The organism is Alexandriicola marinus, from assembly GCF_004000435.1.
Taxonomy (GTDB): Bacteria; Pseudomonadota; Alphaproteobacteria; order Rhodobacterales; family Rhodobacteraceae; genus Alexandriicola; species Alexandriicola marinus.
Genome location: NZ_RBVZ01000001.1, coordinates 396,688 through 453,149, shown reverse-complemented (window position 1 = coordinate 453,149; position 56,462 = coordinate 396,688). Strand labels below are relative to the sequence as shown.

The following is a 56,462-nucleotide window of genomic DNA, read 5'->3' as shown; positions in this document are numbered from 1 at the left end:
GCTCGCGCTTGGAATACATCTGGAGCGCGTCGATATCGGTCACGACCCGGCCATCCTTCTCCATCGACATGATGAAGGCGAAGGTGCCGATGTTCATCGTCACATAGATCGCCATATAGATCAGCATCGCCTGCACACCCAGAACGGTGCCGGCCGCAAGGCCCATCAGGGCAAAGCCCATATGCGCGATCGAGGAATAGGCCATCAGGCGCTTGATGTTGCGCTGACCGATGGCGGCGATCGCACCAAGGAACATCGACAAGACCGAAAGAAGCGCCACGATCTGTTGCCAGTCGCCGACCACGCCGCCGAAGGCGTCATGCACGACCCGCGCAAACAGACCCATCGCCGCAACTTTGGGCGCGGTCGCGAAGAACGCGGTGACCGGCGTGGGCGAGCCTTCGTAGACATCGGGTGTCCACATATGGAAGGGCGCGGCCGAGACCTTGAAGGCGAACCCCGCCAGCAGGAACACGAGACCGAAGAGAAGACCCGTCGAGACGCCGCCTTCGGTCGCCTCGATGATGCCCGCGAACGAGGTCGTTCCGGTGTAGCCATAGGTCAGCGACGCGCCATAGAGCAAGAGCCCCGAAGACAGCGCGCCCAGCACGAAATACTTCAGCCCGGCTTCCGTCGACTTGATGCTGTCGCGCCGAAGCGCCGCCACGACATAGAGCGCGAGCGATTGCAGTTCGAGCCCCATGTAAAGGACGATCAGGTCCCCGGCCGAGACCATGACCATCATGCCCACGCTCGCCAGCGTGATCAGCACGGGATATTCGAACTTCAGGATGCCGTGGCGGGCCATGTAGCCCTCGCTCATCAGCAGGATCGCCGCGCCGGACATGAGGATCATGACCTTGGCAAAGACGGAGAAGCCGTCAGAGGTGAACGACCCCTCGAAGGCAGAGCCCTGCGGTCCGGCAATCGCGATCCACAGGGCCACGAGGACCATCACGCCACTTGTCGTCCAGACAAGAAGCGGTGCTGCGCGATCCTTAATGGTGTAGACCGCGCCCATCAGCGCCGCCATCGCGAAGACGGACAGCACCAGTTCGGGAAGGACCACCTGGATATCGGCTGCGATCATCTCTTATTCCTCAGTTCTGGGCCAGCATCGTGGCGGCCTCGAAATCGGCAACGGCCACGTCGACTTGCGACACGAGATTGGCGACGCTTGGTCCGATGATGTCGGTGACCAGCGCAGGATAGACACCCAGCAACAGCGTCATGACGATCAGCGGGGCAAAGATCGCACGCTCCCGCCGGGTCATGTCGGTGATCGAGCGCAGGGCCTCCTTGATCAGGTCGCCCATCACGACCCGACGATAGAGCCAGAGCGCATAGGCCGCCGACAGGATCACGCCCGACGTGGCGACGAGGGCCACCCAGGTGTTGACCTGGAAGACACCCATCAGCGTCAGGAATTCGCCGATGAAGCCGGAGGTGCCCGGCAGGCCCACATTGGCCATGGTGAACAGCATGAACACCAGCGCATAGGCGGGCATCCGGTTCACGAGGCCGCCATAGGCATCGATCTCGCGGGTATGCATCCGGTCATAGATCACGCCCACGCACAGGAAGAGCGCGCCCGAGATGAAGCCGTGGCTGAGCATCTGGAAGATCGCGCCATCAAGCCCCTGCTGATTGGCCGCGAAAATCCCCATCGTCACGTATCCCATGTGGGCCACGGACGAATAGGCGATGAGTTTCTTCATGTCTTCCTGAACCAGCGCGACCAGCGACGTGTAGACGATCGCGATGGCCGACAGCCACAGGACCAGCGGCGCCCAGATATCTGTGGCGACGGGGAACATCGGCAGGCTGAACCGCAGGAAGCCATAGCCCCCCATCTTCAGCAGGATCGCCGCCAGAACGACCGACCCGGCGGTCGGCGCCTGAACATGCGCATCGGGCAGCCATGTGTGGACGGGCCACATCGGCATCTTGACCGCGAAGGAGGCAAAGAACGCGAGGAACAGCAGGGTCTGCATGCCGCCCACGACCTGCATGCCCAAAAGCTCGAAGCTTTCGGTGCCGAAGCGGAAATCAAGAAGCGAGGTTTCGCCCGGACCGCAGGCGCCGATGCAGGTGGTGCCGGATTGCTGGAACATCGCAACCATCGCCACAAGCATCAGGACAGAGCCGAGGAAGGTATAGAGGAAGAACTTGAACGAGGCATAGATGCGGTTCTTGCCGCCCCAGATGCCGATGATCAGGAACATCGGGATCAGACCGGCCTCGAAGAAGACGTAGAACAGCACCAGATCGAGCGCCATGAACACGCCCAGCATGAGCGTTTCCAGCACGAGGAAGGCGATCATGTATTCCTTGACCCGATGCGTCACATCCCAGCACGAGGCAATGACAAGCGGCATCAGGAACGTCGTCAGCATGACGAAGAGGATCGAGATCCCGTCCACACCCATCCGGTAGGTCATGCCCAGAAGCCATTCCCGTTCTTCCACGAACTGGAAGTCGGTATTGGACGGGTCGAAGCCGAACAGCACGAACAGCGACACCACGAAGGCGAACACCGTGGTGGCAAAGGCCACCCACTTGGCATTGCGCTGTGCCGCCTCGTCATCGCCGCGCAGGAACAGCGCGAGGATCAGCGCGCCCAGAAGGGGGATAAAGGTGGTGAGTGACAGAAGGTTGCCCATCAGTTCGTTCCCCCGGTGATGCTGACCCATGTCAGGACCGCGGCAATGCCGACGACCATCCAGAACACGTAAGTGAACATGTATCCCGTCTGCGCCCGTCCCGCGAGGCGGGTCAGGAACGGGATGATGCCCAGCGCGATACCGTTGATGCCGCCGTCAATCGTGCCCTGATCTCCCCGCTTCCATAGGAACATGCCGATCCCGCGCGCAGGGCGAACAAAGAGGAAGTCGTATATTTCGTCGAAATACCACTTGTTGAGCAGGAACTCGTAGAGCGGACGCTGGTTCTGAGCCAGTTTGGCCGGCCAGTCGGGGCGGCGGATATACATTTGATACGCCGTCCCGAAGCCCAGCAGCATCGAGATGAAGGGCGCGAGCTTGACCCAGATCGGCACCGAATGCGCCTCGTCGAGGACGTGGTTGTCGGGCCCGATATAGATCGCGCCATCGCCCGGATCGCCGCCGAAGGCGAAATGGTGATCCTCGCCATGATCGCCCGCGGCCTCTTCGCCGGAATGCGCCTCATCCGCGGCAGGCTCTTCGCCGTGGCTCTCTTCGGCCATGGCGACGGCCTCGGGGATGCCGAAGAACTTCGCGACCTTCTCGCTGTCGCCGAAGAAGGGCTTGTACCAGATCATGCCCGCAAGGATCGCGCCGAGGGCCAGCACACCAAGCGGGGCCAACATGGTCATCGGGCTTTCATGGGCATGTTCATGCGTGTGGTGATCGCCGCGCGGCTTGCCATAGAAGGTCAGGAACATCAGCCGCCACGAATAGAAGCTGGTGAACAGCGCGGCCACGACCAGAAGCCAGAAGGCATAGCCGTTATGGGCGGCATAGGCGCTCTCGATGATCGCATCCTTCGACACGAAGCCCGCAAAGCCGACCGGGAAGCCGAGATACAGAAGCGGAATGCCCACGCCGGTGATCGCAAGCGTGCCGATCATCATGGCCCAGAAGGTGTAGGGCAGCTTGTGGCGCAGCCCGCCATAATTCCGCATGTCCTGTTCGTGATGCATCCCGTGGATCACCGAACCGGCGCCGAGGAACAGCATCGCCTTGAAGAAGGCATGGGTGAAGAGGTGGAACATCGCCACCGAATAGACGCCCACGCCGGCGGCCACGAACATGTAGCCCAGCTGCGAACAGGTCGAATAGGCGATGACGCGCTTGATGTCGTTCTGAACCAGACCCACGGTCGCGGCAAAGAACGCGGTCGAGGCGCCGAGGAAGACGATGAACTGGCTGGCCTCGGGCGCGAATTCGTAGATCGGCGACATCCGGCAGACGAGGAACACGCCCGCCGTAACCATGGTTGCCGCGTGGATCAGCGCCGACACCGGTGTCGGGCCTTCCATGGCGTCCGGCAGCCAAGTGTGCAGGATCAGCTGTGCCGATTTCCCCATGGCGCCGATGAACAGAAGAACACCGATCAGGTTCGCGGCGTTCCATTCCCTCCAGAGGAAGGTGATCTGCGTCTCGGCCAGCGTCGGCGCGGCGGCGAAGATGTCATCGAACTTGACGGAATCGACGAGGAAGTAGATCGCGAAGATGCCCAGCGCAAAGCCGAAGTCGCCAACCCGGTTGACCACGAAGGCCTTGATCGCCGCGGCATTGGCCGACGGTTTACGGTAGTAGAAGCCGATCAGAAGGTAGGACGCCACGCCCACGCCTTCCCAGCCGAAGAACATCTGGATCAGGTTGTCCGACGTCACGAGCATGAGCATCGCGAAGGTGAAGAACGACAGGTACGCAAAGAAGCGGGGACGATAGCTCTCGCCTTCGCGGAAATTGTCGTCATGGGCCATGTAGCCGAAGGAATACAGGTGCACGAGCGCCGAGACCGTGGTGATGACGATCAGCATGATCGCCGTCAGACGGTCGAGCCGGATGGACCAGTCGGTGGCCAGCGTTCCGCTTTCGATCCAGCGCAGGATCGTGATCTGATCGGTCACGCCATCATGGCCTAGAAAGACGATCCAGCTGAGGAAGGCCGCCAGGAACAGAAGGCCGGTGGCCACCCATTGCGCCGCCGTCTCGCCCAGGATCTTCCACCCGAAGCCGCAGATCAGCGCGCCTGCAAGAGGGGCAAAGAGGATGATGGTTTCCATTGGTCTTTAGCCCTTCATCACGTTGACGTCTTCAACGTCGATGGTCCCGCGGACGCGGAAGAAACAAACAAGGATCGCGAGCCCGATCGCGGCCTCGGCGGCGGCGACGGTCAGCACGAAAAGGGTGAAGATCTGGCCCACCAGATCGCCGAGGAACGACGAAAAGGCGACGAGGTTGATGTTGACCGCCAGAAGCATCAGCTCGATCGACATCAGCATGATGATGACATTCTTGCGGTTCAGGAACAGGCCGAAGACACCGATGACGAACAGCATCGCCGCGACCGTCAGGTAATGTTCAATTCCGATCATATTCTCACCTTCAACCGTTTGCCGCAGCGGCGCAGACGCAGGCGCCGAACTCTTCGGAGACATTGTCAGCCGCACCGCCAACATCGTAGGCGCGGCGTGTGGCCTGCCTTTTGAGCGCCAGAAACTGGCTGCCCATTTCCGCGCCCGGCCCCGGCGACTCGGCGCGCAGGGTGTCCACCGCTTCGGACACGCGGTCCGCAGGAAGAAACAGCAACACGGACAGTCGCCCGCGCGGGCAATTGACCATGGCCATGAGTCCGCCGCGCTCGGGGCCACCTGTCCGGGTCCAGAGGGCGACATCGTCGGCAATCAACTCGACCGTTGCCGTGTCGCGGTCGGGATCGGCCGCGAGCGCAAAGCCTTCGGGCGCACTGTCGCCGGTGTCCGGCAAACAGGCGAGCGGCTGAGCGCCGGCTGATTGCGCGGCAACGGCCAGCCAGAGGGCAAGAAGTCCCCGGCCGATCATAGCCCCTGCCCCGGTTTCACGTCCTTCAACTCCATCGCCTTTTCGGGATCGCGCATCATCTGGGCAACGATGTTCTGCCGCTTGACGTCGACCCGGTGGCGCAGCGTCAGCACGATCGCCCCGATCATCGCGACCAGAAGGATCAGGCCCGCCAGCTGGAACAGCAGGATGTAACGGTCATACAGCAACAGGCCGATGCTTGCGGTGTTCTGCGCGTCGCCCATCGGCGCGGCGATCCGATCCTCGACCCCGTCCGCAAAGCCCCAGACGCCGAAGGCAACGCCCAGCTGCATCAGGATCACCACCCCGATCAGCAGGGCGAGCGGCATGTAGCGCGCCATTTCGGCCTTGAGGGCCGCGAAATCGATATCCAGCATCATGACGACGAAGAGGAACAACACCGCGACCGCGCCGACATAGACGATGATCAGAAGCATCGCGACGAATTCGGCACCCAGAAGGATGAAGAGACCCGCCGACGACAGGAAGGCAAGGATCAGCCACAGCACCGAGTGCACCGGGTTCCGGCTGACGACGGTCATCAGGCCGCCCGCCACGGTCGTGGTGGCAAAAATATAGAAAGCGAATGCCGCGGGTGTCATTTGCCCTGTTCCCCTTCGTCTCCGTCAAGGACCTCGGTGGCGAGTTCCATGGCCTTCGTCATCGCGGGCACCCCTCCGAAAAGGCCTGCCTGCGCGATGGTTTCGGCGATTTCCTGTTTGGTGGCCCCGGCCTCGACCGCGTGGCGCACCGTCAGGCGAACCTGCGATTCCGCCTGCGCGCCCAGGATGGTAAGCCCCGTCAGCGTGCACAGGAGCCGTGTCTTGGCATCCAGACCGTCGGGATTGAAGGTCTTGCCCATGACGGTTTCCATCATCTCGCGCGACATGGTGGGCCACAGGGTTTCGAACCCCTTGGGTGTGAAGGATTCCAGCGCCGGGTTGAGTGACCGTGCCCAATCCTGCCCGGCCTTCATCATGGCCATGAAGGGGTTGTTGTCGGTCATCGGTAGGGCGCGTCCAGTTCGAGGTTGCGGGCGATCTCCGCTTCCCAGCGGTCACCGTTTTCCAGAAGCTTGGCCTTGTCGTAATACAGCTCTTCGCGGGTTTCGGTCGAAAACTCGAAGTTCGGGCCCTCGACGATCGCGTCGACCGGGCACGCCTCCTGGCAGAACCCGCAATAGATGCATTTCGTCATGTCGATGTCGTAGCGCGTCGTCCGGCGGGAGCCGTCGTCACGCGGTTCGGCATCGATGGTGATGGCCTGCGCCGGGCAGATCGCTTCGCACAATTTGCAGGCGATGCACCGCTCTTCGCCGTTGGGATAGCGGCGCAGCGCGTGTTCGCCCCGGAATCGCGGCGACAGCGGCCCCTTTTCATGCGGGTAGTTCAGCGTCGCCTTGGGCCGGAAGAAGTATTTCAGCCCCAGTTTGAAGCCCTGAAAGAAATCCTGAAGCAGGAAGTATTTCGTGGCGCGGGAATAGTCGATCTGAGTCATTTTACGCTCCGATCCAGCGGGCCCAGAACCCGCCAAAGACTTCGAATTTTGCGAGGAAAGAGACGATCACCACCCAGGCCAGCGACATCGGCAGGAACACCTTCCAGCCAAGGCGCATCAGCTGGTCATAGCGGTAGCGCGGCGTGATCGCCTTCACCATCGAGAACATGAAGAAGACGAACAGCATCTTCAGGACCATCCAGAACATGCCATCGGGCAGGAACGGCACCGGCGACAGCCAGCCCCCGAAGAACAGCAGGGTCACCAATGCGCACATCAGCACCACAGCCGTCAGTTCGCCGATCATGAACAGCAGGAACGGTGTCGAGGAATATTCGACCTGGTAGCCCGCCACGAGTTCCGATTCCGCCTCCGGCAGGTCGAAGGGCGGGCGGTTCGTCTCGGCCAGCGCCGAGATGAAGAACAGGAACAGCATCGGGAAATGCGCGACCCAATACCAGTTGAACAGCCCCGCCGAGCCATCCTGCGCGGCGACGATGGCGCCGAAGTTCATCGAGCCCGTCGAGATGATGACACCGATGATGATCAGGCCGATCGACACCTCGTAGGAAATCATCTGCGCGGCGGACCGCAAAGAGCCGAGGAAAGGGTATTTGGAGTTCGACGCCCAGCCGCCCATGATCACGCCGTAAACCTCGAGCGAGGAGACGGCAAAAACATAGAGGATCGCCACGTTGATATCGGCGACAGCCCAGCCCTCGTTGAAGGGAATCACCGCCCAGGCGATGATCGCCATCACCAGCGAAATCATCGGCGCGAGATAGAAAACGGCCTTGTCGGCGCCGGCGGGAACCACCACTTCCTTGACGATATATTTCAGGAAATCGGCGAAGGATTGCAGCAGCCCGAAGACGCCCACGACGTTCGGGCCGCGCCGCATCTGGACAGCGGCCCAGATCTTGCGGTCGGCATACATCAGGAACGCCAAAGAGACGAGAAGCGGCACCAGAACCAGCAGGACCTGACCCGTCACAAGCAGTACAATGCCAAGGTTGGTGTTGGTGAAGAAGTCTACCATGTTTCGTTCCCTCGGACCTCTTGGCCTCTATACCGTCGGAATGCCGTTCAGTGCGCAATTGGCAACCGTGACTTCCGCGTCGATCGTCCGCTCCCCCTGGGGGAGCGCCGCCGAGATGGTGTAAACAGCATCCGCGCGCCAGTTTCCACCCGTTTCGTCCACCAAAGTGCGCACATGTCGCGCGAATCCATAGCCGCGGATCAGCGTATATTGCGCCGCGGCGCATTCGGCATAGGCGACCACGTCCTCCGGGCCGCCTGCGCCTGACATCTCGACCGCGAATCCGACCAGATCCCCGTCAAGAAGACGTGTCTCGATGCCGCGATAGACCGGATCGCCCGACGCGGAAATGCCGGCACCGTCCCCGGTGCTGCAGGCGGTCAGCAGGACCGCACAGCACAGGGGTGCCACCGGACGCATCCGGTGATCTATGGCCGGGAAGACAAGCAAACGGCTTACTCCGCCGCGATCTGGGTTTCGGCGCGGGACTTTGCCATCGCGCTGAGTTCGGCCATCAGCTGGCTCGCGCGCGCAATCGGGTTCGTCAGGTAGAAATCCTTGATCACGATCCGGAAATCCCCGTCGCCCAAGGGGCCGGGTGCAACCGCCTGCCAATCGTTTTCGACCACCTGGTCGATCTGCTTGAGATGGGGGTGATCCGCGATCAGGACGTTGCGCAGCTGCGCAAGGCTGTCCCACGGAAGCTGGGCGCCCAGTTCGGACGAAAGCGCCCGGAGGATCGCCCAGTTTTCCTTGGCCTCGCCCGGCGGGAAGCTGGCACGCAGCGCCAGTTGGGGGCGGCCTTCGGTATTCACGAACAGGCCGCTTTCCTCGGTATAGGCCGCGGCCGGCAGGATCACGTCGGCACGATGCGCGCCTCGGTCACCGTGGCTGCCCTGATAGATCACGAATGCGCCGTCGCTAATCTCGACCTCGTCGGCGCCGAGGTTGTAGATCACGTCCGCATCTTGGATATCGGCCATGCCGTTCGGCGCGACGGCGCCCACATCCATCGCGCCTACGCGGGCGGCCGCCGTGTGCAGAACCAGAAGCTTCGATCCGGATGCCTCGCACATCTTCTGGACCATGGCGAGAACGGCCGCGCCATCGGCCTCGGTCAAGGCACCCTGTCCCACGATCACCAACGGCGACGTGGCAGACATCTCTCGGCCGGCATCGAGCGCCTCGGCCAGCGCGGCGCGGCCTGTGCCCATGTGGACATACTCATAGGTCAAGTCGACTTCGGGGCCGATCAGACCAACGAAGGCGCCCCGGGCCCAGGCCTTGCGGATACGGGCATTTAGGACCGGCGCCTCGTTCCGCGGATCGGAGCCGATGATCAGGATCGCGTCCGAGCTGTCGATATCTTCGATGGCGGCAGTGCCCGCATAGGCAGACCGGTTCCCGGCGGGCAGCTTGGCCCCGTCGGTGCGGCATTCGACGACACCGCCCAGACCCTCGATCATCCGCTTGAGGCCAAAGGCCGCCTCGACCGGGGCAAGATCGCCCACAAGGCCCGCAGGCTTCGCGGCGCCTTTCAGCGCCTCGGCCGCGCGGCCAAGCGCTTCGGGCCAGGTCGCCGGGCGCAGCTTACCGTTCTCGCGGATATACGGGGTGTCGAGCCGCTGACGGCGCAGGCCATCCCAGACAAAGCGCGTCTTGTCGGAAATCCATTCTTCGTTCACGCCGTCATGGTTGCGCGGCAGGAACCGCATCACTTCTCGGCCCTTGCAATCCACCCGGATCGAGGAGCCCAGCGCATCCATCACGTCGATGGATTCGGTCTTGGTCAGCTCCCACGGCCGGGCGGTAAAGGCATAGGGCTTCGACACGAGCGCGCCGACCGGACACAGATCGATGATATTGCCCTGAAGGTTCGAATCGAGCGTCTCGTTCAGGTAGGACGTGATCTCGGCATCTTCGCCGCGGCCGGTCTGGCCCATCTGGCTGATGCCCGCCACCTCGGTGGTGAAGCGGACACAGCGCGTGCAGGAGATGCAGCGCGTCATATGCGTCTCGACCAGAGGGCCGAGGTCCAGATCCTCCGTCGCGCGCTTGGGCTCGCGGAAGCGGGAAAAGTCGACGCCATAGGCCATCGCCTGATCCTGAAGATCGCATTCACCGCCTTGGTCGCAGATCGGGCAATCCAGCGGGTGGTTGATCAGGAGAAACTCCATCACGCCCTCGCGGGCCTTCTTGACCATGGGGCTGTTGGTCTTCACGACCGGCGGCTGCCCTTCGGGACCGGGGCGGAGGTCCTTGACCTGCATGGCACAGGACGCCGCGGGTTTCGGCGGGCCACCCACGACCTCGACAAGGCACATCCGGCAATTGCCCGCGATCGACAGCCGTTCGTGATAACAGAAGCGTGGAATTTCGATCCCGGCCTGTTCACAGGCCTGGATGAGCGTCATCGCTCCCGGCACTTCCACTTCCTGATCGTCGATGATGATCTTGCGCAATTCGGACATGACAGGTCTCGCGTTCACAGTGTCCGCACTCGGACGCGGACGATTTGCGCCCTTCTAACGCGGCTGGTTGGGTGATGCCAGACGGTATACCTGTGTGCGCCATGAAATTTCCCGATCCGCGGGCGCGCAGCCCAATCGCTCAGCGTAGAAGCCGCCCGATGCGGCTGTCGCCGGCGATTTCGGCGCGCCCGATCGTGCAATAGGTCTCCCATTGCCCCTCGATCGCGCCCATCCGACGCAGCCTGTCGCGCGCAATCGCCTCGAGCCGGCGCTGTTCGGCCCGGTCGTCGACATAGGCGTCGATTTCGGCGTCGGAATAGCCCAGTTCGCTGGCCAGCCGGCGCAGGGACCAGAGATAATTCACCCCCGCGACCAGCCGCGCGTCGAGGCTGTCGCATTTGTCGCCGATTTCATAGGCGATCGCGGTGGCGATCAGCCCCTCGGTGATCTGCCGCTCGTCACGCAGTTCTGCCCGCGCCGCCGTGGCGCCCGCAATCACGATAAACCCGAACAGGACGGCCACAGCCGCCAGATAGGCCCGGATCGATGTGAGTTTCCGCCGCCGCCCTGCCTTCATAACCAACTCTTTTCTTGTTTTTTGCTCTATCCGACGAGTTGGGCAGAGGGCGGCCATTAATCAATGGCGGAAAACCGGCAGTTTCCCCGCCCAAGGCGGAACTCCGCCCCTTTTGAAACGCGGTGTTACCGTGTGGGCGCGGGCAATTTGCCTGTCTGCCGCAACCAGTCGAAATCGAATGCGTCCTCGGACGGGCCCCGGCTCCGAAGCTGCCGGAACCGCGCCATGCCTTCGGCAAGGCCCGGGCGATGGCCCTCGGGCACCCACCACAGAACGAGATTCCCCCTGTCCTCGGGCTCGAACCATTCCCCGGCCCGGCGCAGATACCGTCCGTGGACAGAGCGTTCGACAAAGAACCACAGGCTTTGCGCATCCGCCCAGACCGAGAGGGTCGAGGCCGTCCGGGGCTTGGCTCCGAATGGCCCTGCGGGATCGCGCTGCGCGGCGTCCATCTCGTCCTCGTCCATCTGCCAGATGAAACCGGGGCAACGCTGCGCGATGGCGCCGACCTTGCCCAGCACGGATTGAAACGGCGCGATGCGGGGATCGTCCCAATCGTAGCGCAGGGTTCCAAAGTTCAGTTCGGCCAGATGCATCTTTGCGGTCATCGCTTCATGGGCACCGATCCTGTCGGGCCTGCGCGATTTACCCCGTGCCAAACCGGGTCTCGGGGGTTGGTCAGGGAGCAGATCATTGCGTGGCGCAGCGGCGCGGCTGGACAAGGCCCTGCGCCCGCGCCCATTCCCAGCCGAAGGCACCCGGTCCGTCGCCATCGATTTGCAATGCGTCCAGCCGGCCGAGCCCTTCGTCAAGGGTTGGCCGGTGGCCCTTTGCAATGGGCCACATCACGAAATGCATGCGCCCCATGATCTCGAACCACTCCTGCCGACGTTCGTAGAATTGCCGATGGACGGTGCCAAAGGCAAAGGCTTCGAGGCTGGCCACATCCTCCCAGACGGTGAGGTTCGCCACGAACTGGGGATCGCCCCCGATCGCGTTCTCTGTATTGCCTGTGCCCGGCTCGCCCGATCCTTCCATCATCCAGACAAAGCCGGGCATCCGTTTTCCCATGCCGTTGATCCGGTCGAGCGCGTTCATGAATTCGGCGACGCGCGCATCATCCGTGGACGCGACCAGACGACCGATGTTCAGCTCTGCAATGTCCTGACCTTCAAACATGATCGCACCTTTCTTTTCGTGACACTGATCCGCCTCAGCCGTCGAGGGCCGGGCAGGTTTCAAGACGGATATAGAATGTCCGTGGGTCCTGCGGCGCATAGGCCGCGACATCGCCCTGAAGACCGCCGCGCCCCACCGCGTCCCCGGCATCCCTGAAACCGCAGGCCAGCAGAATCGCGGACAAGGCCGTCTCGTAATCGCCCGGGCCGGGCGTCAGGCCGTCGATGGCGATCGCGGGCACGCCATCCGAGAATTCTCCCGCTGCCGGGGATGGGGGCTGGACCAATGTGCCGTCGGGCTGAATCTCGGCCGCCGAAGGACGCACCCAGCGGTAAAGCGTGCGCCGGACTTCCAGCGCCTGACCCTCGACGGTGACCGTGACACCGTCGCGCAATTGCATCGGCGCTGGTGCGAGGTTGCCCGGGGGATCGGTCGCCGGAACACAGGCCGCGAGGAGCACCCCGAGCATTGCCGTGATCCTCATGGGGGGGCAGCCGGAACAGAGGCGTCAACGCATGGCGCCGACGACCATGTCGACAGGCCGTCTTCGCCGAAGCCGCGATAAGACAGGTCCGCGACCGGGGCACCGCAATAACGTTCAAGCGCAATTTCGGCGCGGCTCCGCTCGCCCAAGGCCAGCGGCGCGCCCTCGGGATCAAGGACGAGAAGGCCACCGATCTCGGGAAAGGGTGAAACCTCGACACCATCGACGACCACGGCGGTAAACCAGGCCAGCGTGTCGTCCGCAACCACGAGAACGGGACCGTCCGGCGTATCAACGCGCTGATCGGATGAGACGCAGGCCGCGAGTGCGGCCAGCGGCACAGGCAGGAGGGCGAACAGGGCCCGCTTCATCAGGCGGTGCCCAGCTGATCGAAGGTGAAAACCGTCTCGCTCGGCCCATCGGACACAAGCCGGTCGACCCGATCCCTTGCCTCGGCCATCTTCGGGACGTGGCCCGGCGCGATCCACCACAGCGCGTAGTTCACCCGCGTTCCAGGCTCGAACCATTCCTCACGACGGCGAAAGAACGCGCCGTGAACCGTGTTGTAGACGAACGACCTCAGATCGTCGGGCCTCTCCCAGACCGAGAAGGAGGCGACGACCCTGTCATCCCGAGCAAAAAGCGGCCAGCCGATCGACACGGCCCCGGCCATCTCGTCCCCGTGGCGCCAGACGAAGCCCGGCGATCGTTCGGCGATGGCGTTGACGCGGCCCACGGCGTCAACAAATCCTGCGACGCGAGGGTCGCCGACAGGCGCCCTCAGCTTGCCCCAATTGAAATGCGCAATATGCCGCGCGGCTGTCACTCCGCCGCGATCGGACCGCGCTTGTGGCGGATACGATCCTCGATCTCGTCGCGGAAGTTGCGGATCAGGCCCTGGATCGGCCATGCGGCCGCATCCCCAAGCGCACAGATCGTGTGGCCTTCGACCTGCTTGGTCACGTCGAACAGCATGTCGATCTCTTCGACGGCGGCCTCGCCCTTCACCAGACGGTCCATCACGCGCATCATCCAGCCGGTGCCTTCGCGGCAGGGCGTGCACTGGCCGCAGCTTTCGTGCTTGTAGAAGGCCGACAGCCGCCAGATCGCCTTGATGATATCGACCGAGTTGTCCATCACGATCACCGCCGCCGTGCCGAGGCCGGACCCCAGCTCGCCGCGCAGGTAATCGAAATCCATGATCGCGTCTTTCATGTTCTCGCCGCGCACGCAGGGCACGGACGAGCCACCCGGGATCACCGCCTTGAGATTGCCCCAGCCGCCGCGAATGCCGCCGCAATGCTTTTCGATCAGTTCCTCGAAGGAGATCGACATCTCTTCCTCGACGACGCAGGGGTTGTTCACGTGACCCGAGATCGCAAAGACCTTGGTGCCCGCGTTGTTCTGCCGGCCAAAGCCCGAGAACCACGATGCGCCGCGCCGCAGGATCGTCGGCACGACGGCAATCGATTCGACGTTGTTCACCGTCGTGGGGCAGCCATAGAGGCCCGCACCCGCCGGGAACGGCGGCTTCATCCGGGGCATGCCCTTCTTGCCTTCGAGGCTCTCCAGAAGCGCGGTTTCCTCGCCGCAGATATACGCGCCGGCGCCGTGATGCAGGTAGAGGTCGAAATCATAGCCAGAGCCGCAGGCGTTCTTGCCGATCAGGCCCGCGTCATAGGCCTCGTCGATGGCAGCCTGAAGGGCCTCTTTCTCGCGGATATATTCGCCGCGGATGTAGATATAACAGGCATGGGCCTGCATCGCGAAGGATGCGATCAGGCAGCCTTCGACAAGGGTGTGGGGATCATGGCGCATGATCTCGCGGTCCTTGCAGGTGCCGGGCTCCGATTCGTCGGCATTCACGACAAGATAGGACGGGCGACCATCGGATTCCTTGGGCATGAAGGACCATTTCAGACCCGTGGGAAACCCCGCCCCGCCACGGCCGCGCAGGCCGGAGGCCTTCATCTCGTCGACGATCCAGTCGCGGCCCTTGGTGAGGATCTCCTTCGTGCCGTCCCAATGGCCGCGCGCCTTCGCTCCGGCGAGCGAACGGTCATGCATGCCGTAGAGGTTGGTGAAGATCCGGTCCTGGTCCTTGAGCATTCTCTTGCCTCTTTACGAGCCGGGCGTCGTGCGCCCGGGTTGGGTCATTTACTGGCCTATACGCCAAGCTTGGTATGTCATCCAGAGGCCAAGGCCGAAACCCGCCAAAGCCATCAGATCAAATAGCGCGCGCACGCGCTGGGTCAGGCCGAGTTGCGGGCCAAGCCACATGGCCGCGATCCAGAATATGCCGCTGCCCACGACAACAAGGGCAGCGCGACGCCCTGCCCTTGCCTGTTCCTTGGCCTTGTCCCGATCGGATTTCATCCGTTCTCCGTCTCGGGGCGACGACGTCAGTAGACGTCGCCATCCTCCACGCGCTTCGAAAATTCAGTATCGCCACCGGCCGCAAGGACCTTGGCCTGATCGACCCAGTTGTCCCGGGACACCCGCCCCTTGAACCCTTCGAGGTTGGCGTCGACCCAGGCGATTTCCTTGCCAGTCCAGGATGCTATCTGATCGAAATGATAGACGCCCATGCTGTTGAGCAGCGTCTCGAGTTTGGGTCCGACACCCTTGATCTCCTTGAGATTGTCGGCCCCGCCCTCGCGCGGTCCGCCCAGCATCTCGGGCTTGTCGGCCTCGCCGGGGGGGTCTGTGGCCTCAGGCTCGGCGGGAGCGGGCGCGGGAGCTGTTTCGGGCTCCGGCGCGGTTTCGGCCACAGGCGCCGGCGCAGGTGCCGGTTCAGGCGCGGGGGCCGGTTCTTGTGTCGCAACGGGTGCGGCAGCCGCAGCGGCGGGCTTGCTCGAACTGACGGTCGTTGTCCGGGCATGCCGGGCCTGCACCTCTTCGAGCGTGGGCAGCGGTCTGCACAGGATCACGCTCAGAAGCGCGCCAAGCACCACGAACAGCAATCCGCCGGTGAAGATCGCGCCGGGCCACGAGAGGTCCCCGATCAGACGCAGCAGGACAATCGCGAGTATCCCGACCAGTAAACCGATCAGCCAACAGGTGATCGTGCACCTCAGGTTTCCAGCTGGTTCCGCCATCTTCTACTCTCCCTTGTCGGTCTTGACTGGCACCGCTCCACTTACTGCGGCTTTATGACGCCATTCATAATCGAAAATCGTACACAGGCATAACAAATCGTCACGTTGATCAAGACGCGGGCCGGCTTTACCCCTCACTTGCCAGTTTTCGCGCCTGGGCGATCCAGTCGTCTCGGGTGATGCGGCCCTTGAATTTCAGCCGCGCATCGACCCATTCCACCTCGGCGGGGCCCCATTGCGCGATCTGATCGAAGTGCCAGAACCCCAGTTCGTTGAGAACGCCTTCCAGCTTTGGTCCGACGCCCGTGATCCGCTTCAGATCGTCAGCTGTGCCACCTTTGGGCGAATCAAGCCGGGCGGGCTCGCTCTCGGTCACGGGGGCTGCGGGCTCGGCCGCAGATGGGGCCGGCTTCGCGGGTTTGGGCATCTCGGTCGCGGCCGGCTCGGGTGCCGGGCGGGGTGCCTTTTCACGCGCGGCGGGCTCTGCGGCATGCTGAACGGGGTCGCCGTGGGCGCTGGCATTCGCCCGGGCCATCTCGCCCGCGTTCGGCCCGGTCCATGGTGCGACCAGCGGAACCTCGGTCCCGTCGATCCGCTTGAGCGTGTCACCGACCTCGGTGGCCAGCGTGACGGAGGCGTTGGCCGGCAGCTTGTCGCTTTCCCACTCCGTCAGGCTGGTAAGGCCCGAGGCAGGCTCGGACGCGTAGCGTCCGTTCTGCGGGCCGGGCGTCGGCACCTTGCCTTCGGCCATTTCGTCAAGGATACGGCCAAGACTCTCGACCGTCAGATCCTCGTAATAATCCTTGCCGATCTGGGCCATGGGCGCATTGGAACAGGCCCCGAGGCATTCGACCTCTTCCCAGCTGAACTTACCGTCGGCGGACAATGTGTGCGGCTTGGCCGCGATCTTTTCCTTGCACAGGCCGACCAGATCCTCGGCGCCGCAGATCATGCAGCTCAGCGTGCCGCAGATCTGGACATTGGCCACCGATCCGACGGGCTTGAGCTGGAACATGAAATAAAACGTCGCCACCTCGAGCGCGCGAATATAGGCCAGATCGAGCATGCTTGCCACATGTTCGATGGCAGGCCGGCTGAGCCAGCCTTCCTGTTCCTGCGCCCGCCACAGAAGCGGGATGATCGCGCTGGCCTGCCGCCCCTCGGGATATTTGGCGATCTGGGCGCGGGCCCAGGCCTCGTTATCGGGGGTGAAGGCAAAGCTGTCGGGTTGGTCGGCGTGAAGTCTGCGAAGCATCAGGACGTTCCGGTTAGAATTGCGGCGCCAGTCGCGCCAATCAGGACGATCAGGGGCACCGTATGAAGCCCAAAGCCGGTCATGACAAGCAGTCCGGGCACGATCCCGAAGATCGCGATCATGCGCAGGCCTCGGTGTTGACGCGGATTGCCCCGCTGCCCACGACCTCGACCCGGCCCGCATCAGCCAGACGCGGCGTGATCTCGGCCAGTTCGGCCTGTGTAAGGCTGGCGGCCAGCAGGATGGTTTCGACATTGGCGGCGGTCAGGACGCAGCCCTGCTCCTCGATCGCGGAGACAAGGCGCACCTCGGGCGGATCGGGTTCGACCACGGGGGCCGGATTTGCCACCTCGCCCGGGCCGACAACGATGTCTTCCGGAGACAGCGACGTGCAGCCTGCAAGCGCGATGGCGGCAAAGAGAAACGGGATTCCGGAGGTACGAAACAGGGTCATCTTGAACTCTTTCGGTCGCGTTGCGGGCGTCTCCGCCCGGACGTTTCCTTGATACCATGCCAGCCGGCAGGTGCCAGACCGGATTTGGTCGCAGCTATCGGCAGTCCGGATGGTCCAGCACAAGGGCGAGGCTGTCCTGCACGAGCCGGTCTTCGCGCAACAGCGCCGAAATCGCCCGTTGCGCCAGCATCCGGTCGTCACCCGTCTCGGCCGCCCATTGGGTCAGATCGAGCAGAGAGGCCGTGCAATCCCGGGCAACCATTTCGATCATGAGATCCAGTTTGAGGCTGTTCAGAGCACTCTCGGGCCCGGGGGCGCAGACAGACGGATCGAGGATCAGGAAATCGCCCCCTTCAGAGGCAAGGCCCGCATCCATCAGCTGATCGGCCAGTTCGTCGGCGGCCCGGATATCAAGCCCGAATTCAGGCCCCATCATCACGGCCTGTTCATATGTCATGGCGCAGCCATAGCCCGAGAACAGCGCGAGGAACGCGGGCCAGTCGGGGTTGCGCATCGCCACGAGATCGGAGGATGCGGGCGGCGGCGGCGCCGTGCCCTCGGCCGCGATGCAAAGCGGCGGCAAGATCTCGAACACATCGGACATGAACCGCGCCTGGCCCGCGGCGATCATCTCTTCGGCGACCTCTTCGGCCTCGGAGATACTGATGCCCGCGGCGGCAAAGCCCGTTTCGGCGACCTCTTCCGTGATCCGACAGCCATTGGCCCCCGCGAGATCGAGGATCGTCGCCAGAATGTCGGAGCCCGGATCGACGCCGGCCTCCGTCCCTGCCCCGTCACAGACTTCGGGCGACAGGATCAGAATGGAGTCGTCAATCAGCTGGGCATCGCCGCGCGCAACCAGCGCCTCGACTGCGGGCGTCGTGTTCGTCCGGTCAAGCCCCAGCGGCGCCAGCAGGCCTTCGGCCGTGGATTCGCCCATCCGGCATCCGTTCAGACGCAGCCCCGCGATCAGGACCTCCTCGACCGTGTCTGCCGCGAACAGCCCGCAATAGGCCGGGGCCAGCTCGACCGCGCCATCTTCGGCCACCCGCGAAGCCCCGAGAGCAAAGAGATTCTGAACCGCGTCCTGCACCTCGTCCGCATCAAGGCCCCTGTCTTCGGCAATCGACTGGAGGCTGGCCGCGTCAACGCGACACTCGGCCTCGCGCAGAAGGCCCGCCATGTCGGCGGGGGCGATTTCAGCCGCGGCGGGCATCGCAAGAATGCTCAGGCCGGCGATCCGGGATGCGTGGGAAAAGAACTTGATCATAGGGCGACTCCATCAGGCACAATCAGGCACAACGGGCGAGACCGATCAGATTCCCCGCACCATCATAAACGAAATCATCGTCCGGAAGCTGCGATATGCCAAGGGAAACCACGTCGAAGCCCACGCGATCGGCCACCAGCGGGATATCTTCATCCGGCATCCCGTTGGCCCGCAACAGCGACCGGCCGACAAATCGTTCGAAATCCGGCAAGGTCTGCTGGTTCACGGGAAACCGCCCGCAATCGAACCCGAGTGCGGCATAGGCGAGGAGCGCGCCATAGGAATTGCGCGGCGTCTCGAGGAAGGCGCGCATGATCTCGGCGCCCTCGGGGCTGAGCTCCGATAACGGCACGGCGTCGGGCCGAGCAACGAGGAACTCCGCCTCCGCGGCACCTGGTGCGATGATGACACCCGTGGGTGCGGCCTGTTCCGTTTCACAGGCCGCCAACGCAATCGTCCCCGCAAGGACAATTGCAAAGTGCTTCACCTGTCGATTTCGCCGAAAACGACGTCCATCGTGCCGATGATCGCGGCCACGTCGGCCAGCTGATGGCCCGAGGCGATGTGATCCATGGCCTGCAGGTGCAGATATCCCGGTGCGCGCAGTTTGGCCCGGTAGGGTTTGTTGCTGCCGTCAGCCACGAGGTAGACGCCGAATTCGCCCTTGGGCGCTTCGACGGCGGCATAGACTTCGCCCTCCGGGACGTGGAAGCCCTCGGTATAAAGCTTGAAGTGATGGATCAGCGCTTCCATCGAGGTCTTCATCTCGCCGCGCTTGGGCGGGGCCATCTTGCCGCGCGCCATTACGTCGCCCTGATTTTCGGGCATCCGCAGTTTTTCAATGGCTTGCAGGATGATCTTGGTCGATTCCCGCATCTCCGCCATGCGGACGAGATAGCGGTCGAAGCAGTCGCCGTTCTTGCCCACGGGCACCATGAAATCGAACTCGTCATAGCATTCGTAGGGCTGCGCACGGCGCAGATCCCAGGCGAGGCCCGATCCGCGCACCATCACGCCGGAAAAGCCCCAGTCGAGGATCTCGTCCTCGGTGACAACACCGATATCGACGTTGCGCTGCTTGAAAATGCGGTTCTCGGTCAGAAGACCGTCGATATCGTCAAGCACGGCCGGGAATTCGTGTGCCCAAGTCTCGATATCGTCAAGCAATTCGGGCGGCAGGTCCTGATGGACGCCGCCGGGGCGGAAATAGGCCGCGTGAAGCCGCGCGCCGCAGGCCCGTTCGTAGAAGATCATCAGCTTCTCACGTTCCTCGAAGCCCCAGAGCGGCGGGGTCAGCGCGCCCACGTCCATCGCCTGCGTCGTGACGTTGAGAAGGTGGTTCAGGACACGGCCGATTTCGGAATACAGAACCCGGATCAGCGAGGCGCGGCGCGGCACCTCGGTGCCGGTCAGCTTTTCGATGGCAAGGCACCAGGCATGTTCCTGGTTCATCGGGGCCACGTAATCGAGCCTGTCGAAATATGGCAGGTTCTGAAGATAGGTCCGGCTTTCCATCAGCTTTTCCGTGCCGCGATGCAGCAGGCCGATATGCGGATCGCAGCGTTCCACGATCTCGCCGTCAAGCTCGAGGACAAGGCGCAACACGCCGTGGGCCGCAGGATGCTGCGGGCCGAAGTTGATGTTGAAGTTGCGAATCTGCTGTTCGCCCGTCGCGGCGTCGGTCGACCCGTCATCGTAGCGGTCGGTCCGGATATTGCTTCCGTCCATCATGCGATCGCCCTTTCGTAGTTGGCCCGCCACGCGGCGGGGATACGGCCGAGAAACTCGGCCATGAACCTGTATTGATCGAGCAGGAACCGGGCCGCGCGCCTGCGCAGACCGTCCTTCATTTCGGCGGGGCGACCCTCGTGGGCCCGCTCCTTCGCCGCCGGATGGGGCTCCAGCCCCGCGGCGCGGCAGACGGTCTCGGCCGTCATCTCTTCGCTGACCAGAACGCTGAGCCGGGCGCGCGGCACGGCCTGCGTCAGCCGCGTGATCGCATCGGCATAATCGCCCCGCGTCGTGATCTGCGGCTCGCCTGCGTCATCGACGATCCGGCGCAGCATGCCGCGGGTCCGGGCATCGAAATCGGCCTCGGGCTTCATCCGGCGCGAGACTTCCATGCGGATATGCGACCACAGCCGCTCCACCGGGTCGCGCACGAGATAGATGAACCGCGCACCGGGAAAGCCGGCAATCATCCGCGCATAGGCGGACACGGGCAGCAAGCCGTAGGACGGGGTCACGTCAAGCGCGACACCGTCGCCCGAAACGAATGCGCGGTAGGCCGCGTCGCCTTCCCTGTTACCCGCGATCACCTCGCACAGGCGATCGAGGTCCCCGATCCGGCGGGGGGCCGCATTATTGGCGACCAGCCGCGCCCGCGCCCGGGAAAAACCCGCCAGCTGACGGGCCTGATCGCCGGTGTCGTCGGTGTCGAAGTAATGCAATTCCTTCACTGCGCGCGCGCCCACCTCCGGATGGGACGCCAGGCATTCCCAGAGCCAGGACGTGCCCGCCTTTGTCGCGCCGACGCCGAAAACGATGCGATCAGACATCACCCACCCCACAAGGCGGGCACGATATGCCGACGCGCTCGCTCACTCGGCCTTCTCCGCCTTCTCGTCTCCGGGCATGACGTATTTGGCGCCTTCCCAAGGGCTGAGGAAATCGAACTGCCGGTATTCCTGAACCAGCTTCACCGGCTCGTAGACAACGCGCTTCTGCACCTCGTCATAGCGCACTTCGGTATAGCCCGTGGTCGGGAAATCCTTGCGCAGCGGATAGCCGCGAAAGCCGTAGTCGGTGAGGATACGGCGCAGGTCGGGGTGGCCGGAAAACAGGATGCCGAACATGTCGAAGACTTCGCGTTCGAACCAGTTGGCACTGGGATGCACCTCAATGATCGACGGCAGCATCTCGTCCTCGCGGATCTGGACGCGCAGGCGAATGCGCTGGTTCTGGTACATCGACAGGAAGTGATAGACGACGTCGAACCGCTTGCCCCGGCCCGGATAATCAACCGCCGTGATGTCCACGAGGCTCGAGAACCGGCACGTCGCATCCATCTTGAGAAACTCGACGAAGCCCACCAGCGAGGACGGCGCGACGGTGACGTTCAGCTCGTCATTCGCGATCTCCCAGCTCAGCACGCAATCGGGCCGCTTGAGTTCCAGGTGCTGGCCAAGTTCGTTAAGCGCTTCTGTCATGTCGGACGGACCTATCGGTGACTGGGAGGCGCGAGCGCGCCCCGGAATGTGACTAGCGGACGATCGTCCCGGTGCGGCGCATTTTGCGCTGCAACTGAAGGATGCCGTAAAGCAGTGCCTCGGCCGTGGGCGGGCAGCCGGGAACATAGATGTCGACCGGCACGATCCGGTCACAGCCGCGCACGACGGAATAGCTGTAATGGTAATAGCCGCCGCCATTGGCACAGCTGCCCATGGAGATCACGTAACGCGGCTCGGGCATCTGGTCATAGACCTTGCGCAGCGCCGGCGCCATCTTGTTGGTGAGCGTGCCCGCCACGATCATCAGGTCCGACTGGCGCGGGGATGCCCGCGGCGCGGTGCCGAAGCGTTCGAGGTCATAACGCGGCATCGAGGTATGCATCATCTCGACCGCGCAGCAGGCGAGACCGAAGGTCATCCAGTGCAGCGACCCGGTGCGCGCCCAGTTGATGATGTCCGCGGTCGATGTGACAAGGAAGCCCTTGTCCTGCAATTCGCGGTTCAGCTCCTGAGTTGCGACCTCGCGGTCCGCCCCTGCCGTGTTCAGCCCGGTGGCTACGCCCATGTCTGGGTCTCCCGTGTATCGACGACATCTGTATCCAACTTGACCGGGGATCTATCCCGCCAGCCTAGGCCCGTCAACGCGTCGCGGCATCGCAGGTGGCTTGTCAGAGCGACAAAACCGCCGCTAGGCTGAGACACATTCAGTGTAGGTTACGTGAGCCGGTCATGCCTAATGAAAAGTCCACGAAATCCGCCGAAATAATCGAAGGCGCCTTTGCCGTTCTGCTTCGGGAAGGTCTGGCGACGCTTTCATATGACAGGATTGCAAGCGGGGCCAATGTGTCCCGGCAACTTGTGCGCTATTACTTTCCGGAACCGGACGATCTGATGCTCGCATTGGCCGACAGACTGGCCGAAACCTATCGCGAGGCGCTGACGAACGGATTGGCCGGGATCAGCGGGCCGGATCGGCTGAAGGTCTTTTTCGATTTCTACTTCGATCTTCTCGAGGGGCAGGCCAAGCCCCGGGATGATCAGGCCTATGACGCGCTCTTCAGCCTCGCGGCGGGTTCTGCCCCGATCCGGGACAACCTGCGCGGCCAATACTCCCTGCTGGGACTGACGCTGACGCACGAAATCCGGAGCTGCTACCCCGACATCCCCATGGCCAGCTGCGCCGAGATTTCCTACCTGTTCGTGACGATCATGTACGGCCATTGGAAAATGGTGGCCACGCTGGGATTGTCGGAGGATCACAAGCATATCGCGCGCCGGTCCATCGACCGAATCATTGCCTCGTATCGGGCCCTGCCCGAGCCTTCGAACGACCAGTCTGCCTGGAAAACCTGAAAACGCGCCCTGCGCCCGGATTTTCAATTCGAAAAATTTTGATCGGAGATCCGCCGGTGTTTTTCGCAATCGGCCATAACCCCGGCTTTGCGTTTCGAAAACCTGTGCAGAAATCCCTTCCCCGGGCTGGAACCAGTCTGCCAGATTTCAGGGCAATAAGGAGATATTTCAACCGGTGGGGGTTTCGAATGAACAAAGCTATTGCCTTGGCGGCTCTGCTTTCGATGACGGGAGCAGCGGCAAATGCTGCTTCTGTACTGATCAATGGTGACTTCGAGAGCGGGGCTGTCGGGTTCACCTCGGACTATGTCGAGACGGCCAGCAACGGCACCGCAGGTGAGTATGCGATAACCACACTGGCCAGCAGTTGGAACGGGGCTTTCGCCAACCTCTCCGATCACACAAGCGGGTCGGGCAACATGATGGCAATCAATGGCGGAACCACAGCCGGAGCCGTCGTTTGGTCGCAAACGGTCAACGTCGTGGCGAATACCGAATACGAATTCTCAGGCTGGATCGCCGGTCTCTTTGGCAGCGCCAACACGATCGCGCTCGAGATCGGCACGGACAACCTCGGATCGGTTTCAACCACCACATCGAGCGTCTGGGAAAACTTCGGGTTCACGTGGTTTTCGGGCGCGAACACGAGCATCACGATCTCGCTTCTTCAGGTCTCTACCGCGTTCCTCGGCAACGACTATGCCCTCGATGACCTGTCCTTCACTGCCAAGGGCGTATCGCCAATTCCTCTCCCCGCGGGGTTGCCGTTGCTCCTGGCAGGTCTCGGTGGCCTTGCTCTCCTGCGTCGACGCGGAGCCTGACGGCAACCGGGACGCACCGGACACGGTGCCGAAAAAACGAAAGGCCGCAGTTCGCTGCGGCCTTTTATCGTGTCCGATCAGACGGCGGTGTCAGCGTTCAGCGCACCCGGCCAATCGCGCCGAATGTCACTCCCACTCGAGCGCGCCCTTTTTCCATTCATAGGCAAAGCCGATCGTCAGGACCGCGAGGAACACCATCATCGACCAGAAACCCACCATCGACATCTCGCCAAAGGCCACAGCCCAGGGGAACAGGAACGCCACCTCGAGGTCGAAGATGATGAACAGGATCGAGACAAGGTAGAATCGCACGTCGAATTTCATCCGGGCGTCATCGAATGCGTTGAACCCGCATTCATAGGCAGAAACCTTCTCCGGATCGGGATTGCGCACCGCAACGATCAGCGCGGCAAGCAGGAAAACAGCTCCGAGCGCGATTGCCACGCCCAGAAAGACGATGATCGGCAGATATTCCCGAAGAAGTCCGTCCACGAAACGACCCTTTCCCTGAAGAAGGCACCCTATCCCGACACATTGCGGGAGATTGACCGACACTTACAATCGGCAGCCGTGAGGGTCAACGCCATGCGGGCCCACGTGCGACGATGTCACGGCTGCGCGGCGACCGTGACGCCTCACTCTGCCCCCTCGTCCGAAAGCTCGGAATATTTGCGATATCGGTGCCGATAGATGAAATTCGGCCGGTCGCCCTCGAGCAGATAGAAGATGATGCCCACAGCGACGAGGCTGTCGACAAGGAACCAGATGCTCTGGTCGCTGCCCATAGCGCCCACCGTGGTGTAGAGCGTGATGCCCGCCATGATGATCGCGATGACAAGGGCAAACGGCACCCGCAGCGCGAGCCCCACCCCCGTGAGCACCGGCAAGAGCCCCGACAACGCCGCCATCGACAGCGCGGCCCCCGCATTCAAGAAGACTACCAGCTTGAGCAGCCCGGTTCCCACGAGAAACAGCACAATGGCCCAGAGCGCCGCGTTGAGCCGCCCCCTGGGATGGCCCCGCACATCGCGCGCGGCCACATAGACCCATGTCAGCCCGCTGTAGGCATCCCGTTCCTCAAGTCGTTTGGTCATCTTGCGCGTCCATTCTGCCCCGAAGGCTGCATCAGCGGCGCAGCTCGTCGCACCAATCCCGTCTCTGATCGCCCATATAGGGCCGGGCATGGCCCGCGTCGATCATGGCGCGCGAAATCGGCTGGCCATCGGCGTAAAGCCCGATCAACGCGCGGCCATAGCGATCCGTGCCCTCGCGCACGATCGAGACCTCGTCCGCCCGCCGGATCAGACGCGACAGCGCTGCCTTGGCCTCCCGGGCGGCAAGGTATTCGGCCGCGCATCGCGGCGAGAACAATTCGGGCGTATCGAACCCCAGCAGCCGCGCCCGTTCGGTGCCGCGTCCGGGACACCACATCCGGATCGTATCGCCATCAGTCACCGAGACCACCTGACAACCCGGCGCGGGCTCGCGCGCCGGCGGGTCGTCGGGGGGCAGTTCGTTCGTGAGGGGGCTGGGCATCCCGAGGCCAAGCCCCAGCACGAGGGCAAGGAGCCATATCGGCCCAAGGTCGGCCCGTCGGGACTTCGGACTGCGATTCGGCCTGCCGCCGTCGATGACGGTAAGAGGTACATAGGGTCGCGCCATGGCCGGGTATCCTCGGTCCGTTCACGGCATTCGCATGACCGGAGGATGAAATCATCGTGCCCCGGGCAATCACTCCGCCGCGGCCTGCCCCTGCCAGACGGCGGAAACCTCGGCACGGATGATCCGGGCGATCAGGCGGCAATCCTCGAGGCTGAAGGTCAGCGGCACGCGCATATCCAGAAGCCCCGCGAGGATCGCATCGGTTCTGGGCAGCGATTGGCGTTCGGCATAGCGCCAGCTGTCATGGCGGGAGGTGAAGCCCACCGGATCGGCGGCGCCAAACCATTTCAGCTCGACCCCGCGGGCGGCGCAGCGGGCAACCACCTCGCGGACCGACGCCTCGGGCCAGTCGCGCAGAAGGAACTGGATCGAGGAGCCCACGAAGCTTTCGGCCTCGGGTCGGGGAACCGGCGTCAGGCCCGGCACACCCATCAGACCGGCCTCGATCTCGTGGTAGCGCGCGTTCCAGCGTGTGACCTGCGCCTCCAGCGCGGCAAGTTGCGGCCGCAGGATCGCGGCGCGCAGGTTGTCCATCCGGCTGGAAATATTGGGCGTGTCGTATTTCACCCGCTCGAACACCTCCGGCTCCGGAGCCGCGATGTGCCGGTCATAGAGCATGTAGCTGCCCGACAGCACGATCGCGCGCGCCATCGCCTCGGCATCGTCGGAAATCAGCAGACCGCCCTCGCCCGAATTCACATGTTTGTAGGTCTGGCAGGAATAGCAGCCGAAATCCCCCCAGCGCCCGCTGGGCGTGCCGTTCCAGGCGGCCCCCATCGTATGGGCGCAATCCTCGATCACGATCAGGCCGGCCGCGCGGCAGATGTCCATCAGGCGGGCCATGTCGCACAGATGACCGCGCATATGGCTCAGAAGCAGGACCTTGGCCTGCCCCGCCTTGGCCTCCAGATCCGCGAGGTCGATCACCAGATCGGGCGTCACCTCCACGAAGACCGGCCGCGCACCGACGGCCGCGATCGCGCCCGGCACCGGGGCCAGCGTAAAGGCATTCGTCAGGACCGGATCGCCGGGCCCAACGCCCGCGGCGCGCAGGGCCGTTGTCATCGCAGCCCCGCCCGAAGCCAGCGCAAGGCAGTATTTCGCACCGGTCATCCGGGCAAAATCCTGCTCCAGCAGTGCGGCTTGCGACACTTCGCCCGGCGCGGTGTTGTAGCGATGAAGCCTGCCGCTGCGCAGCACATCCAGCGCCGCTTCGATCCCCTCTTCGGGGATCGGCTCCTGCTGGGTGAAACTGCCTGTGAAACGCTCTGTCATGACGGGACTTTGCGGCGCGCCGCGCGGTTCGTCAATCGCGACGGGAGGTCACAGCGCGAGCCGTTCGACCACCTCGACAAGCCGGGCATAGTCATCGAGCAGCACCTCGGGCCTCAGCGCGGGCATCTCGGCACCGGCGGGACCGAAGGTGACAAGGATCGAGGGCACGCCCGCGGCACGGGCCGTGTTGCGATCGGTGTCTGTGTCGCCCACCAGACAGGCCCGCGCCGGATCGCCGCCCGCCCGGCGCGAGGTTTCGCGCAAATGTTCGGGGTCGGGTTTGCGCACGGGCAGTGTATCGGCCCCCAGCACCGCCGCGAAGACCTCGCGCACGCCCTTGCGGCGCAGGAGTTCATCGGCCAGCGCCTCGGGCTTGTTGGTGCAGATGCCCACCCGGTAGCCTCGCGAGATCAGCGCCTCGACCGCCTCCATCGCACCGGGATAGATCGTGGTGCGACTGTCGAGATCCTGCGCATAGGCATCAAGCAACGGTCGATACTGGCGATCGACCTCCTCCTCGCCGTAGCCGTCCACCCGCGCGAACCCGGCCCGCAGCATCGCGCGCCCGCCACGCAGGGCGATGCCCGCGTCGGCCACCGGGTCAAGAAGGTCCCCAAGGCCCAGATCGCGAAACCGCGAATTCGCCGCCGCGACCAGATCGCCGCTGGTATCCATAAGGGTGCCGTCGAGGTCGAAAATCACATTGCGCATGAAAGCTCCTCTCCACAGCCGGTGTAACGACAGGTAAACTGATGTGAAGCCCCGTCGACTTGCGATATGCGGGGCAACGTGGTGAACAGACGAAAACCGAGGCGGGCGACATGGAAGTAAGCGCAATCGTTCTGGCCGCAGGCCAAGGCAGCAGGATGAAGTCATCCTTTCCGAAGGTCCTGCACGAAATCGGCGGGGCGCCGCTGATGGTTCATGCGCTCAAATGCGCAGGCGCGCTCGTCCCCGAGGCGACGGTGGTCGTCACCGGCGTGGGGGCCGATCTGGTCGAGGAGGCCGCCTGCGCATGGGATCCCGATATCATCTGCGTCTGGCAGGAGGAACAGCTGGGCACCGGCCATGCCGTGCTTCAGGCGCGCGACGCGCTCGAGGGGCTGGGCGGCGATGTGATCGTGCTTTACGGCGACACGCCCTTCATCCGGCCCGAAACGCTCGATGCGATGCAGGATGCGCGGGACACCCATGATATCGTCGTTCTGGGCTTCGAACTCGACGATCCCGACGCGCGCTATGGCCGGCTGGTGACCGAGGGCGAGGACCTTGTCGAGATCGTCGAATTCAAGGACGCGACCCCGGCCCAACGCGCGCTCAGCCTGTGCAATTCTGGGGTGGTCTATGCCGACAAGGCGATCCTCTTCGATCTTCTGGACAGGATCACCAACGACAACGCCGCCGGCGAATACTACCTGACCGATATCGTCGCGATCGCCCGTGAACACGGTCACAAGGCAACCGTCGTCCACGCCTCGCAATCCGAGACGCTGGGCATCAACACCCGCCATGAACTTGCCGAGGCCGAAGCCGCCTTTCAGGCGAAATCCCGGGCCGAAGCGCTCAATGACGGGGTGACTCTGGTTGCGCCCGAAACCGTGATCTTCGCCCATGATACGGTGATCGGCCGGGATGCGATCATCGAGCCGCATGTCGTCTTCGGCCCCGGGGTAACGGTCGAATCAGGCGCCCGTATCCGGGCGTTCAGCCATCTCGAGGGATGCCATGTCGGCCGCGGCGCCATCGTCGGGCCCTATGCTCGGCTGCGCCCCGGCGCACAGCTGGCCTCGGATGTCCGGATCGGCAATTTCGTCGAGGTCAAGAACGCCCAGATCGACAGGGGAACAAAGGTCAACCACCTGTCCTATATCGGCGATGCCACGATCGGCGAGAAGACGAATATCGGAGCGGGCACGATCACCTGCAATTATGACGGGGTCTTCAAGCACCGCACGACGATCGGGCGCGATGTCTTTGTCGGATCGAACACGATGCTGGTGGCGCCGGTCAGCCTCGGCGATCACTCGGCAACCGCCAGCGGTGCCGTGATCACGATGGATGTCCCCGAAGGCGACCTTGCGATCGCCCGGGCACGCCAGGAAAACAAGCCGGGCCTTGCAAAGCGCATGTTCGAACGGTTCCGCGCGACCAAGGCCGAACTCATGAAAAAAGGTGACAGCTGATGTGCGGCATCGTGGGCGTTCTCGGCAGGCACGAGGCGGCCCCGATCCTTGTGGAGGCGCTCAAACGGCTCGAGTATCGCGGTTATGACAGCGCGGGCATCGCCACGATCCACAACGGCACGCTCGACCGGCGCCGCGCCGTGGGCAAACTGGTAAACCTGTCGGACCTTCTCGTGCACGAGCCCCTGCCCGGCAAGGCCGGGATCGGCCATACCCGCTGGGCCACCCATGGCGCGCCGACTGTCACCAATGCCCACCCGCACCGGTCGGGCACGGTTTGCGTCGTGCATAACGGCATCATCGAGAATTTCCGCGAATTGCGGGATGAACTGGCGGCCAAGGGCCTCCATCCCGAGACGGAAACCGACACCGAGACGGTGGCCCTTCTGGCGCGATCCTATCTCGATCAGGGGCTCTCGCCGCGCGATGTGGCTCAACAGACATTGGCTCGTCTCGAGGGGGCCTATGCGCTTGTCTTCCTGTTCGAGGGCGATGACGATCTGCTGATCGCCGCGCGCAAGGGATCGCCGCTCGCGATCGGATATGGCGAGGGCGAGGCTTTCGTCGGTTCGGACGCCATCGCGCTTGCGCCGATGACCGACCGCATCACCTATCTCGACGAAGGAGACATGGCGGTCGTCACCCGCAACAGCGTCGAGATCCGCGATGCCGCGGGACAGCTGGCCAATCGACCGATCCGCAAGATCAGCATCGACACCGGCCAGATCGACAAACGTGGCCACCGCCACTTCATGGCCAAGGAAATCGCCGAACAGCCAACGGTGCTGGCCGATACGCTGGCGCATTACCTGACGGACGGCCAGATCGCCCTGCCCGGTGAGGGGCTGGATTTCCGCGAGGTGACGCGGATCAGCATGGTCGCCTGCGGCACGGCCTCCTACGCCTGCCACGTCGCCAAGTACTGGTTCGAGCAGATCGCGGGCCTGCCCGTCGATGTCGATGTCGCCTCGGAGTTTCGCTACCGCGAACCCCCGCTCGTGGCGGGGACACTTGGCCTGTTTGTCAGCCAGTCGGGCGAGACGGCGGACACGCTGGCCGCCCTGCGCTATTGCGCTGGCAAGACCGACAAGATCGTCTCGGTCGTCAACGTGCCCGAAAGCTCGATCGCGCGCGAAAGCGATCTGGTCCTGCCGATCCACGCCGGGATCGAGATCGGGGTCGCCTCGACCAAGGCCTTTACCTGCCAGTTGATGACTTTGGTCCTCGTCGCGCTGGCCGCCGGCCATCAGCGCGGCCATCTGAGCGACGATGCCCTTGCCGCCCGGATCGAGGATTTGCGCGGACTTCCCGGGCTGGTTCATCACGCGCTGGGGATCGAGGCCGATTGCGCCCGCATCGCCCGCGCGCTTGCCGAGGCGCGTGACATCCTGTTCCTCGGGCGTGGCCGGATGTTCCCTCTCGCACTGGAGGGCGCTCTGAAACTAAAGGAAATCAGCTATATACACGCCGAAGCTTATGCATCAGGCGAACTCAAGCATGGCCCCATCGCGCTGGTGGACAAGACGGTGCCCGTTATCGTCATGGCCCCGCATGACGAACTGTTCGACAAGACCGTCTCGAACATGCAGGAGGTGATGGCCCGCGGCGGCAAGGTCCTGCTGATCACCGATGCCAAGGGGGCGGAGGTGGCGGGCGACGGCACATGGGACAGGATCGTCATGCCACAGGTCAGCCCGCTTTTCGCACCGCTGCTTTATGCGATCCCGGCGCAGCTTCTGGCCTATCACACCGCGATCGCCAAAGGCACGGACGTGGATCAGCCCCGTAACCTTGCCAAGTCCGTGACGGTGGAGTGATCGGGTGAACTCGCAAACTCAGCCGCTCCGGCGGGGTCTGATCGAAAAAGGTCTCACCATGATCGCGGGGCAACGGGCTGGCGTCCGCGACATCAATGCAGGCGGTCGCGGACGATGACCGCCGACGAGTTGCTCGACCGGCTGCGCGCCATGGGATCGGAGGCCGATGCCGCAGGCTCGGCCGCCTATCACAAGGTGGATCGCCCCTACCTCGGCGTCCGGAACCCCGTTCTCAGCGATCTGGCCCGCGATCTGCGCCGCAGCCTCCCGCTCGACGAGAGGCTCGCCCTCGCTTCGGGCCTGTGGGACAGCAATGTGCACGAGGGCCGGATACTGGCTGCCAAGCTTCTGGAACAGGCCCGGATTCGCCCAGATGATCGCGCGGCATGGGACTTGATCGTCTCGTGGGTGCCGCAGTTCGACGGCTGGGCCATCGCCGATCATGCCAGCATTTCCGGGGCCAAGCGCCTGATCGCAGATCCGTCACGGCTGGAGATTGTCGAGGGCTGGATCACCGCCGATCACATGTGGTCGCGGCGCGCGGCCCTTGTCATGACATTGCCCTGGACCCGCATGAACACGCCCAAGCCGGCCGAGATCGCGGCCCGCGAACGCATTCTGGGCTGGGCGGAAAGCCTTGTGCCCGATCGCGACTGGTTCATCCAGAAGGCCATCGCATGGTGGCTGCGGGATCTGTCGAAACATGATCCCGACCGGGTGCGCAGTTTCCTCGAGGTGCATGGCCCCGCCATGAAGCCCTTTGCCGTCAAAGAGGCGCAGCGCCACATGGGCACGCCCGATCAGGCGGCCGCCCCGGAATAGACGATCACTTCCTCGATCGCGGTCAGCGGGATTTCCAGAAGACCCATTGCCGGCAGGCTGATCGAACTGCCCGACCCCGGCTCTCCGCCGGAGGGGCGCAGCTCGATATTGATGCTTTTACCCGTGGCCGCGACCTCGACCCGGCCCATGACAAGCTGGCTCACCAGCGGCGTCTCGATCCAGATGCCGGGATCGGCCGGGTTGCCCAGCGTGGCGAGCGTTCTGCCAAGGTTGACCTCACCGGTCGCAGCCGGCGTCTCAAGCGCCGCGTCGCGATCCTCCTCCGTGGTGGTGTCGAATTCCTCGGCCGTATTGGCCTCGGGCGGCGGCGGGGGCGGCGGTGTCGGATCGAGCGTCTCGACCGACGCCTCTTCGACCGGCAGAGGTGCCGGGCCCAGCTCCCCGGGTTGAAGCAAAGCGTCGAGCTCGGCACAGCCCGACAGGACAAGGGCACTGGCAAGAATCACGTTTCTCATGGGGGGAGACTATGCGCGGCAGAAGGATCCTGTCCACCGGGGGGGCCGCCCCGGCCCGATCCGCCTTGCGCGGGCCTTCGCCTGCACATACGTTGCCGCCATGACGCAGAATGCCCCTCTCATCGACCCCTTCGCCCGGGCCATCCGCTACCTTCGGGTCTCGGTCACGGACCGCTGCGATTTCCGCTGTGTCTATTGCATGTCCGAGAACATGACGTTCCTGCCCAAGAAGGAACTCCTGACTCTCGAAGAACTGGACAGGCTGTGTTCGGCCTTTGTCCGGCTTGGCGTGGAAAAGCTGCGCATTACCGGCGGTGAGCCGCTGGTGCGCCGCGATATCATGACGTTCTTCAACGCCATGTCCCGGCACCTCGCGTCGGGCGCCCTGAAGGAACTCACGCTGACGTCGAACGGATCGCAGCTTGAGAAATTCGCCCAGCCCCTCGCCGATGCGGGTGTCCGGCGGATCAACATCTCGCTCGACACGCTCAATGACGAGAAATTCGCCAAGATCACCCGCTGGGGCCGGCTGCCACAGGTCCTGCGCGGGATCGACGCGGCGCAGAAGGCCGGCTTGCGGGTCAAGATCAACGCCGTGGCGCTCAAGGGTTTCAACGATGTGGAATTGTTCGATCTGACCGAATGGTGCGCCAGTCGCGACATGGACCTGACCTTCATCGAGGTCATGCCCATGGGCGATATCGGCAACGAGGACCGGCTTGATCAATACTGGTCGCTCAAGGACCTGCGCGCGCAGCTGGAACAGCGGTTCACGCTGACCGATCTTGCCGAACGCTCCGGCGGGCCGGCGCGCTATGTCCGGCTCGAAGAGACGGGACAGAAGATCGGCTTCATCACGCCGCTGTCGCATAATTTCTGCGAAAGCTGCAACCGGGTCCGGATCACCTGCACCGGCGAGATCTACACCTGCCTCGGCCAGGAGGGTCATTCCGACCTGCGGGGCCCCCTGCGCGCCTCGCCCGATGATGCCCCCCTCGAAGACGCGATCCGTGCGGCCATCGCGCTCAAGCCCCGGGGCCACGACTTCGACTATTCGCGCCAGACGGTCGAAGGCCAGATGACCCGCCACATGAGCCATACCGGCGGATGAGCCTGCCCTGGGCTGTTCGCGCCTACCTCGCGGTCACGGCCATCGCCCCGATCGTGCTGACCCGCCCCGCAGCCCGGGCCCACGCAAGACAGGGGGCAGAGTCTGCACGCTGGCAGGAAAGGCTTGGGCGGCCCGCGCTGCAGAGACCCGGGGGACCGTTGATCTGGCTTCAGGCCGCGTCGGTGGGCGAGTTGACCTCCTCGATCGCGATGGCCAGTGAACTCGCCGACGAGACCGGAGCCACACTTCTGATCACGACCGCGACGGCCACCGGGGCTGAAACCGCCTCGCGCAGGATGCAGCCGGGCGCGCTCCACCAGTTCCAGCCACTTGATACGCCCAAGGCTGTTTCGCGATTCCTCGACCATTGGCGCCCCGATCTCGCACTCTTTGTCGAAGCAGATCTCTGGCCCCGCACGATCCTCGCTTGCGAGGCGCGCGGGATCTCGATGGCGCTTCTCAATGCCCGCGCCTCGCGCAGCCGCGCACGGGCGCCGCGTGTGGCCCGGGCGCTCCTGTCGCGGATGGCCGTGATCACAGCGCAATCCGGCATGGTCCGGGACGCGCTGGTCTCGCTTGGCCTCGATGCCGGACGGGTCCATGCCCCGGGTGACCTGAAGGCCGACACGCCGCTCCTGCCGTGCGACGCGGCGTCGCTTGCAAGCCTTGAAAGCGCAACGGACGGCCGCCCCGTCTGGGCTGCTGTCTCCACCCATCCCGGCGAAGAGGAGATCGTCCTCGAGGCGCAGGCCCATGTGCGGGATCAATCTCCCGACGCGATCCTCCTGCTCGTCCCGCGGCACCCGGAGAGGGGCGACGAGATCATGGATGCGATCAGCCGGAGCGGTCATTCCGTCAGGCGCCGAAGCACGGGTGAAACGCCGGGCGATGCCTCCGTCTACCTTGTCGATACGCTGGGAGAGACGGGTCTGGTCTATCGTCTGGCCCGGCTGGCGCTGGTCGGCGGATCGCTTCTGGCCGGCCCCGGCGGCCACACACCATTCGAACCGGCCGCGCTTGGAACCGCGATCCTGCACGGGCCTCATGTACGCAATTTCCACGACGCCTTTCAGGCGCTGGACACAGCAGGCGCCGCGCGGTCGGTCGAGGACGCCCAGTCGCTGGCCGAGGCGGTGACCGACCTTTTGGCGTCGGACAGGGCGAAGATCATGGGCGACGCGGCACGCGCCTATGCCGAGGCGCAGTCCGGTGCGCGCGCCGCGACGCGTGACCTGCTGCGTCCGCTCCTCGGGCGTGACACGCCGGACGCCGGAGCCTAGATCCCGCCCATGATCCGCAATGCCGTCATCCTCAACGACACGTCGACGCGCTATCATCATGGCTGCGTCCGCGTCATGCGCCTTTTGACCGAGGGGCTGAAGAGGTCGGGCCTGACGATTGCGGCGCGCAGCCCTGCCCGACATGACTGGGAAAAGGACGAGACGTTCCTGCGCGCCCTCGCCGAGGCGGATGTGGTCGTCATCAACGGCGAGGGCACGCTTCATCACGGCCGGGAAGCGGGGGAGCGTCTCTTGCGTGTGGCGACGCATCCGGCCACGCGGGCCCCCGTCGCACTGGTCAACGCGCTCTGGCAAGACAATCCGACGGCATGGGCCGAGCCACTGAAGACCATGGCACTTGTCGCGGCACGTGACAGCGCAAGCGCGGCCGCCATGGCACAGGCGACTGGACGTGAAGTGCGGTGGTTGCCCGACCTGTCGCTGAGCGCGCCCGCCGAACCAGCCGGACCCCGACGCGATGGCGTGCTGATCGGGGACAGCGTGCGGTTTTCCGCGCGCAAGGCATTGGCCCGGGCCGCGCTCGCCCTGCCCGGGGCCCGGGTCCTGCCCACCAAGACGCTTTCGGGGCGGCTCTGGCGCTTGCCCGTGGCGCGGGCCCTGCTCTACCGAGCCTACATGAACAGCTGGACCCTGCGCATCCCGCCCTTCGATCTGGCCCAGAGCGAAAGCGACTACCTCGCTGCGCTTGCGGCGGCGGAGTTGCATATCACGGGCCGCTTCCACGGTGTTTGTCTGTCTATGCTGACCGAAACGCCTTTCCTCGCGCTGGCCTCGAACGCCTCCAAGGTCGAACGGCTGCTCGAGGATGTGGGGCTTGGCCGCGACCGGCTTGTTACGGCCCAAGAACTGACCGCCCCGCCGCCCTGCGCCCCGTTCACGCCCGGAGAGGTCGACGCGATCCGGGCATTCCGCAGCAGGGCCGCCCGCGAGGCCGAGACCCTGTTCACCGACATTGCCGCACTCGCAGGGGGACAGACATGATCGGTTTCCACCTCGCGCGGCTCACCGGAGACGAGGCGGCGCTGACCCGTCATTCCCTCCCCGAAGACGACGTCCTTGGGCGGCTTGCCGGCAAATCGGTGGCCATTGTCGGCAATGCACGGGCGCTGGCCAGGTCACGGCAAGGCCCCGAGATTGACGGGGCCGATATCATTGTTCGCCTGAACGCCGCCCCCCTGCCCTCGCCGCAAAGCCACGGGACGCGCACCGACTGGCTGGCGATGTCAACGCCCGCCCCGCCCGCCGTGATCGAGAGCCGGACACCAACGCTTCTTCTGTGGATGACACGCAAGCGCAAGCGTCTGCCATGGCGCATTGCCCGCGATCCGCGCTTCTTTCTCAATCCACGGGATCGCGGTCAGACGCTTGCCCGAAGGCTTGGCTCGCCTGCCACCACAGGGGCCATGGTGATCGACCTTGCAATGAGGTCCGAGGCGCGGCGGATCACGCTCCATGGCTTTGATTTCTTTGCGTCGAAGTCGCTTTCGGGCCGGCGCGATGCCACCCGTGTGCCTCATGATTTCGAGGCCGAAAGGGATTGGGTCATGTCACTGGCCAAGGCGGATCCGCGCCTGAAGATCGTCCCTCCCGCCTAGCCGCCCTAGGCTGCGGGCATCCGACGTTCCACGATTTCGGCCCACCAGGAACAGCCCGCCGGTATCACCTCGTCATTGAAATTGTATTCCGGGTGGTGCACCGGCGCGCTGTCGCCGTTGCCGACAAGGATATAGGCGCCGGGCCGCTCTTCGAGCATGTAGGCGAAATCCTCGCCCCCCATCGTGGGCTCGCACTCCTCGTCACAGGCGCCCGAGACGGCGCGGGCCACTTCGGCGGCGAAAGACGTTTGTTCGGCGTGGTTCGACATGACGGGGTAGCCCTTCATGTAGGTGATTTCGGCCCTTCCCCCGTAGGCCGCGCAAATGCCCTCGGTGATCGCGCGGATCCGCGTCTCGGCCATTTCGCGGGTCTCGTTCGAGAGGGTCCGGACCGTGCCTTTCAGCCGCACCCGTGCGGGGATCACGTTGAAGGCATGGGACGAGGTTTCGAACGAGGTGACGGAGACGACGACCTCATCCACCGGCTTGGTGTTGCGCGATGCGATGGTCTGAAGCGCCATCACGAGGTTGGAGGCCATGACGGTCGTGTCGATCGTCTCGTTCGGTTTGGCTGCGTGTCCACCACTGCCATGCAGGGTGATATCGAACTGGTCGGTCGCGGCGAAAAAGGCACCCGGCCGGATCGCGAACTTGCCCACGGGCTGACCGGGCCAGTTGTGCATGCCGTAGACTTCCTGGATGTTCCAGCGGTCCATCATGCCGTCTTCGCACATCTCGCGCCCGCCGCCGCCGCCCTCTTCGGCGGGCTGGAAGATCACGACGACGGTGCCGTCGAAATTGCGTGTCTCGGCAAGGTAGCGGGCCGCGCCCAGCAGCATCGCGGTATGTCCGTCATGGCCGCAGGCGTGCATCGCGCCAGGCGTGTTGGACGCGTAGTCGAGCCCGGTCTGTTCGTGGATCGGCAGCGCGTCCATATCCGCACGCAGACCGATCACCTTGCCCGAGTTGTCGGATTTGCCCCGGATGACGCCCACAACGCCGGTGCGCCCGATCCCCGTTGTCACCTCGTCGCAGCCGAATTCGCGCAGCTTGTCCGCGACAAGGGCCGAGGTGCGGTGGGTATCGAACAGGATCTCGGGATTTGCATGGATATCGCGGCGCCAGGCGGTGATATCATCGTGCAGTTCGGCAAAGCGGTTCTTTACGGGCATCGGAGCCTCCGGTCGGGTGTCTTTGGGCCACAAGGTGTGTCATGACCCCTGCCCCGGCAAGGGCAAATCACACATCCAGAGCCACGTCGATGGGCGAGCCATCGGAGAAGCGCTGCAGCCGGAACCGGGACAGGTCGTGCCCCGGCGCCTTCCCCTGAACCAGATCCGCGGCGATCCGGCCAAAGGCCGGGCCGATCCCGAAGCCGTGGCCCGACATGCCCGTCGCCACGACAAGGCCCGGGATCGCGTGGGCGTGATCGACCACCGGCACCACGTCAGGCATGGTGTCGATCATGCCAGCCCAGGCTTTCTTGAGCTTTGGCTTCGGCAGATCGGGAAACCGCGTGTGAAACCGTTCAAGGATATCGCGGACCTTGGCCATGTTCGGCTGAGGATCGAGGATGCGGTGCTTCTCGAACGGGCTTGGCCCGTCCATCGCCCAGCGGCGCGGCGTGCGCCAGCCGTCGGGATAGCCCGGGGGCGCGGAAAGGCGGAACTTCGTGCCCAGCGGATCCTGTGTCAGGAGCGGCAGATAGGTCCGGAACGCCCTGAAGGCATCGGGCCCGATGAAAAGCTCCTGAAAGCCCGAAACGGCAAGATTGTAGCCGCCGTCCTCACGCCTGCGAAAGGCGATCGTTCCGTCTGACGCCGCCCCGTCGAAGACCTCTGGCAAGGGTTCGGTGGCCAGTGCGGTGCAGCGCACCGACAGCTGCGGGATCGAGACGCCGTGCCGCCGAAGAAACAGCGATGACCACGCCCCGCCCGCCACGACTGCGCCGCCGACCTTGATCCTGCCGGCCTCGGTGATGACACCCGCAACCCGGCCCGCCTCGAGATCGAGGCCACGCACGGCACAATTCTCCACGATCTGGGCCCCGGCGCGCGCCGCCAGCCGCGCCAGCGCGGGAACCGCGATCCACGGCTCGGCGCGCATGTCCGTCGCTGTCCAGAGCGCGCCCATCCAGTCGCCCCGCGCGTCGGGGATTCGCTCCATGATCTCGGCCCGGCTCAGCATCCGCGAGCCCACGCCATGGGCCCGGGCGTGCGGCAGCCATGCCTCGTGCCGGGCCATGTCGTCCTCGGAGCGAGCGATATAGGCGACGCCGGTCTGGCGCAGGCCCAATGCGTCATTCGTCTCGCGCGACAGGGCCTGCCACTGATCCTGTGCCTCCATCGCGATGGGAATTTCGGCCGGGTCGCGACCCTGCACGCGGATCCAGCCCCAGTTGCGCGAAGATTGTTCGCCCGCGATCCGGCCCTTTTCGATCAGCACGGCGCGCAGACCCGCCTGCGCGAGGTGAAGCGCGGTCATCACGCCGATCACCCCGCCACCGATCACCGCGACATCGGCCTCGGCGGGCGGGGGGCCTGCCCATTCGGGGGGCGTCGCGGTCGAGAAGGGAAAGGTCGTCATCGGCTGAGATCCGCGATCAGAGCCTCCATGAAATCCTGCCCCTGCCGGAACTGGTCCAGCGACAGGAATTCGTCGGCCTGATGCGCCTGCGCGATATCGCCGGGGCCGCAGATGACCGCGGAATAGCCGCGTTCCTGAAACTGGCCGCCCTCGGTGCCATAGCTGACCATATGGGTGCCGTTGTCGCCGGTCAGGCGGCGTGCCAGCCGCTCGGCCGGGCCGTCCTCTTCGGGTTGAAGCGGCGGCACGGCGAAATCCCGGTCCAGCGTGATCCCGGCATCAGGGTGGATCGCCTGCATCTGTTGGGTCAGGCGGGCGGCCTCGGCCAACAGGCGCCGATCCCATTCGGCAGCGCTTTCCCCCGGCACGACCCGCATCTCGATCTCGAATGTGCAGGAGCCGGCGGTGATGTTATGGGCTGTACCGCCCTCGATCAGGCCGACGTGCAGCGTCGTGAAGGGGGGGGTGAACATCGCGGCCAGATCTGTCGGCGAGGCAGCCATGATCTCGGCGTTGCGGTCATTGGCCCAGTTGATCAGACGCGCGGCCCACATGATCGCGCTGACCCCGTCTGGCAGGCGCGAGGAATGCACCTCGTGCCCGCGCACCCGGACGCGCCAACCCGACCCGCCCTTGTGGCCGGTCACGACCTTCATCATCGACGGCTCTCCGACGATGACCGTCTCGGCCCGCACGAGGCCCGAGGCCAGCATATGCTCGATCATCGGCGGCGCGCCCAAGAGGCCGATCTCCTCGTCATAGGACAGCGCCAGTTGCAGGGGCCGTTTCAGCGGCTTGTCTTTTGCTTCGACCAGCGCGGCGATGGCCAGCGCGTCGAACCCCTTCATGTCGCAGGTGCCCCGGCCATAAAGACGGCCATCGCGTTCGGTCAGGGCAAAGGGATCGCTCGTCCAGGCCTGCCCCTCGACAGGCACGACGTCGGTATGGCCCGACAACACGACGCCGCCCGGTGCATCGGGCCCGACACAGGCATAGAGGGCGGCCTTGGTGCCACAGGGGCTGGGCACGCGGGTCGTCGCGATCCCCTGCCCCGCCAGATAGCTTTCGAGCCAGTCCACGAGATCGAGATTGCTGTCGCGGCTGACGGTCGGGAAGGACACGAGCCGATCGAGGATGTCATGCGCGCTCAGGCGTTGGGCCATTGTCAGAATGCTCCTTGCTGGCAGGCGCAGGCTAGCCCGGCGGCCACGCGGGGAAAACCGCGATTTTGACCCGAAACCGACATCGCGCCTTCCGGCACAAGGATCAATCGTGTTCGCCCTCGACCGCCTTGCGGATGCGCAGGATCATCCACCACACCGCGAGGATCACCGGCGGCGTGACGATCGCGGCCATCAGGGGCTTGCCCAGGTCAAAGGCCGCTTCGACCGGACCTGTCAGATACAGGACAAGGTTGACCGCGTAATAGCTGATCGCCACCACCGACAGCCCTTCAACGGTGCGCTGCAGGCGCAGCTGGAGGTCGGACCGCCGATCCATGCTTTCCAGCAGCTGCTGGTTCTCGGCCGAGCGCTCGACGTCGACGCGCGTGCGCAAAAGCTCGGCGGCGCGGATCGCGCGGTCGGACATGTCGTGCAACAGCCGTTCCGTCGACTTGACGGTCCGCATCGCCGGATCGAAGCGGCGCATCATGAATTCGGCGAAGGTCTGCCGACCCTCGAACCGTTCCTCGCGCAGAACCCCGATCCGCTGGTGCACAAGCCGTTCATAGGCCCCCGTCGCGCCGAAGCGGAAGGAATTGTCCGTAACCATCTTTTCCAGCTCGGACGAAATCGACAGCAGGTTCTGGAGCGTCACCTCGGCGTCGACATGTTCCTCGGCCATGGCCGAGACCAGCGCCGACAGCCTGTTATCGAGCGATCCCATCCGCGCACGCATCTCGCGTGCCCGTGCGAGGCCCAGCATCGACATGGCCTTGTAGGTTTCGATCTCGCACAGGCGCTGCACGACGCGGCCGATCCGGCGGTCGCCGGTGCCGGGCCGGGCGAAGACGGCAAAGCGCATGTGGCCCGCGGGATCGATGCGAAAATCACCCGCAACGATCAGATCATCGTCCAGAACGCGCGACACGGCGATGCTTTCGGGCACGAACCAATCGTCGAGCTTGCCCACGACGGGGCCCTCATCGTCGATTTCCTCGATGCGGATCAGGGCCGAGGTGATGCGCGCGCCCGGCGCCGCTTCCAGCCAGTCCTGCGGGAAAACCGAGAACGTCGCCGCATCGAAGGGCCGTTCCGCCACGCCATCGCCGAAGAGCGTGTAGGTCACGAATTCGGTGTGGCTTTCCCATTTCAGAAGATGCCGGCCCAGCTTCCCGGAATAATGGGTCGCATCGGGCTGCGGATGTGCCGCGCCGAACCGGTCCAGGAGCGAGATCAGGTGCGCGCGATCGGCCTCGCGGTCGCGACCGGCGGCATTCTCCACCGGCTTGATCGCGAGATAGGCCGCGCGGCCCGGCGCATTGACCTCGGGGAAGGGCCTTGCGTGCAGCTCGTTGGCGAGCTGGTAGCGCAATGGGTGGTCGGTGACGCCGGTCATCGGTCGGACTCCAGGTTGCGAATTGGTTCGGAACCTAGCCAACATGCAGGCCGAGTAAAGGAAAAAGTGTTATTTCTCAGTTTGTTACCTGAGTGCAATGGTATACTGCACTCAGGCAATCGTTTGCAGTCGCTCAGATCACGACAACGTCCAGCGGCGGGAAGCCGTTGAATCCAACTGAGGAATAGGTCGAGGTATAGGCCCCCGTATTCCGGATCAGCACCCTGTCGCCCGATTTCAGGGTCAGCGGCAGATTTACCGGCTGTCTCTCGTAAAGCACATCGGCGCTGTCGCAGGACGGGCCGGCGATCACGCAAGGACCGACCGGATCGCCATCGCGAGACGTCTCGATCCTGTAGCGGATCGCCTCGCCCTCGGTCTCGGCCAGCCCCGAAAAGCGGCCGATCGAGAGGTAGACCCAGCGGTTGTTGTCATCGCGCGACTTGCGCGAGGCCAGCACGACATCGGCCACGATGACACCGGCCTCGGCGACCATGCCGCGGCCCGGCTCCGCCATGATGCGCGGCACATCGCCGAACCGCTCGGCGATCAGCTCCATCACGCGGGCGGCATAGGCGGTGGGCGCCTCGATATCCTCGTCATAGAAGGCCGGGAACCCGCCCCCGATGTTCAGGAGCGTGAGGCCAAGCCCCCGGGCCTGCGCGGTTGCCCAGACGCGGGCCACGGCATCGAGGCCGGCAATCCACATCTCGGCCTTGCGGGTCTGGGAGCCCACGTGAAACGACAGCCCCTCGGCCACTAGGCCAAGACGGGCCGCTTCTTCGAGAAGGCGGATCGCCATCTCGCCGTCGCAGCCGAACTTGCGGCTGAGCGGCCAGTCTGCGCCACCGTCCTCGACCAGAAGACGCACGTAAACCGAAGCGCCGGGCGCATGTTCGGCGATCTTTTCCAGCTCTTCGTCGGAATCGACGGCGAAGTGACGGATGCCCGCGCGATAGGCGAATGCGATATCCGACGGCCGCTTGATCGTGTTGCCGAACGAGATCTGGTCGGGCCGGGCGCCCTGCTCGAGGCACAGCTCGATCTCGCCGCGCGAGGCGGCATCGAAATGCGACCCGAGGTGAACGAGCCGCGCGATGATTTCCGGCGCGGGGTTCGCCTTGACGGCATAGTGGATATCGGCCCGACCCAGACCCAGCCGCAGCGCGCGGAACTGGGCTGCCACCCGATCGACATCGACGACAAGCGTCGGCCGATCGAAGTCGCGCGAGGCGACAAAGGCATCAAGGCGGGATTCGACGTCGAACAGCGGCGCAACAGCGCCGTTGAAATGCAGTGTCATGGTCATCTCCTATAGACCCGGCCATGACGGAGAACCCGACTCAGACCGCTCAGTTCCAATGGAGACGTTACCGTCGCTGCTTTAACACGTTCAGCTGAGAGCTTTACCGGCCAGAGGCGCGTGCGTTGGCGTCCGTGAGGGGCCATGTGGAGCATGACCTGAGTCGTTTCAAGGAATTTCTTTGGGTCAGGAAAAATTTCTTTTTGTGGACGGCGCGGAAACCAGAAACTAAGCCTGCCCCATGGCCAGAACCCTCTTGTTTCACAAGCCTTTCGGCGTGCTGACGCAATTCACAGATGCGCGCTCTGAGACGCCGCGTCCGACGTTGTCGGCCTATATCGACGTGCCCGGGGTCTATCCTGCAGGCCGGCTGGACCGCGACAGCGAGGGGCTGCTGGTCCTGACCGATGACGGCAGGCTTCAGGCCCGCATCGCCGATCCGCGCAACAAGTGGCCCAAGGTCTATCTTGTGCAGGTCGAGGGCGCGCCGGGCGAGGCAGACCTCGAGCCGTTGCGTCGGGGCATCACGCTGAAGGACGGGCCCACCCTACCCGCGCAGGCGCGCCTGATCGACCCGCCCGAGCTGCCCCCGCGCGACCCGCCGGTCCGCTATCGCAAGACGGTGCCCGATCGCTGGATCGAGCTGACTTTGCGCGAGGGGCGCAACCGGCAGGTGCGACGGATGACGGCGCATATCGGTTTTCCGACGCTCAGGCTGGTACGGTGGTCCGTGGGCGACTGGACGCTGGCGGGCCTTGCGCCGGGCGAATGGGCATGGGCCCCGACGGGTCGCTGATCCGCCCTTTGCAGCGTTCGGCAGACCGTTGTATACTTTCTCCATGATCAGGAACGTCTTCCGTGCGACAACGCGCATCCCGGATGCGGTCCGGGTGGTGACGATCGGCGTGATCGCCGCTCTCTGGCCCGGCCGGGACGAACCCGATATTTCCGATTGGCTCGACGCGCAAAGCCCCGCGCGTCAGACCGGGCTCCAGGCTCTCGTGATCTTTGTCCTTGCGATCATGGCCATCCTTTTCGCGCAATTCGGCTGGATCGGGCTTGGGCTTTATTTCGGCATTGTTCTGTGGCTGATCCGCTGACGCGACAGCCTGCCGCAGCGCAGCGATTTCTGCAAAGACAGTCAGGCGGTTAGCCCGACGTATACATGCGTATACCGCTGAATTAGAACAATTTTTCTAAACCGGCGCCGGGAACGGACCGTAACCCCTACATCGCAACAGAGAGGAGATCTCGATATGACCTCACTACTCGGAATGCTTATGTTCGGAACGCTCGGCTTCGTCGCCGCCTTCGCCTATATCAACGCCCGCACCACCGCACGCATGAAGGGCAAGCTGCCGAAGTCCACTCTCGCGGCAGACAGCCATCATTGGCAACTCGCGCGGCAGAAGAACCCCACCAAGGCGTTCTGACCAACCGCCACGATCCTCCCCAAAATGGAAGGCCTCCGCCCGGGATACGGGCGGAGGCCTTTTGACTTGGGTGATCACCGGGGCGCTTTGGCCCCGAAAATCAGCTGATCCGGGTCAGCAGGTCGTCGATGCTTTTCTTCGCATCGCCATAGAACATCCGCGTATTCTCCTTGAAGAAGAGCGGGTTCTCGATCCCGGAATAGCCGGTGCCCTGCCCCCGCTTGGAGACGAAGACCTGCTTGGCCTTCCAGCATTCCAGAACCGGCATCCCGGCGATGGGGCTGTTGGGGTCGTCCTGTGCGGCGGGGTTCACGATGTCGTTCGAGCCGATGACGATCGCCACGTCGGTGTTGGGGAAGTCGTCGTTGATCTCCTCCATCTCGAGGACGATGTCATAGGGCACCTTGGCCTCGGCCAGAAGCACGTTCATGTGCCCCGGCAGACGGCCCGCGACGGGGTGGATCGCAAAGCGCACCTCTTTGCCGGCCGCACGCAGCTTGCGGGTCAGTTCGCTGACCGATTGCTGCGCCTGCGCCACAGCCATGCCGTAGCCCGGGATGATGATGACGCTGTCCGCCTCGTTGAGCGCATTGGCCACGCCATCGGCATCGATGGCGATCTGTTCGCCCTCGATCGCCGCGGCCGGGCCAGAGGCGCCGCCAAAGCCGCCGAGGATGACCGATACGAAGGACCGGTTCATCGCCTTGCACATGATGTAGCTGAGGATCGCCCCCGAGGAGCCCACCAGCGCACCCACCACGATCAGCAGGTCGTTTCCGAGCGAGAAGCCGATCGCCGCCGCGGCCCAGCCGGAATAGCTGTTGAGCATCGACACGACCACGGGCATGTCGGCGCCGCCGATCCCCATGATCAGGTGATAGCCGATGAAGAGCGCCAGAAGCGTCAGCAGAACAAGCGTCCAGCTGCCCGAGTCGCCCAGATACATCGCAGCGAAGATCACCGACAGGGCCGCAGCACCGGCGTTGAGCATGTGCCCGCCCGGAAGCTTCTTGGCGGCGCTGTCGACCCGGCCCGCCAGCTTGCCATAGGCAATGACGGAGCCGGTGAGGGTGACCGCACCGATCCAGATGCCGAGAACGAGTTCGACCTGCAGGATCGTGATCTCGACACCGGTTTTCTTGGCGATCAGCTGACCAAACGACGACAGGCCGTCATAGACCTCCTTGGGCAGGCCGACAGCGGTCAGCCCGTCCTCGGCAACCGCGCCCAGAACGCCCCCGTTCTCGGCGTAGAGCGCAGAAACGGAGTTGATCATGATGTCGGCGTTGAAGCCCACGAAGACGGCAGCAAGGCCGACAAGGCTGTGCATGATGGCCACAAGCTCGGGCATCTGGGTCATCTGCACCCGGGTGGCCAGCTGGTAGCCCACGCCCGCGCCCAGCGCGATCAGCACCAGCGACATAAGCCAGAGCCCCTGACCGGGGCCGATCAACGTGGCGATGATGGCGATGGCCATGCCGACGATGCCGTACCAGACAGCGCGTTTCGCACTTTCCTGCCCCGACAGACCGCCGAGCGACAGGATGAAGAGGACGGCCGCGACCGCATAAGCCGCAATGGTGAATCCGAAGTCCATTTTCTTAACCTCGCGCTCTTAGGATTTCTGGAACATGGCGAGCATGCGCCGTGTCACGAGGAAGCCGCCGAAGATATTGACCGCGGCCATGAAGATGCCGACCGCAGCCAGCAGGGTGATCAGGATCGATGACGACCCGATCTGGATCAGCGCGCCGAGGATGACGATCGACGAAATCGCGTTGGTCACCGCCATCAGCGGCGTGTGGAGCGAATGCGCCACGTTCCAGATCACCTGGAACCCGATGAAGACGGACAGAACGAAGACGATGAAGTGCTGCATGAAGCTGGCCGGGGCGACAAGGCCCACCGCCAGCACAAGCGCCGCGCCAATGGCGATCAGCGTCACCTGCTGACGGGTCTGCGCCTTAAAGGCCGCCAGTTCCTGCGCCCGCTTTTCCTCGGGCGTCAGTTCCTTGGGCGCCTCTTTCTTCGGGGCGGCCGCGATGGCCTTCACCTTGGGCGGCGGCGGCGGGAAGGTGATCTCGCCGTGATGGGTCGCCGTGGCGCCCCGGATCACGTCATCTTCCATGTTGTGTTCGATCACACCGTCCTTTTCGGGGGTGAGGTCGGTCAGCATGTGGCGGATGTTGGTGGAGTAGAGCGTCGAACTTTGCGCCGCCATCCGGCTCGGGAAATCTGTGTAGCCGACGATGATCACGCCGTTGTCCGACACGATCCGCTTGTCGGCCTCGGTCAGTTCGCAATTGCCACCGCGTTCGGCGGCAAGGTCGACGATGACCGAGCCGGGCTTCATCGCCTCGACCATGTCCTTGGTCCAGAGCACGGGCGCGTCACGGCCGGGGATCAGCGCGGTCGTGATTACGATATCCACGTCGGGTGCCAGCTCGCGGAACTTCTCAAGCTGCTTTTCGCGGAATTCCGGGCTCGAGGGGGCCGCATAGCCGCCCGTCGCCGCACCGTCCTGTGTCTGTTCCTCGAAATCGAGATAGACGAATTCGGCGCCCATGGATTCGATCTGTTCGGCAACCTCGGGCCGCACGTCGAAGGCATAGGTGATCGCGCCGAGCGAGGTCGAGGTGCCGATCGCAGCCAGACCCGCAACGCCCGCGCCCACGACCAGAACCTTGGCCGGCGGAACCTTGCCCGCCGCCGTCACCTGACCGGTGAAGAAGCGGCCGAAATTGTTGCCCGCCTCGATCACCGCGCGGTAGCCCGCGATATTGGCCATGGAGGACAGGGCATCCATCTTCTGCGCGCGGCTGATGCGCGGGACCATGTCCATTGCGATGACACTTGCGCCCTTGGAATTGGCGAGTTCCATCAGCGCCTCGTTCTGGGCCGGATAGAACATCGAGATCAGCGTCTTGTCCTTGGTCAGACGCTTGGCCTCGGTGTCGCTGGGCGGACGGACCTTGACGATGATGTCCGCCTCTTTCCACAGCGCGGCGGCGGTCTTGACGACCTCGACCCCGGCCTCGCGGTAGGCGTCGTCGGTGAAGCCAGCGGCCTCCCCTGCGCCGGCCTCGATCAGGCAATCGTGACCCAGCTTCTGAATGTCGCGGGCGGATGCCGGCGTCATCGCAACGCGGGCCTCGCCTTCAAATATCTCTTTTGGTGCGCCGATCTTCACGGACGGTCCCCCTTCTCGGTCATTCGGACATGCTGATATCGCGTGAAATAAAGTTTCACAAGCGATCGAAAAGGCGCAACTACAGTATACATTGGCATGCAGCAATCGATTGCACAGCCAATCGGCGCCAGATCAGATCCAGCGGCGCACGCGGCGGGCATAGCTCTCGAATTCGGAACCGAACCGCCGCGACAGCCGCGCCTCTTCAGGCAGGATGAACCTCTGCCGGATCACGAGCATGAACAGCGGCACCAGAAGACAGGCGACAGGTGGCCCGAAGATCAGGACAGCCCCGGCCAGCACGAGCGCATCGCCAAGATAGATCGGATTGCGGCTCAGGCCGAAAATTCCTGTCGTAACAAGGGCATCCGCGTCACGGTGCGGGATCACCGTCGTCCGGTGGCGCGTCATCTGCACCACAGCCAAGAGCATCAGCAGGACGCCAAGACCGACCAGAACCGCGCCCGGCAGATCCGCCCAATCCCCGAAGACGCCCCCGAAAATCCCGGCCCGCCCCAAGGCAAAGGTGCAGACAATGAACCCGGCAAGCCAGATCGGAGGAAGATCAATCCATTTCATGCCGCCATATCACCGAAAGTGCCGCCCGCTGCCAAGCCCATTGCCGACCTTGTGCAACCCGGGCCCGAGCCTCCGTCGCGTCATTGTGTCGATACCGTCAATAAGCCTTTGACAAGTCGCGCCCCATCGCCGGGAAGGCCTGGCAACCAATCGGGCCAAAATGTGGCCGCGCGCAAGAAAACGAAGCAGCGGTTAGACCGCTCCAAACACCGGAAAATATCGGTTTACTCGTCCGCCAAGGCAGGCAGGCGTTTCGGCGGATGGCAAGGTTTCGGACGAACTCGCCCCGCAACGTTCTCAGAAATGCCCGAAAGGCTGCCCATTGTCGCCCGACTGCCCCCCTACCCCGTGATCAAGGCAGAATGTGAACCATCAGGAAACAGTCCGCCGGAAGAATAGAATTCGGCGCGTAGTTCGCCATTTGTTTGTCGGGGCATGTTACATGGCACAAGGTTATCTGGTTCAGCTCGGTGATGGATCTCTAAATCCGGACGATACGATCGCTCTGTCGGTCATCGGCTTTGAAATCGATCAGACCCTCGGTGGAGGCTCCTGGTCATGGTCCGGCACCGATGCCGGCGTTCCGGTGACCAACCAGACCGAGACCGGCACCTTTTATCTGGGCTCCGACGGGAACGTGTATTTCGTTCCTGACAGCGGAACCAAAGACGACGTCACCAGCGCCTCTGCGACGACGACTCCCACCTATGCCGACGAAGCTTTCGGAAGCAGCGGTGACGACGTTCAGTTCGGCGATGGCGGGTCAGAGATCATCTATGGCGGGGCGACGGCCTCCCCCACCTCGACCGGGGCCGACACGATCGATGGCGGTGATGGACAGGATGTCATCTATTCCGGCGACGGGGCTGACACCATCAGGGGCGGCGGCGACGATGACGTGATCTTTGGCGGCGACGGCAATGACGAGATTTACGGCGATCAGTTCGTCCCGCCCGCGACCGGCACCGAGACGCTGAACTGGATTGCCGAGGGCGCCAGCGGCACCGACCTGTCCGCCGGCTTCATTCAGGACACCGGCGGCATGCAGGTTTCCGTGTCGTTCACCAACGACGGCAGCAACACCGCCATCCAAACGTCCACCAGCACCCAATATGTCGGCGCGACCGGGCTTGCCACCAATTCAGGTCTCTACCTGACAGGCAATGGCGGCCCCAATGTCACCACCTCCATTTCGTTCGGTGCAGAATCCGGGTCGGGCCTCTCGAACGAGGTCGAGAACGTTGTCTTCGTCATCAACGATGTCGACATTTCCGGCTGGCAGGACATCATCACCGTCAACGCCTATGACGAGAATGGCAACCCGGTTGTCGTCACGCTCACCGCGCTTGGGAATGACACCGTCACGGGCCAGACCGTCAGCGGTGCGGGCGGCACGAACGACACGCAAGACGTCATCAACGGCGCCGTCCTCGTGGAAATCGCGGGGCCTGTCAGTTCCATCGAGATCATCTACGAGAACGGCGGCACCTCCGGTCAGGCGCTCTGGATCACAGATATCCAGTACGACACGATGGTGCCCGACGATGGCAACGACCTGATCGATGCAGGTGCGGGCGACGACATCGTCTTCGGTGGCGGCGGCGATGACACGATCTATGGCCGCGATGGCAACGATTCTGTTTCGGGCGACGCAGGAAACGACATCCTGTCGGGCGAGGAAGGGGCCGACACCCTCTCGGGCGAACTGGGCGACGACCAGGTGTTGGGCGGCGCGGGTGGCGACGTGCTCTTCGGAGGCGCGGGCGATGATTTCATCGGCGGGGATACGATCTGGCTCGACCCGGCCGAATATGCCTCGGTTGCCTCGGCGGCCACAACTCTGACCGTCATCAACGACAGCGACGCCGCAATCCAGCTCTGGTGGATCGATGGCACCGGCAGCCTGGTCGCCTACGGCACCATTGAGCCGGGTCAGACCTATGTCCAGTCGACCTTCGAGGAACACAACTGGGTCTTGCGCGATGAAGACGGCCATTACCTGGCCCTGATCGAAGGTGCCGCGAACCAGACCTATGTCTATGGCGACGAGGGACTTGGCGACAGCATCGTTGCCGGCGATGGCAACGACATCATCGAAGGGCAGTTCGGCGACGACATCATCGATGCCGGCGCGGGCGATGACATCATCTATGGCGGTTCCGGCGACGACGACATCGAGGCCATGACAGGCAACGACACCGCCTATGGCGGCGCAGGCAACGACGTCATCGACGACGAATTCGATGCCGGCACGGACGGATCGGGCAACGACCTGTTCTATGGCGGCGACGGCAACGACATCATCCATGCCGGAATCGACAACGACACCATCTTCGGCGATGCGGGCAATGACCAGCTTTCGGGCGAGGCCGGCAACGACACGATCTATGGCGGCGACGACGCCGACCGCATCACGCTTTATGGCACAACCGGCGACGACACGATCTTCGGCGGCGAGGGCACGACAGGCGGCGGGGATTTCGACACCGTCGACATCACCAACGTCACCTCGGCCGTTGGCGTCACCTATACCGGCAACGAGGCCGGCTCGATCACCCATTTCGCCGGAAACGCGACCTTCAGCGAGATCGAGGCCTTCGAACTCGGGTCGGGCAACGACACGCTGAATGCGACCAACGACACTCTGGGCGTCAGCGTTTCTGCGGGCGCCGGTGACGATACGCTGACGGGGGGGAGCGGCAACGACAGCCTGCTGGGCGACGCCGGAAACGACGTGCTCTCTGGGGGAGCCGGGAACGACGAGCTTTACGGTGGGTCGGGCAACGACGTCATCGCCGGCGGCGCAGGCGACACCCTTTTTGGCGGCGATGACGCCGACACGATCACGCTCGATCCGTCCGCGCTGGACGGCAGCGGCACGCAGACGGGCACGATCACTGTCGACGGCGGCACTGGCGGCACGACGGACAACGACACGCTCGACCTGTCGGCCTACGATGGCTACCGCAACCTCGCCGTCGGCACCAACGCGGATCTGGACTCCGTCTCGGGCACTGTCGAGGTTCTCAACAGCAATGGCGACTGGATCACCGTCAACTTCGCCGAGATCGAAAACCTGATCCTGCCCGCCGACGGCACCGTCAGCGGCACGGCCGGCGACGATATCATCGATGCGGCCTATACAGGTGACCCTGACGGCGACCTGGTCGACGGCAACGACGCCTTCATCGCAGGCCATTCCGGCAATGACGACCTGATTGAAGCCGGCGCTGGCAACGACGTCGTCTTCAGCGGTGACGGCAACGACACTGTGTTTGGGGGAGATGGCCAAGACAGTCTCTATGGCGGCGGCGGTGAGGACACCCTCGCCGGCGGCGACGGGAATGACAACATTCAGAGCGGTTCGGGCAACGACTCCATCGACGGCGGCGCCGGCAACGACCTGCTGTACGGTCAGGGCGGCAACGACGCGATCTACGGCGGGACGGGCAACGATCAGTTCTTTGCCGGGACCGGAACCGACGCCCTCTACGGCGGTGAAGGGACCGACACCTTCCAGTTCAGTGACACCGATGGGATCAACACCGTTGTGGGTGGCGAGACGGCGGATGCCGGACTGGGCGACATCCTCAACACGAATTCTGGCTCCGACGCCACTATCATCGCCGGCGGCAATGAATCCGGCACGATGACTCAGGGCGGATTGAGCGTCACCTATTCCGAAATCGAGTGGCTGCAGACGGATGACGGCAACGACACCGTCGATCTGACTGCCGACGGGTCCGATATCAAGATTTCGGCATATGCAGGCGACGACTCGGTCATTGGTGGATCCGGCGCGAATGTGATCGATCTCGGAACCGGCAACGACACTGTCGACGCCGGTGCCGGGAATGACACTCTTTTCGGTTCGGACGGCGATGACACGTTCATCATGACCGGGACGTTCGGCGACGACGTCATCACCGGCGGCGAGCTTGACGAAACCACGGGCGACACGCTCGATGCCTCGGCGCTGACGGGCGATATCTCGCTCCTGCTGTCGGCGGCCGAGACAGGCACGCTGATGCAAGGCACGAACGAGGCCAGCTTCTCGCAAATCGAGACGGTAATCCTTGGCTCGGGCGACGACAGTGTCACTGGCTCCGTCGGCAATGACACGGTGGCGACCAATACCGGCGCCGACACGGTCGATATGGGCGCGGGCGACGACACGGTCGATCTCGGCCTGCTGGATTCAGCGGTCGATACGGTCGTCCTGCAGAACGGCGATGGCGCCGACGTCCTGTTCAACTTCGAGGCGCCTGTCTACAACGGCGACGGCACCTTCACGGGCGGTGATCAGCTTGACGTGTCGGGCCTGCTCGATCTTGGGGGCGATCCGGTCAATACCGGCGATGTCGTCCTGAGCGATTCGAACGGCGACGGGAGCGGTGACGCGATCCTGACCTTCCCTGACGGGACGTCGGTCATGCTGGTGGGTGTCAGCGTTTCGACCCTGTCCTCCCCCCTCGCGCTCGAGGCCATGGGGATCCCGCTCGACCTCAATTATACGGTCGACGGCACGGCGGGCGACGACGTCATCGACTTCACCTATGTCGACGATCCCGATGGCGACCAGATCGACCGGGGCGATGCGCTTGACGGGTCAAATGATGACATCGTGCTGGCCGGGGACGGCAATGACGAAATCTATGCCGGCGAAGGCAACGACGTTGTCTATGGCGGCACGGGCAACGACGTCATCGACGGCGGCTTCGGCTTCGATACCCTGTTCGGGGATGCCGGCGACGACATCATCGACTTCGGCTTCGACAACGGCGGCATCGCCTATGGCGGCGACGGCAATGACGAAATCGTCAGCTATGACGCGGGCGGGGTCGAAATCCACGGCGATGCCGGCGACGACTTCATCCTCGCAGGGGTGGACAACGACACCATCTTTGGCGGCACCGGCAATGACGACATCTCGGCCTATGGCGGCCAGGACACGATCTATGGCGGTGCGGGCAACGACCTTGTCGACGGGATGGGTGGCGCCGATTTCATCTATGGCGACGCGGGCGATGACACGATCTTCGGCGGCGGTGACAACGACCTGATCGTTGTCAACGAAACGTCGGGGAGCGACACGATCGGCGGTGGCGAGACCGGCAACGACAACGATACGCTCGACTTCGCCTCGACGACCGATACCGGCGGGGTGAACATCCTGTTCACCGGTGACGAGGCCGGCGATTATGATATCGGCACCGGTGCCGCCGACGGGACCTTCACCGAGATCGAGAACCTCTTCCTGACGGATTTCGACGACACGGTCGATGCCACCAATGACAGCTTTGGCGTCACGATCGACGGTGGCACGGGGGATGATGACATCACCGGCGGCACCGGTGACGACCTGCTGTATGGCGGCATCGGCGATGACACCGTCAGCGGCGGGGCCGGAAACGACAGCGTCATCGGCGAGGCCGGAAATGACATTCTTTCCGGTGATGTGGGCAACGACTTCCTGAACGGGGTCGACGGCAATGACGTGCTTTACGGCGGCGGCGGCGTCGATGCGATCGAGGCAGGGATTGGCGACGACACCCTCTATGGCGGTGCCGATGACGATTCCATCAACGGCGATCAGGGCAACGACACCGTCTTCGGCGGTGACGGCAACGATTTCATTCGCGGCTCGTTCGGCAACGACACCGTCTATGGCGGCGAAGGCGACGATTATGTCTGGGGCGGCTATGGCGACGACCTTCACGTCGTCGAGGACAATTTCGGCAACGACACCTATTTCGGCGACAGCGAAGATGAAACGCTGGGCGATACGCTGGATTTCTCGGCCGTTGCCTCGGATCTGACGATCGACCTGACCGACGGCAACAGCGAGAACGGCAGCTTTACCGACGGCACCTCCACCGCGACCTTCACCGAAATCGAGAACATAATCCTCGGCGCCGGCGTCGACACGCTCGTCCTCTCCGACACAAGCGGAGACGACGTCGTCCAGGGCTTTGTCGCCCCGTTTGCCGACCGTGACGGAAACTACACGGGCCAGGATCAGCTCGATGTCTCGAACATGACATCGGACGGGTCAACGCCGGTCCATACGGGCAATGTCGTCGTATCGGACGACGGAAACGGCAACGCGGTCCTGACCTTCCCGTCAGGCGCCTCGATCACGCTGATCGGCGTGGTGCCCGCCGATGTCTCCGATCCCGCCGCGCTGGAGGCGATGGGGATCCCGGCCGATCCGCGTGACGGAACCGTGTCGGGCACGGCCGGTGGCGATGTCATCAATGCCGGATATGCCGGTGATCCAGAGGGCGACCTCGTCGACAACAACGACGCGATCCTGCCCGGCGACAGTGGCAATGACGATCTGATCGAGGCCGGCGCGGGCGATGACTTCATCATCGCGGGTGACGGCAACGACGAAATCTACGGCGGTGCCGACAGCGACACCTTCATCCAGTCCGACACCGACGGCGTCGACGTGATCTATGGCGGCGAGACCGGCACGGACGGCGACCGCATCGACTTCAACCCATCGGCCGATCCGGGCGGCGTCACCGTGACGTTCAACGGCGATGAGCAAGGCACCTACAACGTCGGCTCCGGCGCGGCGTCGGGCGAATTCTACGAGATCGAGGAAATCGCCGGCTCCGGGTTCAACGACACGGTCGACGCCTCGGCCGACGCGACGGGCATCACGGTCGATGGCCTTGCCGGCGACGACACGATTACCGGTGGTGACGGCAACGACGCCCTGTTCGGCTGGGCCGATGACGATGTGATCGACGGCGGCCTTGGCGATGACATGGTCGATGGCGACGCCGGAAACGACGTGCTGGACGGGTCTGCCGGCAATGACGTTGTGGTCGGGGATGGCGGCCGAGACACGCTGACCGGCGGCACCGGCAACGACCAGCTGTATGCCGGCACCGGAAACGACATTCTCAACATCGCCGAAGGCGATCTGGCCGATGGCGCATCCGGTGACGATCTGTTCGTCCTGCAGGATCTGGGCGAGACGAGCAACGCCACGATCACCGTCGATGGCGGATCGGGTGACGAGACAACGGGCGACACGCTTCAGCTGGGCGATCTGGCCGACCTGTCGACGCTGAGCGCGACCGATGACGGCACGGGAAGTCTTTCCGGCTCTGTTACGCTGGATGACGGGACGATCCTGAACTTCTCAGAGATCGAGAACATCATCTGCTTTACCCCCGGCACCCGGATCGCCACGCCGCGTGGCGCACGGCCGGTCGAGGAACTGGCCGTGGGCGATCCTGTCGTCACCCGCGATCACGGGCTTCAGCAGATCCGCTGGATCGGACGGCGGACAGTGCCCGGCAAGGGCCGACTGGCGCCAATCCGCCTGAAGCAAGGCGTCCTGACCGGCCTCGAACGTGACCTGATCGTCTCGCCGCAGCACCGGTTGATGTTCAACGGCTATCGGGCCGAGCTTCTGTTCGGGGAACGTGAGGTTCTGGTCCCTGCCCTGCATCTGGTCGACGGGATCGACGCCTGCATCGAAGAAATCGAGACCGTCACCTATATCCACATGCTGTTTGACGATCACGAGATCGTCTATGCCGAGGGGGCGGCCACCGAAAGCTTCCATCCCGGGGAGGTCGGGTTGTCGGCCATCACCGAAGCGTCCCGAGACGAGATCTTTGCGATCTTCCCAGAGTTGCGCGCCCTGCCGTCGAGCTTTGGACCTGCCGCCCGCCGCTCACTCAAGCGTCACGAGGCCCGGCTGCTGGTCTAGGGTCAGGCGGTCCTGAGGTGGACCGGCTGCCTGGCCCCCGACCACGCGCGCACCGCGTCGCCGAAGGCGCCGAACAATTTGCGCGAGACGGGGTCGCGGGCGGCATTATACTCGGGGTGCCATTGCACCGAGAGGGTAAACCCCGGTGCCCCGGCGACGTAGATTGCCTCCGGCGTGCCATCGGGCGCATGGCCGTCGATCACGATCCGCGGGCCCGGCATCTTGATGCCCTGCCCGTGGAGGGTGTTCGTCATCACCTTCTGCGCGCCCATCAACCGGTGGAACGGGCCGTTTTCAACGAAGGTCACCTCGTGGCGCAGCTCGAACTTTTCTTCCAGCGTGCCGTCGGGCGGCATCCTGTGATTGTCGCGGCCCGGCAGATCACGGATTTCGGGATAAAGCGATCCCCCCATCGCGACATTCACTTCCTGAAAGCCGCGGCAGATGCCGAAGAAGGGCTGGCCGCGTTCGACGCAGGCCCGCACCAGCGACAGGGCCACGGCATCACGATCCCGGTCGAAGGTTCCATGCGCCTCGGTGGGCGCCTCGCCATAT

57 protein-coding genes (2 of these 57 only partly in view) are annotated in these 56,462 nt (G+C 64.0%); 13 read left to right on the top strand and 44 right to left on the bottom strand.

What is annotated here, in order from left to right; genetic code table 11:
- From nuoN to EP376_RS02070, 29 genes are all read right to left on the bottom strand, one after another.
- A protein-coding gene (nuoN, locus tag EP376_RS02205) for an NADH-quinone oxidoreductase subunit NuoN (protein WP_127653898.1) crosses the window boundary here: on the bottom strand, positions 1 to 1,090 show its 5' portion. It extends 344 nt beyond the left edge of the window; 1,090 of the gene's 1,434 nt are visible here — the first part of the coding sequence; the start codon lies at positions 1,088 to 1,090; the stop codon falls past the left edge of the window.
- 10 nt (positions 1,091 to 1,100) lie between these two features.
- Positions 1,101 to 2,663, bottom strand: coding sequence for an NADH-quinone oxidoreductase subunit M (locus tag EP376_RS02200; protein ID WP_203330889.1), 1,563 nt, complete (start codon positions 2,661 to 2,663; stop codon positions 1,101 to 1,103).
- A complete protein-coding gene (nuoL, locus tag EP376_RS02195) occupies positions 2,663 to 4,774 on the bottom strand; it encodes an NADH-quinone oxidoreductase subunit L (protein WP_127653896.1) in 2,112 nt (703 codons plus the stop codon). Before nuoL ends, EP376_RS02200 begins: the two co-directional genes overlap by 1 nt.
- 6 nt (positions 4,775 to 4,780) lie before the next feature.
- Positions 4,781 to 5,086 (bottom strand): NADH-quinone oxidoreductase subunit NuoK, encoded by a 306-nt coding sequence (nuoK, locus tag EP376_RS02190; protein ID WP_127653895.1) that lies wholly within the window; start codon positions 5,084 to 5,086, stop codon positions 4,781 to 4,783.
- Between the two features lie 10 nt (positions 5,087 to 5,096).
- Positions 5,097 to 5,552, bottom strand: a complete 456-nt coding sequence (locus tag EP376_RS02185) for a hypothetical protein (RefSeq protein ID WP_127653894.1) — start codon at positions 5,550 to 5,552, stop codon at positions 5,097 to 5,099.
- Positions 5,549 to 6,154, bottom strand: coding sequence for an NADH-quinone oxidoreductase subunit J (locus EP376_RS02180; protein WP_127653893.1), 606 nt, complete (start codon positions 6,152 to 6,154; stop codon positions 5,549 to 5,551). The genes EP376_RS02185 and EP376_RS02180 overlap by 4 nt, the downstream gene beginning before the upstream one ends.
- Positions 6,151 to 6,558, bottom strand: a complete 408-nt coding sequence (locus EP376_RS02175) for a carboxymuconolactone decarboxylase family protein (protein WP_127653892.1) — start codon at positions 6,556 to 6,558, stop codon at positions 6,151 to 6,153. Before EP376_RS02175 ends, EP376_RS02180 begins: the two co-directional genes overlap by 4 nt.
- Entirely contained in the window at positions 6,555 to 7,049 is a 495-nt protein-coding gene (gene nuoI / locus EP376_RS02170) for an NADH-quinone oxidoreductase subunit NuoI (protein WP_127653891.1), read from the bottom strand. Before nuoI ends, EP376_RS02175 begins: the two co-directional genes overlap by 4 nt.
- A gap of 1 nt (position 7,050) precedes the next feature.
- Positions 7,051 to 8,088 (bottom strand): NADH-quinone oxidoreductase subunit NuoH, encoded by a 1,038-nt coding sequence (gene nuoH, locus EP376_RS02165; RefSeq protein WP_127653890.1) that lies wholly within the window; start codon positions 8,086 to 8,088, stop codon positions 7,051 to 7,053.
- A 27-nt stretch (positions 8,089 to 8,115) separates the two neighbouring features.
- Positions 8,116 to 8,508: a hypothetical protein gene (locus EP376_RS02160; protein WP_127653889.1), complete on the bottom strand. Its 393-nt coding sequence runs from the start codon at positions 8,506 to 8,508 to the stop codon at positions 8,116 to 8,118.
- 35 nt (positions 8,509 to 8,543) lie between these two features.
- Positions 8,544 to 10,559, bottom strand: coding sequence for an NADH-quinone oxidoreductase subunit NuoG (gene nuoG, locus EP376_RS02155; protein ID WP_127653888.1), 2,016 nt, complete (start codon positions 10,557 to 10,559; stop codon positions 8,544 to 8,546).
- Between the two features lie 139 nt (positions 10,560 to 10,698).
- Positions 10,699 to 11,136, bottom strand: a complete 438-nt coding sequence (locus EP376_RS02150) for a DUF5333 domain-containing protein (protein WP_127653887.1) — start codon at positions 11,134 to 11,136, stop codon at positions 10,699 to 10,701.
- A 125-nt stretch (positions 11,137 to 11,261) separates the two neighbouring features.
- Entirely contained in the window at positions 11,262 to 11,795 is a 534-nt protein-coding gene (locus EP376_RS02145) for a DUF3291 domain-containing protein (RefSeq protein WP_164744841.1), read from the bottom strand.
- A 31-nt stretch (positions 11,796 to 11,826) separates the two neighbouring features.
- Positions 11,827 to 12,315: a DUF3291 domain-containing protein gene (locus tag EP376_RS02140; protein ID WP_127653885.1), complete on the bottom strand. Its 489-nt coding sequence runs from the start codon at positions 12,313 to 12,315 to the stop codon at positions 11,827 to 11,829.
- Between the two features lie 34 nt (positions 12,316 to 12,349).
- Entirely contained in the window at positions 12,350 to 12,784 is a 435-nt protein-coding gene (locus EP376_RS02135) for a hypothetical protein (RefSeq protein ID WP_127653884.1), read from the bottom strand.
- Between the two features lie 11 nt (positions 12,785 to 12,795).
- Entirely contained in the window at positions 12,796 to 13,170 is a 375-nt protein-coding gene (locus tag EP376_RS02130; RefSeq protein WP_127653883.1) for a hypothetical protein, read from the bottom strand.
- Entirely contained in the window at positions 13,170 to 13,709 is a 540-nt protein-coding gene (locus EP376_RS02125) for a DUF3291 domain-containing protein (protein WP_127653882.1), read from the bottom strand. Before EP376_RS02125 ends, EP376_RS02130 begins: the two co-directional genes overlap by 1 nt.
- Positions 13,622 to 14,908, bottom strand: a complete 1,287-nt coding sequence (gene nuoF / locus EP376_RS02120; RefSeq protein ID WP_127653881.1) for an NADH-quinone oxidoreductase subunit NuoF — start codon at positions 14,906 to 14,908, stop codon at positions 13,622 to 13,624. The genes EP376_RS02125 and nuoF overlap by 88 nt, the downstream gene beginning before the upstream one ends.
- A 48-nt stretch (positions 14,909 to 14,956) precedes the next feature.
- Positions 14,957 to 15,175 (bottom strand): DUF5337 domain-containing protein, encoded by a 219-nt coding sequence (locus EP376_RS02115; protein ID WP_127653880.1) that lies wholly within the window; start codon positions 15,173 to 15,175, stop codon positions 14,957 to 14,959.
- 26 nt (positions 15,176 to 15,201) lie between these two features.
- Positions 15,202 to 15,897, bottom strand: coding sequence for a hypothetical protein (locus EP376_RS02110; RefSeq protein ID WP_127653879.1), 696 nt, complete (start codon positions 15,895 to 15,897; stop codon positions 15,202 to 15,204).
- A gap of 127 nt (positions 15,898 to 16,024) precedes the next feature.
- Positions 16,025 to 17,152, bottom strand: a complete 1,128-nt coding sequence (locus EP376_RS02105) for an NADH-quinone oxidoreductase subunit E (RefSeq protein WP_127653878.1) — start codon at positions 17,150 to 17,152, stop codon at positions 16,025 to 16,027.
- Positions 17,152 to 17,274: a hypothetical protein gene (locus EP376_RS23485; RefSeq protein WP_255519410.1), complete on the bottom strand. Its 123-nt coding sequence runs from the start codon at positions 17,272 to 17,274 to the stop codon at positions 17,152 to 17,154. The genes EP376_RS02105 and EP376_RS23485 overlap by 1 nt, the downstream gene beginning before the upstream one ends.
- Complete coding sequence (locus EP376_RS02100) at positions 17,271 to 17,606, bottom strand: hypothetical protein (RefSeq protein ID WP_127653877.1); 336 nt, start codon at positions 17,604 to 17,606, stop codon at positions 17,271 to 17,273. The genes EP376_RS23485 and EP376_RS02100 overlap by 4 nt, the downstream gene beginning before the upstream one ends.
- Before the next feature lie 94 nt (positions 17,607 to 17,700).
- Positions 17,701 to 18,876: a hypothetical protein gene (locus EP376_RS02095; RefSeq protein ID WP_127653876.1), complete on the bottom strand. Its 1,176-nt coding sequence runs from the start codon at positions 18,874 to 18,876 to the stop codon at positions 17,701 to 17,703.
- Between the two features lie 22 nt (positions 18,877 to 18,898).
- A complete protein-coding gene (locus tag EP376_RS02090) occupies positions 18,899 to 19,363 on the bottom strand; it encodes a hypothetical protein (protein WP_127653875.1) in 465 nt (154 codons plus the stop codon).
- Positions 19,360 to 20,607 (bottom strand): NADH-quinone oxidoreductase subunit D, encoded by a 1,248-nt coding sequence (locus tag EP376_RS02085; protein ID WP_127653874.1) that lies wholly within the window; start codon positions 20,605 to 20,607, stop codon positions 19,360 to 19,362. The genes EP376_RS02090 and EP376_RS02085 overlap by 4 nt, the downstream gene beginning before the upstream one ends.
- A complete protein-coding gene (locus EP376_RS02080) occupies positions 20,604 to 21,434 on the bottom strand; it encodes a sulfotransferase (protein WP_127653873.1) in 831 nt (276 codons plus the stop codon). The genes EP376_RS02085 and EP376_RS02080 overlap by 4 nt, the downstream gene beginning before the upstream one ends.
- Positions 21,435 to 21,476: 42 nt before the next feature.
- Positions 21,477 to 22,085, bottom strand: coding sequence for an NADH-quinone oxidoreductase subunit C (locus EP376_RS02075; protein ID WP_127653872.1), 609 nt, complete (start codon positions 22,083 to 22,085; stop codon positions 21,477 to 21,479).
- A gap of 52 nt (positions 22,086 to 22,137) precedes the next feature.
- Positions 22,138 to 22,671 (bottom strand): NuoB/complex I 20 kDa subunit family protein, encoded by a 534-nt coding sequence (locus EP376_RS02070; protein ID WP_127653871.1) that lies wholly within the window; start codon positions 22,669 to 22,671, stop codon positions 22,138 to 22,140.
- 164 nt (positions 22,672 to 22,835) lie between these two features.
- Here EP376_RS02070 and EP376_RS02065 point away from each other — a divergent pair, with 164 nt between their 5' ends.
- Positions 22,836 to 23,459: a TetR/AcrR family transcriptional regulator gene (locus tag EP376_RS02065; RefSeq protein ID WP_127653870.1), complete on the top strand. Its 624-nt coding sequence runs from the start codon at positions 22,836 to 22,838 to the stop codon at positions 23,457 to 23,459.
- A 188-nt stretch (positions 23,460 to 23,647) separates the two neighbouring features.
- Entirely contained in the window at positions 23,648 to 24,280 is a 633-nt protein-coding gene (locus tag EP376_RS02060; RefSeq protein WP_127653869.1) for a VPLPA-CTERM sorting domain-containing protein, read from the top strand.
- A gap of 126 nt (positions 24,281 to 24,406) precedes the next feature.
- Here EP376_RS02060 and EP376_RS02055 read toward each other — a convergent pair whose 3' ends face one another.
- From EP376_RS02055 to EP376_RS02035, 5 genes are all read right to left on the bottom strand, one after another.
- Entirely contained in the window at positions 24,407 to 24,772 is a 366-nt protein-coding gene (locus tag EP376_RS02055; RefSeq protein WP_127653868.1) for an NADH-quinone oxidoreductase subunit A, read from the bottom strand.
- Positions 24,773 to 24,915: 143 nt separating this feature from the next.
- The gene (locus EP376_RS02050) at positions 24,916 to 25,374 is read right to left on the bottom strand and encodes a hypothetical protein (RefSeq protein ID WP_127653867.1); all 459 of its coding nucleotides are present in this window, start codon (positions 25,372 to 25,374) and stop codon (positions 24,916 to 24,918) included.
- A gap of 31 nt (positions 25,375 to 25,405) precedes the next feature.
- A complete protein-coding gene (locus EP376_RS02045; protein ID WP_127653866.1) occupies positions 25,406 to 25,942 on the bottom strand; it encodes a thermonuclease family protein in 537 nt (178 codons plus the stop codon).
- Between the two features lie 69 nt (positions 25,943 to 26,011).
- Positions 26,012 to 27,217, bottom strand: a complete 1,206-nt coding sequence (locus EP376_RS02040) for a DegT/DnrJ/EryC1/StrS family aminotransferase (RefSeq protein ID WP_127653865.1) — start codon at positions 27,215 to 27,217, stop codon at positions 26,012 to 26,014.
- Between the two features lie 48 nt (positions 27,218 to 27,265).
- Complete coding sequence (locus EP376_RS02035; RefSeq protein ID WP_127653864.1) at positions 27,266 to 27,928, bottom strand: HAD-IA family hydrolase; 663 nt, start codon at positions 27,926 to 27,928, stop codon at positions 27,266 to 27,268.
- Positions 27,929 to 28,038: 110 nt separating this feature from the next.
- Between EP376_RS02035 and glmU the strand changes: the two genes are divergently transcribed.
- The 3 genes from glmU to EP376_RS02020 all read left to right on the top strand — a co-directional run bounded on the left by glmU (position 28,039) and on the right by EP376_RS02020 (position 32,039).
- Positions 28,039 to 29,400, top strand: a complete 1,362-nt coding sequence (gene glmU / locus EP376_RS02030; protein WP_127653863.1) for a bifunctional UDP-N-acetylglucosamine diphosphorylase/glucosamine-1-phosphate N-acetyltransferase GlmU — start codon at positions 28,039 to 28,041, stop codon at positions 29,398 to 29,400.
- The gene (gene glmS, locus EP376_RS02025; protein WP_127653862.1) at positions 29,400 to 31,217 is read left to right on the top strand and encodes a glutamine--fructose-6-phosphate transaminase (isomerizing); all 1,818 of its coding nucleotides are present in this window, start codon (positions 29,400 to 29,402) and stop codon (positions 31,215 to 31,217) included. Before glmU ends, glmS begins: the two co-directional genes overlap by 1 nt.
- A 114-nt stretch (positions 31,218 to 31,331) precedes the next feature.
- Positions 31,332 to 32,039, top strand: coding sequence for a DNA alkylation repair protein (locus EP376_RS02020; RefSeq protein ID WP_127653861.1), 708 nt, complete (start codon positions 31,332 to 31,334; stop codon positions 32,037 to 32,039).
- Here EP376_RS02020 and EP376_RS02015 read toward each other — a convergent pair.
- The gene (locus EP376_RS02015; protein WP_164744839.1) at positions 32,018 to 32,515 is read right to left on the bottom strand and encodes a D-galactarate dehydratase; all 498 of its coding nucleotides are present in this window, start codon (positions 32,513 to 32,515) and stop codon (positions 32,018 to 32,020) included. The two genes, EP376_RS02020 and EP376_RS02015, sit on opposite strands and share 22 nt — an antisense overlap.
- A 100-nt stretch (positions 32,516 to 32,615) precedes the next feature.
- Between EP376_RS02015 and moaA the strand changes: the two genes are divergently transcribed.
- The 4 genes from moaA to EP376_RS01995 are packed head-to-tail and all read left to right on the top strand — an operon-like array spanning position 32,616 to position 36,522.
- Complete coding sequence (gene moaA, locus EP376_RS02010) at positions 32,616 to 33,626, top strand: GTP 3',8-cyclase MoaA (RefSeq protein ID WP_127654699.1); 1,011 nt, start codon at positions 32,616 to 32,618, stop codon at positions 33,624 to 33,626.
- A complete protein-coding gene (locus EP376_RS02005; protein WP_127653860.1) occupies positions 33,623 to 34,906 on the top strand; it encodes a 3-deoxy-D-manno-octulosonic acid transferase in 1,284 nt (427 codons plus the stop codon). The genes moaA and EP376_RS02005 overlap by 4 nt, the downstream gene beginning before the upstream one ends.
- A gap of 9 nt (positions 34,907 to 34,915) precedes the next feature.
- On the top strand, positions 34,916 to 35,908 hold the full coding sequence (locus EP376_RS02000) for a polysaccharide pyruvyl transferase family protein (RefSeq protein ID WP_127653859.1): 993 nt from the start codon (positions 34,916 to 34,918) through the stop codon (positions 35,906 to 35,908).
- Positions 35,905 to 36,522, top strand: a complete 618-nt coding sequence (locus EP376_RS01995; RefSeq protein ID WP_127653858.1) for a glycosyltransferase family 29 protein — start codon at positions 35,905 to 35,907, stop codon at positions 36,520 to 36,522. Before EP376_RS02000 ends, EP376_RS01995 begins: the two co-directional genes overlap by 4 nt.
- Before the next feature lie 5 nt (positions 36,523 to 36,527).
- Here the strand turns inward: EP376_RS01995 and EP376_RS01990 are convergent, their stop codons facing one another.
- From EP376_RS01990 to EP376_RS01970, 5 genes are all read right to left on the bottom strand, one after another.
- Positions 36,528 to 37,694: a M20 aminoacylase family protein gene (locus EP376_RS01990; protein WP_127653857.1), complete on the bottom strand. Its 1,167-nt coding sequence runs from the start codon at positions 37,692 to 37,694 to the stop codon at positions 36,528 to 36,530.
- A gap of 67 nt (positions 37,695 to 37,761) precedes the next feature.
- On the bottom strand, positions 37,762 to 39,108 hold the full coding sequence (locus tag EP376_RS01985; RefSeq protein WP_127653856.1) for an NAD(P)/FAD-dependent oxidoreductase: 1,347 nt from the start codon (positions 39,106 to 39,108) through the stop codon (positions 37,762 to 37,764).
- Entirely contained in the window at positions 39,105 to 40,271 is a 1,167-nt protein-coding gene (gene argE, locus EP376_RS01980; protein WP_127653855.1) for an acetylornithine deacetylase, read from the bottom strand. The genes EP376_RS01985 and argE overlap by 4 nt, the downstream gene beginning before the upstream one ends.
- Before the next feature lie 103 nt (positions 40,272 to 40,374).
- Positions 40,375 to 41,667 carry a DUF3422 family protein gene (locus EP376_RS01975; protein WP_127653854.1) on the bottom strand — a complete coding sequence of 431 codons (1,293 nt, stop codon included), beginning with the start codon at positions 41,665 to 41,667 and terminating at the stop codon, positions 40,375 to 40,377.
- Between the two features lie 133 nt (positions 41,668 to 41,800).
- Complete coding sequence (locus EP376_RS01970) at positions 41,801 to 42,970, bottom strand: type III PLP-dependent enzyme (protein ID WP_420837116.1); 1,170 nt, start codon at positions 42,968 to 42,970, stop codon at positions 41,801 to 41,803.
- Between the two features lie 241 nt (positions 42,971 to 43,211).
- Here EP376_RS01970 and EP376_RS01965 point away from each other — a divergent pair, with 241 nt between their 5' ends.
- From EP376_RS01965 to EP376_RS22895, 3 genes are all read left to right on the top strand, one after another.
- Complete coding sequence (locus tag EP376_RS01965; protein ID WP_127653852.1) at positions 43,212 to 43,766, top strand: pseudouridine synthase; 555 nt, start codon at positions 43,212 to 43,214, stop codon at positions 43,764 to 43,766.
- Between the two features lie 43 nt (positions 43,767 to 43,809).
- A complete protein-coding gene (locus EP376_RS01960; RefSeq protein ID WP_127653851.1) occupies positions 43,810 to 44,070 on the top strand; it encodes a hypothetical protein in 261 nt (86 codons plus the stop codon).
- 156 nt (positions 44,071 to 44,226) lie between these two features.
- Positions 44,227 to 44,403 (top strand): hypothetical protein, encoded by a 177-nt coding sequence (locus EP376_RS22895; RefSeq protein WP_164744838.1) that lies wholly within the window; start codon positions 44,227 to 44,229, stop codon positions 44,401 to 44,403.
- Positions 44,404 to 44,503: 100 nt separating this feature from the next.
- Here EP376_RS22895 and EP376_RS01955 read toward each other — a convergent pair whose 3' ends face one another.
- The 3 genes from EP376_RS01955 to EP376_RS01945 all read right to left on the bottom strand — a co-directional run bounded on the left by EP376_RS01955 (position 44,504) and on the right by EP376_RS01945 (position 48,172).
- Positions 44,504 to 46,000, bottom strand: a complete 1,497-nt coding sequence (locus EP376_RS01955; protein ID WP_127653850.1) for an NAD(P)(+) transhydrogenase (Re/Si-specific) subunit beta — start codon at positions 45,998 to 46,000, stop codon at positions 44,504 to 44,506.
- 18 nt (positions 46,001 to 46,018) lie between these two features.
- Positions 46,019 to 47,593: a Re/Si-specific NAD(P)(+) transhydrogenase subunit alpha gene (locus tag EP376_RS01950; RefSeq protein WP_127653849.1), complete on the bottom strand. Its 1,575-nt coding sequence runs from the start codon at positions 47,591 to 47,593 to the stop codon at positions 46,019 to 46,021.
- Positions 47,594 to 47,725: 132 nt separating this feature from the next.
- A complete protein-coding gene (locus tag EP376_RS01945; protein WP_127653848.1) occupies positions 47,726 to 48,172 on the bottom strand; it encodes a methyltransferase family protein in 447 nt (148 codons plus the stop codon).
- A 442-nt stretch (positions 48,173 to 48,614) separates the two neighbouring features.
- On the opposite strand from EP376_RS01945, the gene EP376_RS01940 reads away from it, so the two are divergent.
- Complete coding sequence (locus tag EP376_RS01940) at positions 48,615 to 55,907, top strand: Hint domain-containing protein (protein WP_127653847.1); 7,293 nt, start codon at positions 48,615 to 48,617, stop codon at positions 55,905 to 55,907.
- A gap of 2 nt (positions 55,908 to 55,909) precedes the next feature.
- On the opposite strand, the gene EP376_RS01935 is transcribed toward EP376_RS01940, so the two are convergent.
- Positions 55,910 to 56,462: the 3' portion of a gamma-glutamyl-gamma-aminobutyrate hydrolase family protein gene (locus EP376_RS01935; RefSeq protein ID WP_127653846.1), read on the bottom strand. 224 nt of this gene lie beyond the right edge of the window; 553 of the gene's 777 nt are visible here — the last part of the coding sequence; its start codon lies beyond the right edge, outside the window; it ends in the stop codon at positions 55,910 to 55,912.

Coding starts and splice junctions, on each gene's coding strand:
- EP376_RS02200 (WP_203330889.1), bottom strand. CDS start 2,663: ATGGGCAACCTTCTGTCACTCACCACCTTTATCCCCCTTCTGGGCGCG.
- nuoL (WP_127653896.1), bottom strand. CDS start 4,774: ATGGAAACCATCATCCTCTTTGCCCCTCTTGCAGGCGCGCTGATCTGC.
- nuoK (WP_127653895.1), bottom strand. CDS start 5,086: ATGATCGGAATTGAACATTACCTGACGGTCGCGGCGATGCTGTTCGTC.
- EP376_RS02185 (WP_127653894.1), bottom strand. CDS start 5,552: ATGATCGGCCGGGGACTTCTTGCCCTCTGGCTGGCCGTTGCCGCGCAA.
- EP376_RS02180 (WP_127653893.1), bottom strand. CDS start 6,154: ATGACACCCGCGGCATTCGCTTTCTATATTTTTGCCACCACGACCGTG.
- EP376_RS02175 (WP_127653892.1), bottom strand. CDS start 6,558: ATGACCGACAACAACCCCTTCATGGCCATGATGAAGGCCGGGCAGGAT.
- nuoI (WP_127653891.1), bottom strand. CDS start 7,049: ATGACTCAGATCGACTATTCCCGCGCCACGAAATACTTCCTGCTTCAG.
- nuoH (WP_127653890.1), bottom strand. CDS start 8,088: ATGGTAGACTTCTTCACCAACACCAACCTTGGCATTGTACTGCTTGTG.
- EP376_RS02160 (WP_127653889.1), bottom strand. CDS start 8,508: ATGCGTCCGGTGGCACCCCTGTGCTGTGCGGTCCTGCTGACCGCCTGC.
- nuoG (WP_127653888.1), bottom strand. CDS start 10,559: ATGTCCGAATTGCGCAAGATCATCATCGACGATCAGGAAGTGGAAGTG.
- EP376_RS02150 (WP_127653887.1), bottom strand. CDS start 11,136: ATGAAGGCAGGGCGGCGGCGGAAACTCACATCGATCCGGGCCTATCTG.
- EP376_RS02140 (WP_127653885.1), bottom strand. CDS start 12,315: ATGTTTGAAGGTCAGGACATTGCAGAGCTGAACATCGGTCGTCTGGTC.
- EP376_RS02135 (WP_127653884.1), bottom strand. CDS start 12,784: ATGCTCGGGGTGCTCCTCGCGGCCTGTGTTCCGGCGACCGATCCCCCG.
- EP376_RS02130 (WP_127653883.1), bottom strand. CDS start 13,170: ATGAAGCGGGCCCTGTTCGCCCTCCTGCCTGTGCCGCTGGCCGCACTC.
- EP376_RS02125 (WP_127653882.1), bottom strand. CDS start 13,709: ATGGCCGATCCAGGGCCTGATCCGCAACTTCCGCGACGAGATCGAGGA.
- nuoF (WP_127653881.1), bottom strand. CDS start 14,908: ATGCTCAAGGACCAGGACCGGATCTTCACCAACCTCTACGGCATGCAT.
- EP376_RS02115 (WP_127653880.1), bottom strand. CDS start 15,175: ATGAAATCCGATCGGGACAAGGCCAAGGAACAGGCAAGGGCAGGGCGT.
- EP376_RS02110 (WP_127653879.1), bottom strand. CDS start 15,897: ATGGCGGAACCAGCTGGAAACCTGAGGTGCACGATCACCTGTTGGCTG.
- EP376_RS02105 (WP_127653878.1), bottom strand. CDS start 17,152: ATGCTTCGCAGACTTCACGCCGACCAACCCGACAGCTTTGCCTTCACC.
- EP376_RS23485 (WP_255519410.1), bottom strand. CDS start 17,274: ATGATCGCGATCTTCGGGATCGTGCCCGGACTGCTTGTCATGACCGGC.
- EP376_RS02100 (WP_127653877.1), bottom strand. CDS start 17,606: ATGACCCTGTTTCGTACCTCCGGAATCCCGTTTCTCTTTGCCGCCATC.
- EP376_RS02095 (WP_127653876.1), bottom strand. CDS start 18,876: ATGATCAAGTTCTTTTCCCACGCATCCCGGATCGCCGGCCTGAGCATT.
- EP376_RS02085 (WP_127653874.1), bottom strand. CDS start 20,607: ATGATGGACGGAAGCAATATCCGGACCGACCGCTACGATGACGGGTCG.
- EP376_RS02080 (WP_127653873.1), bottom strand. CDS start 21,434: ATGTCTGATCGCATCGTTTTCGGCGTCGGCGCGACAAAGGCGGGCACG.
- EP376_RS02075 (WP_127653872.1), bottom strand. CDS start 22,085: ATGACAGAAGCGCTTAACGAACTTGGCCAGCACCTGGAACTCAAGCGG.
- EP376_RS02070 (WP_127653871.1), bottom strand. CDS start 22,671: ATGGGCGTAGCCACCGGGCTGAACACGGCAGGGGCGGACCGCGAGGTC.
- EP376_RS02065 (WP_127653870.1), top strand. CDS start 22,836: ATGCCTAATGAAAAGTCCACGAAATCCGCCGAAATAATCGAAGGCGCC.
- EP376_RS02060 (WP_127653869.1), top strand. CDS start 23,648: ATGAACAAAGCTATTGCCTTGGCGGCTCTGCTTTCGATGACGGGAGCA.
- EP376_RS02050 (WP_127653867.1), bottom strand. CDS start 25,374: ATGACCAAACGACTTGAGGAACGGGATGCCTACAGCGGGCTGACATGG.
- EP376_RS02045 (WP_127653866.1), bottom strand. CDS start 25,942: ATGGCGCGACCCTATGTACCTCTTACCGTCATCGACGGCGGCAGGCCG.
- EP376_RS02040 (WP_127653865.1), bottom strand. CDS start 27,217: ATGACAGAGCGTTTCACAGGCAGTTTCACCCAGCAGGAGCCGATCCCC.
- EP376_RS02035 (WP_127653864.1), bottom strand. CDS start 27,928: ATGCGCAATGTGATTTTCGACCTCGACGGCACCCTTATGGATACCAGC.
- glmU (WP_127653863.1), top strand. CDS start 28,039: ATGGAAGTAAGCGCAATCGTTCTGGCCGCAGGCCAAGGCAGCAGGATG.
- glmS (WP_127653862.1), top strand. CDS start 29,400: ATGTGCGGCATCGTGGGCGTTCTCGGCAGGCACGAGGCGGCCCCGATC.
- EP376_RS02020 (WP_127653861.1), top strand. CDS start 31,332: ATGACCGCCGACGAGTTGCTCGACCGGCTGCGCGCCATGGGATCGGAG.
- EP376_RS02015 (WP_164744839.1), bottom strand. CDS start 32,515: ATGAGAAACGTGATTCTTGCCAGTGCCCTTGTCCTGTCGGGCTGTGCC.
- moaA (WP_127654699.1), top strand. CDS start 32,616: ATGACGCAGAATGCCCCTCTCATCGACCCCTTCGCCCGGGCCATCCGC.
- EP376_RS02005 (WP_127653860.1), top strand. CDS start 33,623: ATGAGCCTGCCCTGGGCTGTTCGCGCCTACCTCGCGGTCACGGCCATC.
- EP376_RS02000 (WP_127653859.1), top strand. CDS start 34,916: ATGATCCGCAATGCCGTCATCCTCAACGACACGTCGACGCGCTATCAT.
- EP376_RS01995 (WP_127653858.1), top strand. CDS start 35,905: ATGATCGGTTTCCACCTCGCGCGGCTCACCGGAGACGAGGCGGCGCTG.
- EP376_RS01990 (WP_127653857.1), bottom strand. CDS start 37,694: ATGCCCGTAAAGAACCGCTTTGCCGAACTGCACGATGATATCACCGCC.
- EP376_RS01985 (WP_127653856.1), bottom strand. CDS start 39,108: ATGACGACCTTTCCCTTCTCGACCGCGACGCCCCCCGAATGGGCAGGC.
- argE (WP_127653855.1), bottom strand. CDS start 40,271: ATGGCCCAACGCCTGAGCGCGCATGACATCCTCGATCGGCTCGTGTCC.
- EP376_RS01975 (WP_127653854.1), bottom strand. CDS start 41,667: ATGACCGGCGTCACCGACCACCCATTGCGCTACCAGCTCGCCAACGAG.
- EP376_RS01970 (WP_420837116.1), bottom strand. CDS start 42,970: ATGACACTGCATTTCAACGGCGCTGTTGCGCCGCTGTTCGACGTCGAA.
- EP376_RS01965 (WP_127653852.1), top strand. CDS start 43,212: ATGGCCAGAACCCTCTTGTTTCACAAGCCTTTCGGCGTGCTGACGCAA.
- EP376_RS01960 (WP_127653851.1), top strand. CDS start 43,810: ATGATCAGGAACGTCTTCCGTGCGACAACGCGCATCCCGGATGCGGTC.
- EP376_RS22895 (WP_164744838.1), top strand. CDS start 44,227: ATGACCTCACTACTCGGAATGCTTATGTTCGGAACGCTCGGCTTCGTC.
- EP376_RS01955 (WP_127653850.1), bottom strand. CDS start 46,000: ATGGACTTCGGATTCACCATTGCGGCTTATGCGGTCGCGGCCGTCCTC.
- EP376_RS01945 (WP_127653848.1), bottom strand. CDS start 48,172: ATGAAATGGATTGATCTTCCTCCGATCTGGCTTGCCGGGTTCATTGTC.
- EP376_RS01940 (WP_127653847.1), top strand. CDS start 48,615: ATGGCACAAGGTTATCTGGTTCAGCTCGGTGATGGATCTCTAAATCCG.